Annotated in this window: 54 protein-coding genes, 3 pseudogenes and 2 riboswitches (2 of these 59 only partly in view); of the genes and pseudogenes, 43 read left to right on the top strand and 14 right to left on the bottom strand. The window is 35.0% G+C overall.

Annotated features, from left to right (window positions below; translation table 11 throughout):
• A pseudogene (locus JJQ93_RS13090) lies at positions 1–323 on the top strand (histidine kinase) (its annotated part extends 355 nt beyond the left edge of the window); the annotation flags it as partial.
• Positions 324–356: 33 nt separating this feature from the next.
• A complete protein-coding gene (locus tag JJQ93_RS13085) occupies positions 357–785 on the top strand; it encodes a universal stress protein (protein ID WP_503010260.1) in 429 nt (142 codons plus the stop codon).
• Positions 786–807: 22 nt separating this feature from the next.
• Here the strand turns inward: JJQ93_RS13085 and kdpC are convergent, their stop codons facing one another.
• From kdpC to kdpA, 4 genes are read right to left on the bottom strand one after another with little or no spacing between them, the layout of a single operon-like run.
• Positions 808–1,386, bottom strand: a complete 579-nt coding sequence (kdpC, locus tag JJQ93_RS06020) for a potassium-transporting ATPase subunit KdpC (protein WP_085113730.1) — start codon at positions 1,384–1,386, stop codon at positions 808–810.
• Positions 1,387–1,417: 31 nt separating this feature from the next.
• The gene (gene kdpB, locus JJQ93_RS06015) at positions 1,418–3,454 is read right to left on the bottom strand and encodes a potassium-transporting ATPase subunit KdpB (RefSeq protein ID WP_274893089.1); all 2,037 of its coding nucleotides are present in this window, start codon (positions 3,452–3,454) and stop codon (positions 1,418–1,420) included.
• A gap of 16 nt (positions 3,455–3,470) precedes the next feature.
• Positions 3,471–3,920: a potassium-transporting ATPase subunit KdpA gene (locus JJQ93_RS13080; RefSeq protein ID WP_274894068.1), complete on the bottom strand. Its 450-nt coding sequence runs from the start codon at positions 3,918–3,920 to the stop codon at positions 3,471–3,473.
• Complete coding sequence (gene kdpA, locus JJQ93_RS06005; protein WP_274893088.1) at positions 3,802–5,178, bottom strand: potassium-transporting ATPase subunit KdpA; 1,377 nt, start codon at positions 5,176–5,178, stop codon at positions 3,802–3,804. The genes JJQ93_RS13080 and kdpA overlap by 119 nt, the downstream gene beginning before the upstream one ends.
• Before the next feature lie 380 nt (positions 5,179–5,558).
• On the opposite strand from kdpA, the gene JJQ93_RS06000 reads away from it, so the two are divergent.
• The 5 genes and pseudogenes from JJQ93_RS06000 to JJQ93_RS05980 all read left to right on the top strand — a co-directional run.
• On the top strand, positions 5,559–7,391 hold the full coding sequence (locus tag JJQ93_RS06000) for an ATP-binding protein (RefSeq protein WP_274893087.1): 1,833 nt from the start codon (positions 5,559–5,561) through the stop codon (positions 7,389–7,391).
• A 5-nt stretch (positions 7,392–7,396) separates the two neighbouring features.
• Positions 7,397–7,978 (top strand): response regulator, encoded by a 582-nt coding sequence (locus JJQ93_RS05995; protein ID WP_045410556.1) that lies wholly within the window; start codon positions 7,397–7,399, stop codon positions 7,976–7,978.
• 126 nt (positions 7,979–8,104) lie between these two features.
• Entirely contained in the window at positions 8,105–9,769 is a 1,665-nt protein-coding gene (locus tag JJQ93_RS05990; RefSeq protein ID WP_503010259.1) for a GGDEF domain-containing response regulator, read from the top strand.
• Between the two features lie 158 nt (positions 9,770–9,927).
• Entirely contained in the window at positions 9,928–11,181 is a 1,254-nt protein-coding gene (locus JJQ93_RS05985; RefSeq protein WP_150201018.1) for a transposase, read from the top strand.
• A 169-nt stretch (positions 11,182–11,350) separates the two neighbouring features.
• A pseudogene (locus tag JJQ93_RS05980) lies at positions 11,351–11,731 on the top strand (GGDEF domain-containing protein); the annotation flags it as partial.
• Between the two features lie 173 nt (positions 11,732–11,904).
• Here the strand turns inward: JJQ93_RS05980 and JJQ93_RS05975 are convergent.
• Positions 11,905–12,840 (bottom strand): polysaccharide deacetylase family protein, encoded by a 936-nt coding sequence (locus JJQ93_RS05975; protein WP_274893086.1) that lies wholly within the window; start codon positions 12,838–12,840, stop codon positions 11,905–11,907.
• Positions 12,841–13,082: 242 nt separating this feature from the next.
• On the opposite strand from JJQ93_RS05975, the gene fliD reads away from it, so the two are divergent.
• A complete protein-coding gene (gene fliD / locus JJQ93_RS05970) occupies positions 13,083–14,384 on the top strand; it encodes a flagellar filament capping protein FliD (RefSeq protein ID WP_274893085.1) in 1,302 nt (433 codons plus the stop codon).
• 70 nt (positions 14,385–14,454) lie between these two features.
• Here the strand turns inward: fliD and JJQ93_RS05965 are convergent, their stop codons facing one another.
• Entirely contained in the window at positions 14,455–14,829 is a 375-nt protein-coding gene (locus tag JJQ93_RS05965; RefSeq protein ID WP_350494222.1) for a manganese efflux pump, read from the bottom strand.
• Positions 14,830–14,860: 31 nt separating this feature from the next.
• Between JJQ93_RS05965 and JJQ93_RS05960 the strand changes: the two genes are divergently transcribed.
• Together JJQ93_RS05960 and rodA are read left to right on the top strand one after the other, a co-directional pair.
• The gene (locus tag JJQ93_RS05960; RefSeq protein ID WP_274893083.1) at positions 14,861–15,280 is read left to right on the top strand and encodes a M23 family metallopeptidase; all 420 of its coding nucleotides are present in this window, start codon (positions 14,861–14,863) and stop codon (positions 15,278–15,280) included.
• A 217-nt stretch (positions 15,281–15,497) separates the two neighbouring features.
• Positions 15,498–16,420 (top strand): annotated as a pseudogene (gene rodA / locus JJQ93_RS05955) (rod shape-determining protein RodA).
• Between the two features lie 197 nt (positions 16,421–16,617).
• Here rodA and JJQ93_RS05945 read toward each other — a convergent pair.
• Positions 16,618–17,196 carry an IS3 family transposase gene (locus JJQ93_RS05945; RefSeq protein ID WP_274893080.1) on the bottom strand — a complete coding sequence of 193 codons (579 nt, stop codon included), beginning with the start codon at positions 17,194–17,196 and terminating at the stop codon, positions 16,618–16,620.
• A gap of 79 nt (positions 17,197–17,275) precedes the next feature.
• On the opposite strand from JJQ93_RS05945, the gene JJQ93_RS05940 reads away from it, so the two are divergent.
• The 3 genes from JJQ93_RS05940 to JJQ93_RS05930 all read left to right on the top strand — a co-directional run bounded on the left by JJQ93_RS05940 (position 17,276) and on the right by JJQ93_RS05930 (position 18,785).
• Complete coding sequence (locus JJQ93_RS05940) at positions 17,276–17,935, top strand: hypothetical protein (protein WP_274893079.1); 660 nt, start codon at positions 17,276–17,278, stop codon at positions 17,933–17,935.
• A 119-nt stretch (positions 17,936–18,054) separates the two neighbouring features.
• Positions 18,055–18,216, top strand: coding sequence for a YrzR-like zinc ribbon domain (locus JJQ93_RS05935; protein ID WP_168170207.1), 162 nt, complete (start codon positions 18,055–18,057; stop codon positions 18,214–18,216).
• Between the two features lie 110 nt (positions 18,217–18,326).
• On the top strand, positions 18,327–18,785 hold the full coding sequence (locus JJQ93_RS05930) for a Fur family transcriptional regulator (protein ID WP_274894067.1): 459 nt from the start codon (positions 18,327–18,329) through the stop codon (positions 18,783–18,785).
• Between the two features lie 56 nt (positions 18,786–18,841).
• Here the strand turns inward: JJQ93_RS05930 and JJQ93_RS05925 are convergent, their stop codons facing one another.
• Positions 18,842–19,009, bottom strand: a complete 168-nt coding sequence (locus JJQ93_RS05925; RefSeq protein ID WP_274893077.1) for a hypothetical protein — start codon at positions 19,007–19,009, stop codon at positions 18,842–18,844.
• A gap of 228 nt (positions 19,010–19,237) precedes the next feature.
• On the opposite strand from JJQ93_RS05925, the gene JJQ93_RS05920 reads away from it, so the two are divergent.
• The 4 genes from JJQ93_RS05920 (at position 19,238) to JJQ93_RS05905 (ending at position 22,644) form a co-directional block, all read left to right on the top strand.
• On the top strand, positions 19,238–19,525 hold the full coding sequence (locus JJQ93_RS05920; protein WP_085113488.1) for a DUF5320 domain-containing protein: 288 nt from the start codon (positions 19,238–19,240) through the stop codon (positions 19,523–19,525).
• 256 nt (positions 19,526–19,781) lie between these two features.
• Entirely contained in the window at positions 19,782–20,654 is an 873-nt protein-coding gene (locus JJQ93_RS05915; RefSeq protein WP_274893075.1) for a YitT family protein, read from the top strand.
• A 102-nt stretch (positions 20,655–20,756) separates the two neighbouring features.
• The gene (gene hydG / locus JJQ93_RS05910; RefSeq protein ID WP_274893074.1) at positions 20,757–22,157 is read left to right on the top strand and encodes a [FeFe] hydrogenase H-cluster radical SAM maturase HydG; all 1,401 of its coding nucleotides are present in this window, start codon (positions 20,757–20,759) and stop codon (positions 22,155–22,157) included.
• 130 nt (positions 22,158–22,287) lie between these two features.
• On the top strand, positions 22,288–22,644 hold the full coding sequence (locus JJQ93_RS05905; RefSeq protein ID WP_274893073.1) for a NifB/NifX family molybdenum-iron cluster-binding protein: 357 nt from the start codon (positions 22,288–22,290) through the stop codon (positions 22,642–22,644).
• 85 nt (positions 22,645–22,729) lie between these two features.
• Here the strand turns inward: JJQ93_RS05905 and JJQ93_RS05900 are convergent, their stop codons facing one another.
• Positions 22,730–23,242 (bottom strand): alkyl sulfatase-like hydrolase, encoded by a 513-nt coding sequence (locus JJQ93_RS05900; RefSeq protein ID WP_274893072.1) that lies wholly within the window; start codon positions 23,240–23,242, stop codon positions 22,730–22,732.
• A gap of 158 nt (positions 23,243–23,400) precedes the next feature.
• Here JJQ93_RS05900 and JJQ93_RS05895 point away from each other — a divergent pair, with 158 nt between their 5' ends.
• From JJQ93_RS05895 to JJQ93_RS05835, 13 genes are all read left to right on the top strand, one after another.
• Positions 23,401–24,069 (top strand): response regulator transcription factor, encoded by a 669-nt coding sequence (locus JJQ93_RS05895; protein WP_274894066.1) that lies wholly within the window; start codon positions 23,401–23,403, stop codon positions 24,067–24,069.
• 1 nt (position 24,070) lies between these two features.
• Complete coding sequence (locus JJQ93_RS05890) at positions 24,071–25,420, top strand: sensor histidine kinase (protein ID WP_274893071.1); 1,350 nt, start codon at positions 24,071–24,073, stop codon at positions 25,418–25,420.
• A gap of 76 nt (positions 25,421–25,496) precedes the next feature.
• Positions 25,497–26,090, top strand: a complete 594-nt coding sequence (locus JJQ93_RS05885; RefSeq protein ID WP_274893070.1) for a DUF1847 domain-containing protein — start codon at positions 25,497–25,499, stop codon at positions 26,088–26,090.
• A gap of 182 nt (positions 26,091–26,272) precedes the next feature.
• Positions 26,273–27,445, top strand: a complete 1,173-nt coding sequence (locus JJQ93_RS05880; RefSeq protein WP_274893069.1) for an MFS transporter — start codon at positions 26,273–26,275, stop codon at positions 27,443–27,445.
• A gap of 82 nt (positions 27,446–27,527) precedes the next feature.
• A complete protein-coding gene (locus JJQ93_RS05875) occupies positions 27,528–28,253 on the top strand; it encodes an ABC transporter ATP-binding protein (RefSeq protein ID WP_274894065.1) in 726 nt (241 codons plus the stop codon).
• Positions 28,254–28,997 (top strand): ABC transporter permease, encoded by a 744-nt coding sequence (locus tag JJQ93_RS05870; protein ID WP_274893068.1) that lies wholly within the window; start codon positions 28,254–28,256, stop codon positions 28,995–28,997. It begins immediately after the preceding gene.
• A gap of 179 nt (positions 28,998–29,176) precedes the next feature.
• Positions 29,177–30,403 carry a S1C family serine protease gene (locus JJQ93_RS05865; RefSeq protein ID WP_274893067.1) on the top strand — a complete coding sequence of 409 codons (1,227 nt, stop codon included), beginning with the start codon at positions 29,177–29,179 and terminating at the stop codon, positions 30,401–30,403.
• Between the two features lie 107 nt (positions 30,404–30,510).
• Positions 30,511–31,380 (top strand): hypothetical protein, encoded by an 870-nt coding sequence (locus tag JJQ93_RS05860; RefSeq protein WP_274893066.1) that lies wholly within the window; start codon positions 30,511–30,513, stop codon positions 31,378–31,380.
• Between the two features lie 55 nt (positions 31,381–31,435).
• Entirely contained in the window at positions 31,436–32,158 is a 723-nt protein-coding gene (locus tag JJQ93_RS05855; protein WP_274893065.1) for an ABC transporter ATP-binding protein, read from the top strand.
• Positions 32,155–32,892, top strand: coding sequence for an ABC transporter permease (locus JJQ93_RS13005; protein ID WP_350494221.1), 738 nt, complete (start codon positions 32,155–32,157; stop codon positions 32,890–32,892). The genes JJQ93_RS05855 and JJQ93_RS13005 overlap by 4 nt, the downstream gene beginning before the upstream one ends.
• Before the next feature lie 92 nt (positions 32,893–32,984).
• Positions 32,985–33,965, top strand: a complete 981-nt coding sequence (gene lplA / locus JJQ93_RS05845) for a lipoate--protein ligase (RefSeq protein WP_274893062.1) — start codon at positions 32,985–32,987, stop codon at positions 33,963–33,965.
• 147 nt (positions 33,966–34,112) lie between these two features.
• On the top strand, positions 34,113–35,777 hold the full coding sequence (lpdA, locus tag JJQ93_RS05840) for a dihydrolipoyl dehydrogenase (protein WP_274893061.1): 1,665 nt from the start codon (positions 34,113–34,115) through the stop codon (positions 35,775–35,777).
• Positions 35,778–35,830: 53 nt separating this feature from the next.
• A complete protein-coding gene (locus JJQ93_RS05835; protein ID WP_085113502.1) occupies positions 35,831–36,274 on the top strand; it encodes an OsmC family protein in 444 nt (147 codons plus the stop codon).
• A 20-nt stretch (positions 36,275–36,294) separates the two neighbouring features.
• On the opposite strand, the gene gcvPB is transcribed toward JJQ93_RS05835, so the two are convergent.
• The 5 genes from gcvPB to JJQ93_RS05810 form a co-directional block, all read right to left on the bottom strand.
• Complete coding sequence (gene gcvPB / locus JJQ93_RS05830) at positions 36,295–37,746, bottom strand: aminomethyl-transferring glycine dehydrogenase subunit GcvPB (protein ID WP_274893060.1); 1,452 nt, start codon at positions 37,744–37,746, stop codon at positions 36,295–36,297.
• A complete protein-coding gene (gene gcvPA / locus JJQ93_RS05825; RefSeq protein WP_274893059.1) occupies positions 37,733–39,088 on the bottom strand; it encodes an aminomethyl-transferring glycine dehydrogenase subunit GcvPA in 1,356 nt (451 codons plus the stop codon). Before gcvPA ends, gcvPB begins: the two co-directional genes overlap by 14 nt.
• 29 nt (positions 39,089–39,117) lie before the next feature.
• On the bottom strand, positions 39,118–39,492 hold the full coding sequence (gene gcvH, locus JJQ93_RS05820; RefSeq protein WP_274893058.1) for a glycine cleavage system protein GcvH: 375 nt from the start codon (positions 39,490–39,492) through the stop codon (positions 39,118–39,120).
• A 12-nt stretch (positions 39,493–39,504) separates the two neighbouring features.
• On the bottom strand, positions 39,505–40,605 hold the full coding sequence (gene gcvT, locus JJQ93_RS05815; RefSeq protein WP_274893057.1) for a glycine cleavage system aminomethyltransferase GcvT: 1,101 nt from the start codon (positions 40,603–40,605) through the stop codon (positions 39,505–39,507).
• A 68-nt stretch (positions 40,606–40,673) separates the two neighbouring features.
• Positions 40,674–40,742: riboswitch (glycine riboswitch) on the bottom strand.
• A gap of 3 nt (positions 40,743–40,745) precedes the next feature.
• Positions 40,746–40,846: riboswitch (glycine riboswitch) on the bottom strand.
• A 49-nt stretch (positions 40,847–40,895) separates the two neighbouring features.
• On the bottom strand, positions 40,896–41,783 hold the full coding sequence (locus JJQ93_RS05810; protein WP_274893056.1) for an N-acetylmuramoyl-L-alanine amidase: 888 nt from the start codon (positions 41,781–41,783) through the stop codon (positions 40,896–40,898).
• A gap of 131 nt (positions 41,784–41,914) precedes the next feature.
• On the opposite strand from JJQ93_RS05810, the gene JJQ93_RS05805 reads away from it, so the two are divergent.
• The 13 genes from JJQ93_RS05805 to JJQ93_RS05745 all read left to right on the top strand — a co-directional run.
• Positions 41,915–42,616 carry a coenzyme F420-0:L-glutamate ligase gene (locus JJQ93_RS05805; protein WP_274893055.1) on the top strand — a complete coding sequence of 234 codons (702 nt, stop codon included), beginning with the start codon at positions 41,915–41,917 and terminating at the stop codon, positions 42,614–42,616.
• Between the two features lie 328 nt (positions 42,617–42,944).
• Entirely contained in the window at positions 42,945–45,719 is a 2,775-nt protein-coding gene (locus JJQ93_RS05800; protein WP_274893054.1) for a cation-translocating P-type ATPase, read from the top strand.
• Positions 45,720–45,728: 9 nt separating this feature from the next.
• Positions 45,729–46,373 carry a potassium channel family protein gene (locus JJQ93_RS05795; protein ID WP_274893053.1) on the top strand — a complete coding sequence of 215 codons (645 nt, stop codon included), beginning with the start codon at positions 45,729–45,731 and terminating at the stop codon, positions 46,371–46,373.
• A 67-nt stretch (positions 46,374–46,440) separates the two neighbouring features.
• A complete protein-coding gene (locus JJQ93_RS05790) occupies positions 46,441–47,103 on the top strand; it encodes a potassium channel family protein (RefSeq protein ID WP_274893052.1) in 663 nt (220 codons plus the stop codon).
• A gap of 227 nt (positions 47,104–47,330) precedes the next feature.
• The gene (locus JJQ93_RS05785) at positions 47,331–49,466 is read left to right on the top strand and encodes a sodium-translocating pyrophosphatase (protein WP_274893051.1); all 2,136 of its coding nucleotides are present in this window, start codon (positions 47,331–47,333) and stop codon (positions 49,464–49,466) included.
• 256 nt (positions 49,467–49,722) lie between these two features.
• Positions 49,723–51,789 carry a ribonucleoside triphosphate reductase gene (locus JJQ93_RS05780; RefSeq protein WP_085113522.1) on the top strand — a complete coding sequence of 689 codons (2,067 nt, stop codon included), beginning with the start codon at positions 49,723–49,725 and terminating at the stop codon, positions 51,787–51,789.
• Positions 51,786–52,469: an anaerobic ribonucleoside-triphosphate reductase activating protein gene (locus JJQ93_RS05775; RefSeq protein WP_274893050.1), complete on the top strand. Its 684-nt coding sequence runs from the start codon at positions 51,786–51,788 to the stop codon at positions 52,467–52,469. Before JJQ93_RS05780 ends, JJQ93_RS05775 begins: the two co-directional genes overlap by 4 nt.
• 110 nt (positions 52,470–52,579) lie before the next feature.
• A complete protein-coding gene (locus tag JJQ93_RS05770) occupies positions 52,580–53,032 on the top strand; it encodes a VOC family protein (protein WP_085113514.1) in 453 nt (150 codons plus the stop codon).
• A gap of 16 nt (positions 53,033–53,048) precedes the next feature.
• A complete protein-coding gene (locus JJQ93_RS05765; protein ID WP_085113515.1) occupies positions 53,049–53,696 on the top strand; it encodes a ThuA domain-containing protein in 648 nt (215 codons plus the stop codon).
• A 205-nt stretch (positions 53,697–53,901) separates the two neighbouring features.
• Positions 53,902–54,918, top strand: a complete 1,017-nt coding sequence (locus JJQ93_RS05760) for a LacI family DNA-binding transcriptional regulator (protein ID WP_085113516.1) — start codon at positions 53,902–53,904, stop codon at positions 54,916–54,918.
• 54 nt (positions 54,919–54,972) lie between these two features.
• Positions 54,973–56,157, top strand: a complete 1,185-nt coding sequence (locus JJQ93_RS05755) for an AGE family epimerase/isomerase (RefSeq protein WP_274893049.1) — start codon at positions 54,973–54,975, stop codon at positions 56,155–56,157.
• The gene (locus tag JJQ93_RS05750; protein ID WP_274893048.1) at positions 56,141–57,316 is read left to right on the top strand and encodes a glycoside hydrolase family 130 protein; all 1,176 of its coding nucleotides are present in this window, start codon (positions 56,141–56,143) and stop codon (positions 57,314–57,316) included. The genes JJQ93_RS05755 and JJQ93_RS05750 overlap by 17 nt, the downstream gene beginning before the upstream one ends.
• A 38-nt stretch (positions 57,317–57,354) precedes the next feature.
• Positions 57,355–57,671 carry the 5' portion of a glycoside hydrolase family 5 protein gene (locus tag JJQ93_RS05745; protein WP_274893047.1) on the top strand. The gene runs 676 nt beyond the window's last position, so only the first 317 of its 993 coding nucleotides appear in the window; it begins with the start codon at positions 57,355–57,357; its stop codon lies beyond the right edge, outside the window.

Below are 57,671 nucleotides of genomic sequence, written 5' to 3'. Positions count from 1 at the left end.
GCAAGCATAACAAAAGATATGAAGATGTAGAGTAAATACTGCAAAATGGAATAAACGTTTTGTCAACTTTGAATATACAACATTTAGAAAGTTTAAATGACACTGTAAAACAGATTACTGGTATAACAGTGAGGGAGACGATTCCCGATACAATAGTTAATAATGCTGATGAAATAGAAGTCATAGATGTAACGCCTGACGCTCTTCAAAATCGATTAAAAAGAGGCGAGGTGTACAATCTCGATAAAGTTGATCAAGCGTTAAAAAACTTTTTCCGCAAGGGAAATTTAAATGCGCTAAGAGAACTGGCACTCAGACAGTCTGCCGATGAAGTTGATGAAGACTTGGAGCAATACATGAAGGAACACGGCATACAAGAAAATTGGGAAACAAATGAAAAGATAATGGTATGCATAAGTTTTAATCCGCTTGTAAAAAAGTTAATAAGGCGGGGTGCAAGAAGAGCACACCGCTTCAAATGCGAATGGATAGTCGTATATGTAGAATGCACAAATATTTTCGCCAAAAAGCCAACTAAAAAGGATATGGAGGTATTGGAAAGCCATTTTAAGCTTGCTAAGCAGCTTGGGGCTGAAGTAGTTGTATTAAGGGGCAAAAGCGTATCAGAAGAACTGCTTAAATTTGCCAAAGAAAGACATATTACACAGATTATAATGGGACATTCAAACAGAAGAAAATGGGAGACGCTTTTAAGAGGATCTACGGTGCTGAAACTAATAAACTCGGCAAAAAACATTGAAATACATGTTATTCCATATAATTAAGCAAAAGACAAAAATTGTACCGCTATTTGAGGTTATCAAGAGCAATATTTAATTCTAATACATTTACTCTTGGTTCTCCCAATATGCCTAACTGTCTCCCTACAATATGCTCGTTAACAAGATTTTTTAATTTTTCTTCAGATATGTTACGAGCTTTAGCTATCCTTGGTATTTGTATAAGTGCAGCGTCGATACTTATGTCTGGGTCAAGACCGCTTGCTGATGATGTAATAAGGTCGGATGGAACGGCGGTATTTGATTTAAGGCCATTTTCTTTTCTGACTTGCTGCGCTAATTTTTTGACTTTTTCAATTAGCAACTTATTTGTAGGACCAAGGTTTGAAGCTGATGAGGACGTTGCATCATAACCGGTTTCGCCGGCAGAAGATGGACGTCCGTGAAAATATTTTGGGTCGCTAAATTGTTGACCTATTAAAGATGAGCCAATGACTTGGCCATCTTTGTAAATCAGACTTCCATTTGCTTGATGTGGGAAAATTAATTGTGCTATCCCTGAAATAGCCAGTGGATATAGTAAACCTGTAAAAACAGAAAAAACAATAAGAAGCATTATACTTTTTAAAATGGCATTTTTAATCATGTCTAATCTCCTTTCGGCATTTTACACTTGATTAGTGAACTAATCCTAAGAAAGTGATGATCATATCTATTATTTTTATGCCTACAAACGGTACTATAAGCCCACCTAATCCATATATAAGCATGTTTCGCTTAAAGATTGCTGCAGCGCCCAGCGGTCTGTATTTTACACCTTTTAATGCCAATGGAATAAGTGCAATTATAATAAGTGCATTAAAGATTATAGCCGATAAAACAGCGCTTTCAGGTGTTTTTAAATGCATGATGTTTAATACGCCTAATTGAGGATATGTAGCTGAAAACATAGCTGGTATTATTGCAAAATACTTTGCTACATCATTTGCGATGCTGAACGTAGTCAATGCACCACGTGTCATAAGCAACTGTTTGCCGATCTCAACGACTGCTATTAATTTTGTAGGGCTTGAATCTAAATCTACCATATTTCCTGCTTCTTTAGCGGCTTGTGTTCCTGAATTCATAGCGACACCAACGTCTGCTTGAGCAAGTGCAGGAGCGTCATTCGTGCCGTCACCTGTCATTGCAACTAAATGCCCATTTGCTTGATATTCCTTTATTAGGCTAAGCTTTGTTTCAGGTTTTGCCTCTGCAACAAATTCGTCCACACCTGCTTCGTCTGCTATAGCCTTTGCAGTCATTGGGTTATCGCCTGTTATCATTACAGTTTTTATTCCCATTCTGCGTAAATCAGCGAAGCGTTCTTTAATGCCACCTTTAACTATGTCTTTTAGGTGTATTACACCTAATACTCTTTCATTTTCTGCTACTACCAAAGGAGTACCGCCATTTTGTGCAATCATTTTAACTGCGCTTAAAACTTCTTCAGGCATATTACCGCCTTTTTCTTTCACATAATTTTCTATGGCATCGATAGCGCCTTTTCGTATTTCCTTATTGTTGTTTATGTTTATTCCACTCATACGAGTCTTGGCTGTAAAAGGTATGAATTCAACATTTAATTCTTTTAAATTGTGCTCTCTTATACCATATTTGTCTTTTGCTAAGACTACAATGCTCCTGCCTTCTGGCGTCTCGTCAGATAAAGAGGACATTTGAGCAGCCATTGCCAATTCATTTTCTGTCACACCTGGAGCGGGAATAAATTCTGTAGCCATTCTATTGCCAAATGTGATTGTACCTGTTTTATCCAGTAAAAGCACGTCTACGTCACCTGCAGCTTCAACGGCGCGACCAGACATAGCCAATATATTCTTTTTTATGAGCCTGTCCATGCCTGCTATGCCAATTGCGCTTAGTAGTCCTCCTATTGTAGTTGGTATGAGGCAAACCAGCAATGCAATGAGGGTAGGAATCGATATTTTTGTTCCTGAATAAATCGCATAAGGCTCAATTGTGACTGTGGCTAAAAGCAGTATTATAGTGAGTCCTATAAGCATAATCGTCAATGCAATCTCATTTGGCGTCTTTTGTCTTTTTGCACCTTCTACAAGGCTTATCATTTTATCGAGGAATGATTCACCTGGATCTGAAGAAATTTTTACTTTTATCCAGTCTGATAAGACTTTTGTACCAGCAGTTACAGAGCTTCTGTCACCGCCAGATTCTCTTATGACAGGTGCAGATTCACCAGTAATTGCACTTTCGTCTACAGATGCTACACCTTCGATCACTTCTCCGTCGCCTGGTATTATATCACCAGCTTCAACCAAGACAATGTCACCTTTTTTAAGAGTAGAGCCCAACACTACCTCAGTTTTATCACCTATTAATTTTTTTGCTTTTATATCTTTTCTTGTCTTTCGAAGTGCATCAGCTTGAGCCTTACCTCTGCCTTCAGCTAAAGATTCTGCAAAATTTGCAAACAAGATGGTAAACCACAGCCAAATTGAGATTTGCAAGTCGAAATTTCTTTCAGCACTTTTACTTATGAAGTCCACGATCGTTATTATAGTCGTCAATATTGAACCTATTTCAACGATAAACATTACAGGATTTCTGAAAAGTGTTGCAGGATTTAATTTTTTAAAAGCATTTTTAATGAGTTCTTTACTATTTATATTCATTCGCGTAGATTCTTTTTTGCTCATATTAATACCTCCATGGTTAGAACAATCTTCCAGCATTCATCAGCAATTGTTCGATTATTGGGCCTAAAGAAAGGGCAGGGAAAAATGTTAAAGCACCAATTATAAGCACTATTCCTACTAAAAGGACTGAAAATAATGCATTGTCAGTAGGAAATGTTCCTACACTGACAGGAACAATCTTTTTATTTGCCAAGCTTCCTGCAATGGCCAGCGCTGGTATGATGACGCCAAACCTACCAATAATCATTGCGATTGAGGTGATTAAGTTGTAAAAAAGTGTGTTAGAGTTAAGTCCGGCAAAAGCACTTCCATTATTTCCTGCTGCCGAAGCAAATGCGTACAATATTTCACTTAAACCATGTGGACCATGATTTAGTAGGACACTTGTGCCAGCTTTTGTAACCGATGCAATAGCACTTCCTATAAGTATTGTGGAAGCCGGTATTATGATGGCCAATATTGACATCTTCATCTCGTATGATTCTATTTTTTTTACCGATGTATTCAGGTGTTCGTCCTACCATAAGACCTACGATAAAAACTGCTAAAAAGGCATCTATTAGCATTGAATAAAGCCCGGAGCCAACACCTCCAAATATGACTTCTCCAAGCATTATTTGAAGCATTGATATTAGTCCACCTAAAGGTGTCATACTGTCTAAAGAAGAATTTACTGCTCCACAAGATGCGGCTGTTGTGACTGTTGAGAATAGTGAAGAACCAGCTATTCCAAATCTGACTTCTTTTCCTTCCATAGCAGATGGACCAGTTATATTTATGTGGTTTATGATTGGATTGCCGGTTTTTTCTGAATAATATGTCGTACCCAACATGATGACAAATAAAATAAGCATGGCACTAAAAATAGCCCATCCTTGCCTTGTGTTTTTTACCATTTTACCAAATGCATATGGCAATGAAGCTGGTATAGCAAGTATTGCCAGCATTTCTAACATGTTTGTAAGTGGCGTTGGGTTTTCAAAAGGATGTGCGGAATTTGCGCCAAAAAAGCCTCCGCCGTTTGTTCCCAACATTTTAATTGCTTCCTGAGAAGCCACAGGACCCATTGCTATGACTTGCTTTAGTCCTTCTAATGTATGTACTTTAATATAGCTACTAAAGTTTTGTATTACTCCCTGTTGTGTAAGGATTAAAGAAAGAATTAATGAAAGAGGCAAAAAAATCCATATTATTGATCTTGTGATATCCACCCAAAAATTGCCTATATCTTTCGTGGAATGTCGCATTATGCCTCTAATTAAAGCAATCGCAACAGAAAGTCCGGTAGCAGCAGATAAAAAGTTTTGAACTGTAAACCCTAACATTTGAGTTAAGTAACTTACGGTTGTTTCACCACTATATGCTTGCCAGTTTGTGTTTGTTACAAAGCTTACTGCTGTATTTAAAGCAAGATGCCATGATAAAACTCCAGGTAATTTTTGTGGATTTAATGGCAATTTGCCTTGTGATACAAGTATAATAAAGAGAAAAATTATGCCTAAGAAATTAAATGTAAGCAATGACAAAGCATACTCTTTCCAATTCATTTCATGGCTTTCATCTATACCTGTAATTTTATAGACAAATTTTTCGATTGGCTTTGCCACAAAATCAAAAAATGTATGCTGATTGGTAAATACCTTTGCTATATACGAACCAAGTGGAATTGTAATTATCACTAAAAGACATATAAATATTAGCATTTGTAAAATATCATATATCATACTAATCCTCCCTGACACTTATCATAATTCATCAGCTTTTAATAGCATGTAAACCAAATAAAAAAGTATTACAAGTGATATTATGCCACCTAAAGTAAATTCAATATTCACTGCAAACTCCTCCTTAAAAAATAAAATAATCAATGCTTTTAGGCATGAGTAAATTATAATACACGGGAAAATAAAACAAAAGTTTCATTAAATTTTCATTAAAAAATTATCCATATTATCAAATCCCTTTATATTAAATTATCTCACTAATACACATAATTATCACATTTTTTCACGTTTTTTCGCAGGAATCCTTTATTGACTTTATATTTTCTGAAAATTATACTTTAACTATTAAAAGGTGAAATATATGCAGGTAGGTGTATTTAATGTTTAAGACGTTAAAAAGCAAGATATCGATTGTTTATTTAGTGCTTGTCGTACTGGTATTGATAGTCGGAATAATATCTGGCATTAATATGTATTATTTAAGCAAAACTATAGATGGTTTAATGATTGATAACTATAAAAGCATAAAAGCTGTTAATTTGATGAATGAGGAATTAGAAAATCAAAACAATGCCATACTGACATTTATATATGATGACAGGCAAACCGCCATAAAGCAATTTAATCAGGACAATTCGGTGTTTTACAATTGGTACAATGTAGAAGCAAACAATATAACAGAAAAAAATGAAGGCAATTATGTCGATGAGATAAAAAGTGCGTATGTGAATTTTACGACAAGCGTTTCATATTTGCAAGGGATGCCACCAGATGATAAAGTTGGCATGTTGAACTATTATAATATGAAGATAAAGCCTAACTATGAACATATAAAAGATCTCTTAAATTCCCTTGCCAAATTAAACGAAGATGCTATGTTTAAGAAAAAGACTAATGCGACGTTGGATGCAAAAAATTCAATGTACACGATTTTGTTAGTTACACTTTTAGCAGCTATTTTCGGATTCATAATATCTTTAATATTTACCAATAGATTTTTAAAGCCAATGGAATATTTGATAAAATCTATAAGGGAAGTAAAAGAAGGGGAACTTGATCAAGTTATATCAATTAAGACGGATGATGAACTGGGTAAATTAGCAGTAGAATTTAATAACATGATAAGAAGACTTAAGCAATATGAAGAAAGTCAATTAGGCAAGATAATTGATGAGCGCAACAAGACATTGTCTATAGTAAAAAGTATAAATGACCCTTTGTTAGTGCTTAATTCAGATTATAAAATAATATTATTAAATGGTGCGGCGGAAGAGTTATTTGGAATCGAAGAAAAAAATGCGATTGATAAGCATTTTCTTCTGTCTGTTAAAGATGAGAAGCTTTTTGAGCAAATAAATGCAATTGTTGATTCAAAATTTAATATTAACAAGGTTGAGCAGGTTAAATACGGTGATAAATATTATGATGTTACAATCACCCCAATAAAAAATTATAAATCGGAAATATCAGATATACTGTTGGTTTTTCACAACATTACTGAGTTTAAGGAGTTAGATCAAGCAAAGGACGATTTCATATCGATAATTTCACATGAGTTTAAAACACCGTTGACATCCATAATGATGGGTACAAGCATGATTTTAGAAGAAAAAATAGGTGCGATTAATGATAAACAAAGAAGTACACTCGTGGCAATCGAAGAAGAAAGTGAAAAGCTTACTGAATTGGTTAATGAACTAATCGAACTTACTAAGATTGAATCTGGCAAAGAGATGTACAACTTTAAATGTTGTTCTATATTTGGAATAGCGCAAAATACTGTAAAGCCGCTATATAATATTGCAAACGAAAAAGGTGTAAATCTTACTAATACAATTGACGAAGATATGCCATGCGTATATGCCGATCCAGAGAAAATAACGTGGGTCTTAAACAATCTCATAACAAATGCTTTGAAGTACACTGATGCAGGTGATGATATTACAATCAGTGCGTCGGTTGATGGCGACTTCATGCAAATTTCTGTTAAAGATACTGGTGCAGGTATACCGAAAGAATACAAAGATAAAATTTTTGATAAGTTTTTTCACGTACAAAATGATGATGAATTTGAGATTAAAGGTACAGGATTAGGACTTGCTGTCGTAAAAGAGATTGTAGAGGCTCACGGTGGAAAAGTATGGTGTGAAAGCGATATAGACGTAGGAAGCAATTTCATGTTTACACTTCCTATATGCGATGAAAGAGGGTAAATCTTATGAAGAAAGTTTTAGTTGCAGATGATACTAAGAATATTAGAATGCTTCTTACTACTTGCCTTGAATCAGAAGGATATAATGTTATAACGGCTAAAGACGGTGAAGAAGCGCTTAAAATATTAAAAAATGGGGATGTAGAGCTTGCGTTTATAGATATTAAAATGCCGCTTTTAAGTGGCACCGAAGTTTTAAGAAAGATAAGGTCTTGTGGGATAACAACGCCGGTCATAATAATAACGGCATTTGCCACGATAAAAAATGCGATTGAGTGCACAAAATTAGGTGCTGTAGAATATATACAAAAACCATTTACTGTTAAAAGAGTCAAATCTGTTTTGGAAAAAATGATTGATGAACATGAAAAAACGAAAGAGAATGATACAAATAATTTAATAAACGAAATAGAAAACTTAATTGATAATGATAATTTCATCGAAGCACTGGACATGCTTAAAAAATCTAAGGTCAATCCAGACGATCCGAGATTTTACCTTTTGTACTATAAGATATACGATGGCTTAGGTGATAAAGAGATGTCTGACAAATTTTTGAAGGCATATAAAATTTTCAATGAAGGCTAAAGTATGAAATTATAAAGTCGTCTTATGTCAAATTATTGTGCTTTTGGTTAAATAGTGTATAATATCATTAAGGAAAAATTTCACTATATAGATATTTATAGACTAGATTGTTGGGGGTACTTGATGATGAAGGCTATTTATCCAAAAGAAATTCTAATTGTAGAGGACAGTAAACTTAATGCACAAGTAACGGCAGATATTTTAAGAAGATATGGATACAAGACTGAAATAGTATTTTCTGGGGAAAAGGCTATTGAAAAAGTAATAAGCAGTGAAAAAAGTCCAGATTTGATTTTGATGGATATTGAGCTTAGTGGAAGGATTGATGGCATAGACGCTGCAAAAATAATTGGTCAGTATAAAGATATTCCAATTATATTTTTGACTGCTAATGCCAATAGAGAAATAATGGGAAAAATAAAATCTGTTTCGGCATATGGTTACATTTTAAAGGGTGTCGATGAAAGTGTCATTGTTTCTCAAATCGAGATGGCTTTTAACTTGTATGAGGCCAGGAATGAGATCAAAAACAGAGAAGAAATGTTTCATAGTATGTTTGAAAACCATGATGTAGCTATGATGTTGGTTGATGCTGAATCAGGACATATAGTTTATGCGAATAAAGCTGCTTGTGAATTTTGCAGATATCCTAAAGATATTGTACAAAACATGGATATTAGAGAAGTTGCAGATTTTTTTGGCGAAGACGAATATGAAAACTGCTGGGAAATGCTTAAAAGAGGCTGCAACCCATGTGTATGCATACAAAATGGAGTTAATGGAAGTGAAAAAATAGTAAATGCGTATTCGACAATTATAGATTATCAAGATAAGAAATTAATTCATCTAATAGTATTTGATATTACTGAAGAATGGGAAATCAAAAGAAAACTTGAATTCTACAGAAAACTTTTTGAAGATTCTCTAAATGAAATTTATATATTTGATGCTGAGACTTTAAAATTTATTTTTGTAAATCGTGGAGCAAGGAATAATTTGGGTTATTCTGAAGAAGAACTTAAGAAGATGACTCCTGTTGATATAAAGATAGAATTTACGCTGCAAGGCTTTAAAGAGTTTTTAGAGCCTCTTTTAAATGGTGAGCAGATGCAATTAAATATTGAAACGATGCACCGAAGAAAAGATGGTTCATTATATCCGGTGGGAATCCATATAGAGCTTATGGAGTATGATAATGAAAAAGTCTTTGTGGCATTTGTAGCTGATTTGACGGAACAAAGAAAAATTGAAAATGATCTTATGGAGAAAAATGAAATTTTGAATACTATAACTGCTTATGCCGGTGATGCTATTATAATGATTGATGGGTATGGCAAGGTTACTTTTTGGAATCCTGCGGCAGAAAGAATATTGGGCTATTCAAAAGATGAGATATTAGGTAAAGAGTTGCACTCATTTATGATATTAGATGAACAATTGTATAGTTCTTACGAAAAGGCGATTGAAAAATTTCGCCAAAGCGGTGAAGGAAGCATTGTTGGAAAAACAGTTGAAATGAAGACTGTACATAAAAAAGGTCATGAGATAGATGTGGAACTTTCGCTTTCTGTTGTTAAAATTAATGGTTCATGGCATGCGATAGGAATAATACGAGATATTAGCGAGCGCAAAAAGTTTGAAGAATTGCTTTATTTAAGATCAGTTACTGATCCACTTACAGGTATATACAATAGGCGTTTCTTTATGGATGTACTTGAAAAAGAAGTAGAAATGACAAAAAGGAATAAAAAGCCTTTTTCGCTCAGAGATTTCGCATTTAAAAATTTTTAGAGTGATAGACACGTTGATTTATAAAATTTAACTAAGAGCAGCTAGAAATATGTGATTTTCCGTTTTTTACTGGAAATTGAAAGAAAAAATTTGCAAAATAAAAGCATCCTTTCTATAATATGTTTTGCGATAACCTAAATAGAAAGGATGCTGATAAAATGAACAAAAGTTATTTAAAACAAATGCTTATCTACTTCTCTAAGATATACCATCTTGGAGAAAAAATCAATACCCTAAAAGATAAAAGAGCAAAATCTTCAGTAAAAATTTCAACAGTTACCTTTGTAGTATTATTTGGATTTATACTTCAAATAAGGAGTTTTAATAGGTTGGAACATTGGCTTAAAAAAGGTAAATTTAAAAAAGTATTACCTAAAAAGACTAAAATTCCTCGTATTGACACTATTAGGCGTGTTTTAAGTAATTTTGATTTAGATGGCTTAAATGAACTTAATAATAGTATAATCAAGACAAGTACAAAAAATAAGGTTTTTAGAAAAGGAACTATAGATGGACTAAAAGTCGTTGCAATAGATGGTGTAGAGTTATTTGAAAGCACTAATAAGTGCTGTGATAATTGTCTTACACGAGTCCAAAAGGACGGGATTACTCATTACTTTCATAGGTCAGTAATATGTGCAACTGTAGGTTCTGATCCACATCTTATCATAGGTCAGGAAATGCTTGAACCTAAAAGAGATGCTTCAGATAAAGACGAAGGAGAAATCACAGCAGGCAAGCGTCTAATTAGAAAATTGCATAAAGAATTTCATCATTTTGCAGACATTATAGTAGCTGATGCATTATATTGCAAATCTACTTGGATTAAAGAAGTATTATCAATAGGGATGGATGCAGTAGTAAGGGTTAAAGATGAAAGACTTAATATAGTTAAGGATGCACTTGGTTTATTCAAGTGTCGAAAAGCAGATAAAGAATGGACTGTTAAGAAAAAAAGTAATAATTATATTAAAATAAAGGCCTGGGACGAAGACAATTTTCAAATGCCTAATTCCGACATAGAAGTAAGGTTTATAAAATTTATAGAAGAAATACATAGCTCAGGCAAAGTAGAAATAAAAGAATCATGGATAATAACTACCTCTAAAGTTACTTCAGTAGAAACCCTATGGAAAATAATACATAAAAGATGGGAAATTGAAAACAATGCTTTTCATCAACTAAAAACAGAATGGCATTTAAATCACTGTTTTCTGCACAGTCCTGAGGGTGTAGAAACTGTGTTAATGTTTATAATAATAGCATTTAATTTGATGCAATTATATTTCTTCAGGTGTATAAGAAATTTTAGGGAAAAGCATATGCTTCAAATAGATATTATTGAAGATATAAAAGATGAGATATTTATCATAGAAACTGGATGGAGTAATCCACTGTTTGTGAAGACATAATTTGAAACAAAACTGGAAATTCATTATTAAAATTCATGGGGTAAGGGGAAAGTACAACTTTTTTAGCATCTAAATGGATTTACTATTACCATATATTCAACTAGATGTAAAATATAAAAATTCTTGTAAAGATAAATTTTTTGCTGGAATTTTGATGCGAAATCTCTGTTTTTCGCTTATCATGTTTGACTTGGACCATTTTAAAAATGTCAATGATTATTTTGGACATGCAGCAGGTGATATGGTGCTAAAAAGAGTCGCTGAAATTGTAAAAGAAAGAATACGCAAAACCGATTGCTTTGCTAGATGGGGTGGAGAAGAATTCATCATCCTTTTGCCTGAGACTTCTTTAAATAATGTTTCAGATATAGCAGAAGTATTGAGACTTAAGATCAGCACTGCAAAATTTGACGATGTTGACAATGTGACAGCAAGCTTTGGAGCGACTGACTTTAAAGAAAGCGATAATATTGATACAGTACTCTTAAGATTAGACAATATGCTTTATGAAGCGAAAAATAATGGACGAAACTGCGTGTGTGCCGGGTAAGGTAGAAACAGAAGAGAAAGTTGGTTAATTGGTTAACCTGCTTTCTCTTTTTAATGTGCTCCTGGTATAGGCGATAACTTGGCAGTGAAAGTCCGCTGAGGGCTTGGTAGTGTGAACCACTATGTGGTGTCCAGCATGAGGCGGAACATGAAGTAGCTATATAATACTATTGATTATTGATAAGCTTTCATAAGTTCAGATACTGTCACAAAAGAATATCCTTTAGATCTAAGTTTTGTAATTATCTGTGGCAATGCTAACAATGTTTCTGAATTGCCTTCATGCATAAGAATGATTGAGCCAGAAGATGATTTTGATACAATTGTATTAATTATATTTGGTATTCCGGGCCTTTTCCAATCATCTGGATCAACAGTCCAAAGCACAACATGAAGTCCCAGTGCATTTGATATTTTCACGAGAGTATTATTGAACGCTCCATATGGAGGTCTAAATAAATCGGGTTTTACTCCTGCTACGTTGACAACAATTGCCTGCGTCTTGTAAAACTCGTCAATCATCTGCTCAGGTGACATTAGAGGCATATATTTATGACTGTATGAATGAATACCTATTTCATCGCCGTTTTCTGCAATATATTTAAGTAAATTAGGGTTTTTTTCCGCCATTTTTCCTACAACAAAAAAAGTCGCCTTTATATTTAAGCTTTTTAAAACATCTACATATTTTTTAGTAAACTCTTTTGAAGGTCCATCATCAAATGTAAGCGCCAGCAATTTTTTAGCTTTTTTGTTACCGCTGAATATAGGGGCATTAAGAGGTATTGGGCTTTCAAAGAGTTCGTTTCTGTTGCTTCTGTCCACCAGCGACAATATGTCATTGTCAGATATTGCGTTTGATGATATTATAGATGTAATTTTACTTGTACTACTTTTACTCGGATACTCTGTAGTAGCAACAACAGTTGTTATTGGCTTGTTGCTTGTTTTTTTAGTCTTTATCTTAGATACAATTTTAGCAGATTTGACACTGCTTGCGGAATTATGTTTGAAAAATAAGCTTTTTCCATAAAAAAGAATAAATCCTATTATTACTAATAGCAGAAAAAGTAAGATAGCTGATTTTTTTGATTTAATCAATGTCATCATTTATCACTCCGATGCGCTAAACAAAAGATTACTCTTATAGCATAAACCAAATCACTCTAAAAATCAATTGTGAACCTATTCCATCCTATAGAAGATGGAACTTGCTACCATATATAGGACTAGAGATTTCTGTGAAGCCTTCGTTAAAATACTTTATTGGGTAATTAACAAAAAATTGATGTCTTCTATAAAAATTTTAACAGTTTTGCCGATAAAAAAATAAAAAGATTGGAGGTGAAAATATGGCAAGCTATCTTGATACAAGTTATATGTATATGATGTACCCTTATTACAGCGACTACAGCTATCTTTTTAATACGAGCAATCCATTGACTTCACTATCAAATATTTCTTCTGACAATATATCTCAAATCGCACAGCAAGCATTGTACACAGATATGGAGAACCAACAGTTGCCAATGCAATCGACAAATGCCCTTGTCATGTTGAATAGTTACGCAAATAATTTGGCTGAAACAGCGTCACAGTTGCAACTTACATCGCCTGATAATGTTTTTAACCAGATGGTCGCTACATCCAGTGATCCAAATTCCATAAGTGTATCAGCTCAACCAGGTGCAACTGCTTCTACCTATAGTGTTACTGTAAATCAGCTTGCCATGGCACAACAGAACAATGGGACAAGTTTGTCAAGCAATAGTGTTACAAGCCTTACACCTGGAACATACAGCTTTACGGCACAAGTAGGTGGGCAACAGTATAATATATCTTTCAATGTCAATCAAGGAGACACTAACCAAACTGTCTTAGATAATATGGCTCAAGCAATTAACTCTGCAAATATAGGGATTACAGCCATTGTAAATAACAATCCATATCTTGGTACGAGCCAGTTAGAAATAAATGCAAATAATACTGGAACAAATAATGCATTCACGTTGACAGATGTCAGCGGCAATGCAGTTTCATATACTGGCGCAAATACAGTAACAGTAGAAGCAACAAACGCAAATTATACTATTAATGGAGTAAGTGGTACATCTCAAACAAATACCGTCAATGTTGACAATAACAACTTGACCATGACATTTAATAAGACTGTAAGCAATGCTACAGTGACAGTGGCGCCTGATACGCAATCCATAAGCGACAGCATAAATAATTTTGTCAATGACTACAACGAGATGTTAACATATGTGAATCAGAACCAGCAATATATAAGTCCTCTTGTTGCTTCAGAGCTTACTCAAAGCTATGAATATCAGGCATCAAATTTACAAGCCATTGGAATTACTCAAAATCCAGACATGACTCTTTCGATAGACCAAAATACTTTAAATAATGCAATACAGAACAATTTTAGCACTGTACAAGCAGCCTTTGCTGGATTTGATGGATTGGCTGTAAATGTAGGTCAATTTGCTGGGCAAATAGCTGAAAGTCCTCTTACAGACTATGCAAATGAAACGATGTCTTTAGTCAATAACAATATGGGAATTTATGATTCAACTGGAATGCTTGATGCGTCATTAATTCAAACAATGCTGATGCCATCTGGTCAATTTATAAATTCATTAATTTAACAATAAATTTAAGAAATTTCCCACCTCTAAAAGATGGGAAATTTCTTATATAGCATAAAGATTTAACGATTTAAATGAAAATTTCGTATATACCCAAAAAAACAATTAAAATACCTGAAACTAATGGTGCATAACTGCCAAACGCTTTGGCTAAGTAAGTATTGCCTATGATAAAACCCAAAAGAATGGATAATAAACTGAAAATAATTGTTAATAATGTAGTAAAATATATGTTAAGTCCTGTAATGCTTGCTCCAATTCCCAAACCTAAATTGTTTATTGTTAAACCAAAAGCAAGAATAATAGATTCTTTCATATCTATATATTTTAAATTATCATTTCCTTCTATTTTTGAATTAATCAGGATTTCGTAATTATTCTTAAAGTCAAAAGTATCTGTTTTCCGTTTCTTATAATAGTCTAAAATAAACCATAAGCCTAACATAATAAGTATAAGACTGCCAGCAATATTTGATATGTTTGATGGTAAAAATCTATTTATAAAGAAACCTATAAACATCGATAAAAATGTACTAATGCCAGATACTAAAGCAATTAGAAGATTACTTAATATTCCGATCCTTATTTTTTTTATTCCATATGCTATGGCCACAGGAGCCCCTGATGGAACACCAATTCGCGCCGCTGCAGACGGAATTGTCAGTTATTCAGGTTTGATGGAGGGGTATGGAAATGTAGTAATAATTAATAATGGAAACGGAATATCTACGCTTTATGCACATAATGAAAAATTACTTGTTGTCGTTGGTCAACGAGTGTCAAAGGGAGAGGTTATTGCATATTCCGGGCATATAGGATGGGCTACAGGTCCTCATTGTCATTTCGGCGTTTACGTTAATGGTATTCCGGTTAATCCATTGTTATACTTAAAATGAAATGCTAATTGAAAAAATAAATGTTTTAGGTAACTGAGGAGATTTATCATGCTTGATAGAAAACTTATAAAAAATTTTGATTTTGTTTTATTTACATTAGCTATTCTAATATCGATTATAGGAGTAATTGTAATTACAAGCGCATGTTGCGGCAACAGGCTCTTTAAAACAGACTATAACCCAGTCAGTTTCAATAGTAATAGGTGTTATTGCTCTTTTGGTAATCACACTTTTTGACTACAACTTATTATCGAATTATTCTTTACAGCTTTATATATTAAACATTTTATTGTTAGTTTCTGTTTTTTTGGTAGGAAAAGAGATCAATGGTGCTAAGACGTGGATTGTATTCGGTCCAATATCTTTAGAACCTGTTGAAATATCAAAAGTTTTTTTAATAATTGCGTTGGCCAGTTATTTAAAAGATAAAGATGAGATTACAAATTTTAAAGAATTAATTTATCCGCTTATTTTGGTGATTATACCTTCTATCATTGTTATATTGCAACATAGTCTTGGATCGGCACTGGTATTTATTATGATTTTTATCGGTATGATTTTTATATCTGGAATAAGGTTCAGAGTGTTTTCAGAATTAATTGGTTCTAGTATAGCGATTATGCCAATAGTGTATAAGCTATTAAAACCATATCAGAGGAAAAGGCTTTTATCATTTATAAATCCTAACCTTGATCCTTTAGGTGCTGGATATCATGTTATACAGTCGATTATATCTGTTGGATCAGGTATGTTTTGGGGTGAGGGATTATTTCATGGAACAGAGACACAGTTGTTTTTTTGCCAGAATCACAAACAGATTTTATTTTTTCAGCGTTAAGCGAAGAATTAGGATTTATTGGTTCAGCAACTTTGATTTTACTATATAGTTTGTTGCTATACAGAGCTTGGAAGATAGCATACAATGCTAAGGATAAGTTTGGAAGACTAATTTCGATTGGAATACTATCAATGTTTGCGTTTCATGTCTTTGAAAATATTGGGATGGCAGTAGGCATAATGCCGATAGCAGGGATACCTCTACCATTTGTTAGCTATGGAGGCACTTCTCTGATTGTCAATATGATGTCAATAGGCTTGCTGATAAATATTGGCATGAGAAAAAATAAAATTAACTTTTAAACAGATTATTTTAAATAAATTTTTACACATTGTTCATAATTTTTTCACAAATAGACTTGGTACTATGTTAAGAAAAAGTACAAATTAAAATGAGCAAGTTATTCCCTAGTATTTCCGTACGTATTAAATTATGAATTTCAAGCAGAGAATATATTTACGCATATTTATTGCTTACCCAATAAGTTTTATTGCCTTCTTCAAGTATTGTGCTTCATACTGATCTGGCGATTTATAGTCGTAGTGGCTATGAGTTCGTACAGTGTTATAAAAGGTACAATATATTCAAACACTAGCTTTCTAGCATGATCATAATCTCTGATTTTATATTGATTTAGCCATTCACGTTTAATTAGTGAATGAAAGGACTCTATGTAGGCGTTATCCCAAGGACACCCCTTCTTTGAGTAACTGAATGTCATTTTTGATGCAGCTTTTTGGTATTCCTTCGATACATACTGACTTCCACGATCACTGTGGATAACTAGTGGGTTAGTTAACTTTCTAGTTGCCTTTGCTTTATTTATGGTATCTAAAACACATGATACCTCTAGTGTTTTGGAAAATGTCCACCCTATAATTTTCCGTGAATATAAATCCATGATACTGGTCAGGTATACAAATCCATCTAAAGTCCAGATATATGTTATATCAGTACACCAGACTGCATTAGGAGAGTCCGGATTGAACTGTTGCTGTATAATGTTCTCAAGAGAACTGCTGAAGTTTGAGTTACGTGTTGTAACTGTATAAGGCTTGATATACATTACTTTTAACAAAAAATATACACTTATTTAACAGTTTGTTAAAAAATTTGGGTTATAATGAGTTTAAAATAAAACATAAGGAGGATTTTTTATGACAGGGAAAAGCAAAAAAATCATAGCGACTGCTGTCATAGGCACGGTTCTTTTGACATCAATAGCCTTTGCGGATACATCAACATCATCTTCACAGGCTAATTCAAATGCCTCAACAAGCCAGACAGTTAAGACAAACAAAAAGTTTGACCCAATACAAACTTTAGAAAATCTCAAGACAAAAATTGAAGAGAAGTATAATCAAGGCAAGATTAGCCAAGATGAGGAAAACAAGATTTTGACTAAAATAAATACTGCTGAGCAGAAGATAGAAGATTTTAACAATATGACTTTAGATCAAAAAAAGCAAACGCTGATTGATGATTTTACAAATATCGTTAATAATCAAGTAAAGAATGGCAAGATTACACAAGAAAAAGCTAATACTCTTATTAAGAATTTTACCGATAAAGTCAATAAATGGGATGGGAATGGCTATCCACAATTTGTTACACGTTATTTGAAGAAGTACATGGGTGTGGTACACGAAAGATTTAGTTTTATGGGAAGATTTAAAAAAGTGCTTGATGAAGCAGTTAAGAAGAATCAAATAACATCGACGCAAGAGCAACAAATACTTAATGACTTAAAAGGAAGCAAAACAAATACTTCTAAAAGCGCAACGACAGTAAATTCAGATGCTTCTAATACATTATGATATTAATAATGATTACAAAGGACATAACATAATTAATATAACCTCCCTATAAAGCAGCCTAACATTAGGTTAGGCTGCATTTTTAAAATACAGAATGATTGTAAAAAGAGGTAATCAAAATGAGGTGTCCTAATTGTAAAAGTAAGAATGTCGGTAAAATTGGAGGCAATTTATTTTTCTGCAGAGAATGTTTTTGTGAAATTAAAGTAAAGGAAAATAAATTCATAGTAAAATTGTACGATCAAGAAGGACGTATTAAAAAAGTACAGTACGTAACATAAAGCTGAAGGGTACACAAAGTTGTGTACCCTTAGTTTGTGATAAATTATTGACATATAAAGAAATTAATTATATCATATATAATGAACATATGTTAATTATAATTTAAGTGGTGATAGAATTGGAAAATGTATCTTTACAAAATTTAATAGATTTTTTAAAAAAGACTGGTGTAAAAATCACATTAACCAGATTGATACTTTTAAAGATATTTACAAACAATCCTTATGTTCATTTTGATTTCAATAGTTTACTGAAGATTGTCAAGAAAGAAGATCCCAATTATGGCATAGCGACTCTTTATAGAAATCTGGACATGTTGATTAAAAAAAATATTATTTCTGCCAATACAATCAATAATGTAAAATATTATGAGTTAATTACACCTCAAAAGGGCAATATTCCCATACATTTGATTTGTAAGCATTGTAACAATGTAGAAGAGTATTCAGATTATGAAATCATACAGTTTCTAAATTTAGTAAAAGATAAATATGGATTTGATATAAATTATGGCAGCATTAATGTATATGGTATATGTAAAAAATGCAGAGAAAAACTCAAAGAATAAAAAATTAATAGTAGCATCTCTATAAAATATAAGAGCTACTATTAATAAAATTGATTTTAGCTTTGTGTTCTTATACTTAAGCTTATTAAACCTGCTAAAATTGGTATGATTGCCATTAGTAAAATTGCTGATGTAACACCATTAAAGTCAATGAGTATTCCAAATAAACCTAAGCCAAGACCACCTATTCCTGTTCCAAATCCAAGTGCCAAGCCAGAAGCCATTGCAGCATTTTTGCTCAGCAAACTTTGAGCAAGCACTGTAGTAATTGAGAATGATGCTAAAAGCTATTTATGTAGAATGTCAAGATAGAGTCTTTGTAGATATTTATGTCATACAAAGATTTGGAGAGAAGAAATTTTTTAAAATATTATTGACATATGACAAAAACGGTGGTAATATATAATTGTGAAACGGTCATAAGACCAAAATAATTTAAAGGAGTGGTTTATATGCCAAGAGGAGACGGAACAGGTCCAATGGGCTATGGTCCGATGTCTGGAAGAGGTATGGGATTTTGCTGTGGGCATGGTGCTCCAGGATATATGAGTGGACATGGTATACACAGAGGATATAGAAACATGTATTACGCAACTAAAGCACCGTTTTGGGCAAGATATGGAAATGCTGTTGACGAGAAATCTTACCTTAATGCACAAGCCCAATACCTTAAGGACCAACTTAAATATATAGAAGACAGATTGAAGGATTTAGACGACGAAGACAAAGATAACAAGTAATATTATGAAAAGCTGGTGGCAATCATTGCTGCTGGCTTTATTTTTTTGAAAGTGAATATAAAAATTTATGCATAATTATTTTAGTTTTTATGAATATAAATGTATCAGAATAGCATAAATGAAATTTTTACTTTTTAAAAAATTATTTTGAATAATTTATTGCATAATTAACTGACATAGTTTAAACTTAATTTTGGAAGATGTTTCATTGATATAATATCTTGTTTATATAAGACTGTAGGAGGCAATTATAATAATGTTTGTTGGCAACAATAAATTAAGAAGCAGATTAAGCGTAAAAAATATACTGGGAATCCTCTTTGGCACTTTTATTTATTCAATTGGAATTAATACATTTATCGTACATGCAAGACTTTTAAGCGGTGGTGTATCTGGTATTTCTCTAATTGTACAGTATTTGACAGGACTTCCTGCCGGATACACGATTTTCATGCTGAATATCCCATTGCTTATTTTAAGCTATAAGAAAATCGGTTCTCGATTTACTTTCTATACGATATTAGGTACATCTTCTCTATCTGTTTTTTTGATATTAACTCAGTTTTTAGATAAATTAATCAATTTTGACGATCCCATATTATTATGCCTTTACGGTGGTGTACTTACAGGTGCAGGCATGGGAATAGTCTTTGCTAATCATGGCTCGACTGGTGGACTTGATATCATATCTGTATTAGTAAAGAAAAAATATGAGAATTTTGAATTGGGCAAGACAAACCTATATATTAATTTTTTCATAGTCTTGGCTGGAGCCATATTTATAGGGCTTAAAAGTGCTTTATACACACTTGTTTCAATGTCAATAAATTCGATTGTGCTGGATAAGACGATAAATGGGTTTAACAGGCGAAAGATGCTTTTTATAATTACAAATGATGAGGAAAAGATTAGCAATGCAATCATGAATGATTTAAAAAGAGGTGTTACGTTTATTCAAGCTGAAGGTGCATATACAAAGACTAATCGCAGAATACTGTATTGCGTTGTATCACTTTCACAAATTCCATATATTAAACATCTAGTTTACAGCATTGACAGCAATGCATTTATATCAATTTTAGACGTTTCTGAGGTAAGAGGGAAAGGATTTATGGACGATTTATTTTAGCAAAATTTCATTGTTGAATATTTAACAAAATAGGTATATAATTTTATTATAAATACTAAGCCCAAGGGATTTACTGAGGGCAAGGGAAGGAGAAATCAATATATGGATAGGCAAATTGCAGATTTTATTGACGACGAGAAGATAAAAGCGGCTTTAAAATATGGTGAAGGTGCATCAAAAGATGAAGCACTGAGAATCATTGAAAAAGCCAAAAATTTGAAAGGTATTACGCCTGAAGAAGCGGCAGTTCTTCTAAATTTGGAAGATGATGAGCTTCTTGATGAAATGTACAAAGTTGCAAGATATATTAAAGAGCAAATTTACGGCAACAGAATAGTCATATTTGCGCCACTTTACATTAGCAATTATTGTGTTAACAATTGCAGGTATTGCGGTTACAAACACTCCAATGAACAAGAACGCAAAAGACTTACTATGGATGAGGTAAGGCGTGAGATAGAGATATTGGAGGAAATGGGACATAAAAGATTGGCGGTTGAGGCAGGTGAGGATCCTGTAAATTGTCCTATTGATTATGTCTTAGATGTGATTAAGACAATTTACGATACAAAATTGAAAAATGGCAGCATAAGGAGAGTCAATGTAAATATTGCTGCTACCACTGTTGAAAATTATAAAAAGTTAAAGGATGTAGGCATAGGGACGTATATATTATTCCAAGAGACTTACCACAGGCCCACATACGAATATATGCATCCTACAGGGCCAAAGCATGACTACGATTATCATACAACTGCCATGGATAGAGCCATGGAAGCGGGTATTGATGATGTAGGCTTGGGAGTCTTGTATGGACTTTATGACTACAAGTACGAGACAATAGCACTTTTGTACCATGCAAATCATCTTGATGAAAAATTTGGTGTTGGACCACATACTATATCTGTTCCAAGACTTAGACCTGCTTTAAATATAACGTTAGATGAATACCCATATCTGGTGTCTGATAAAGATTTTAAAAAGCTTGTAGCTGTAATAAGGCTTGCCGTACCGTATACGGGAATGATCTTATCTACAAGAGAACTTCCTGAATTTAGAGAAGAGGTTATAAGCGTAGGTATATCTCAGATAAGTGCAGGTTCTTGTACAGGTGTAGGCGGTTATTACGAAGAAATATCAAAGAAAGAAAATACGAAACCTCAGTTTGAAGTAGGGGATCATAGGACGCCAAATGAGATATTGAGAACACTATGTGAGCAGCATTATTTGCCAAGTTATTGTACAGCATGTTACAGAATGGGGCGTACTGGCGATAGGTTTATGAGCTTTGCTAAATCAGGACAGATTCACAATTTCTGTTTGCCAAATGCTATACTTACATTTAAGGAGTTCCTTTTAGATTACGGTGATGAAGCTACAAAGGCTATAGGTGAAGAAACGATTGCTGCAAACATAGAAAATATTCCTTCTGATAAGGTAAGAGAAGAGACGAAAAATAGACTCAAACGGTTAGAAAATGGTGAAAGAGATCTGTACTTCTAAAAAAATCCGGGTTATCCCGGATTTTTTTACAGAGAAATTTTAATATTTTTGTTGACATATGACAAAAATAATTATATATTTATAATTGTATATGACGTATGTTTGAAATGTTGAAAGGATGGATGTTTAAATGAAGATAGCTGTTGCTACAGATGGAAGAAGCGTTTCAATGCATTTTGGACATTGTGAGGGATTTACGATTTTTAATGTGGAGGAAGATAAAATAGTAAGTGCCAATTTTATTGATAATCCAGGACATAGACCAGGATATTTGCCTGAATTTTTAAAAGACAAAGGCGTTGAATGTATCATTTCTGGTGGAATGGGTTCTAGCGCAATAGATTTGTTTAATTCTTACGGCATTGATGTCATTACAGGCGCGTCTGGCGATGCTGAAGATGTGGTAAAGAAATATATTGATGGAACTTTGATATCTACAGGTAGTGCATGTGAAAAACATGAACATGAAGGACACTGTGAAGACTAAAAAATGAAAGTAATATGGCCGCGGGGAAATCTTGCGGCCATATCATATGAATCAGAAAATTGTATAGCATCATTCAGAAATTCACTTAATTGTTTCCTGATGGGAAATGCATATTTTTACCGAAACCTGTACCGTGTCCTTTGCCATATCCATTACCTGACATTCCATTTCTTCCAAAGCCTATTCCAAGTCCTGCACCACCATTGCCAGTACCATCACATGCATTTATTCTTTCCTTAATTAATGATTTTAGCTCTGCAGCTCTTTCTTCTGTTATCACACCATTTTTAACCATTTGGTCTATATAGTCGGTTTTTTGTTTTAACAAGGCATTTTTGAAGTCTTCTAATTTTACACCATTTTCAACTGCTATTTGTTCCAGTGTCTTACCGGAATTTAAAAGTTTCAATGTTTCGTCTGTAGACTTTCCTAAAAGATTTGCCATAAAATCTACCATTTGAGCTCTGCCATACCTTGGTGCAGTATATGATGTATTTGTTTGAGGCGAATTATTATTTGCTGTTTCCGCATATGCAGCAATGCCTGTTAAAAGTAAACCTCCTACCATTATTGATGCTACTAATTTTTTGATGTTCATAAAAACATCTCCTTTCAAAATTTATTTATCTTACACTTTTATTCTACCCATTATATTTGATACATCTTTAATGAAATTGTGATGTTTTTGTGAAGATTTTTTGATAATATTGTAAATAGTTTTTAGAATATGTAAACTAAAATTGGAGGTGTTTTATGATGGAAAAAGTGTTGGTCATTGAAGACGAGGAGGGAATGAGGGATATTTTAAAAACTTACTTAGAGAAGAACAATTTCGATGCTTTATTTGCTGAAGATGGCATTACAGGAATAAATATGTTTAAAAGTAATTCATTTGATATAGTCTTGTTGGATGTAATGTTGCCAGATATGAGTGGTTGGAATGTTTTAAAGACAATAAGAGAATCATCTAAAATACCTGTAATGATGATAACTGCCCGCAGTGAAGAATACGATAGGCTTTTAGGATTTGAACTTGGCGCTGATGATTACGTAGTCAAACCATTTAGTCCGAGAGAAGTCATAGCAAGGATAAAAGCTATCTTATCGAGATCTAAATGGACTGAATCGGATAAGCTAATATCTTTTTCGGGTATTACTATTGACACTGATTCAAGAGTTGTTAAAGTTGATGGAAAGAAAATAGATCTTACTCCAAAAGAATTTGATCTTTTAAATCTACTTGCACAAAACATGGGGAAGGCGTTAAGCCGTGAGAAATGCCTTAATATTGTTTGGGGATATGAATTTTTTGGCGATTTAAGGACAGTCGATACACATATAAAGCAGTTGAGAGAAAAACTTGGCGATAAAAGGGACATTATAAAAACAGTATGGGGTTATGGATATAAATTAGGTGGTGATTAAAGTGAGAGGCATAAGAAAAAAGCTTTTTATTACGTATCTGATTATAACAGGAATAATTTTTTTATTGTTTTACTTGTCTCAAGTTGTCTTTATAGGTAAGATATACACTTATTATAAGATTAATCAGTTGAAAAACTATAGCTTAGAAATTGCCAATGCGTTATCTAAAAATGATGACAAAACTGCTAATGAGCTTATGGAAGAATCCAATGCAAAAGTAATTGCAGTAGCTGATACAGGTAAATTGATTTTTGGAACGCATGGAAACGGACAAGGCTACGGAATAGGGTTGCCAAAAACTTTCCTAAACACTAATGAAAAATTAGCTGTGGTAGAATTTACGCATCCATCAATTGGTGTAAAATCTCTTGCAGTTATAAGATCATTTTCATACAATAATCAAAACGCAAAACTGGTATTGACTATTCCACTATCGACTATTACTGATACTATCGTCATATTTAAAAGTGAATTTTTTTTGATGCTACTAATATGTATTGTTGTAATAATCATCATGTCAATTATCATGTCGAAAAGGCTGACAAAGCCAATTGATGATTTAAAAAATGCAGCACAAAACATAGCATCTGGGAATCTTGACGTGAAATTAGATGTAAAGACAAATGATGAATTAGAGGATTTGGCAATGTCCATGAATAGCATGGCAGAAAACCTCAATAAAGCGGAAAAATTTAAAAGAGATTTAATAGCAAATATTACACACGACCTTAAGACCCCTTTAGGGCTTATAAAAGGATACTGTGAAATGCTACTGGACTTTTATGGCGATGATAAAGAAAAAAGAAACAAATATTTAAATGTTGCATTAAATGAAGTCGATCGAATGTCAAAAATGATAGACGATGTTTTATCATTATCAAAGCTTCAATCAGGTTTAGTGAAACTAAAGGTATCGTCTTTTAATTTAAAAAATTTAGTTGATGATGTAGTTTTAAGCTTTGAACCATTGCTACATGGCAAAAATATAAATATTGTCACGGAGAATCTTGACGTTATTGTAAATGGAGATGCTGAACTAATTAGAAGGGTTATAATGAATCTTTTAAGCAATTCGATAAAAAGCATTGATGAATCAGGAGTGATTACTATTTCTTCAATATTAGAGGATAATAATGTAAAAGTCATCGTATCTGACACAGGTAAAGGAATAGAGAAAGAAAAGCTGCAAAGTGTTTTTGAGAAATTTTACAAAGATGATAATAGAGGTACAGGCTTAGGACTTGCAATAGTAAAAGAAATATTGGATTTGCATGGCAGTGAATATCATATAGAAAGCGAGATAGATAAAGGAACTTCATTTTATTTTACCTTAGATAAAGCAGCTATTTAATCATATACTACCCCTATACAACGGGATGGGTATATGATATAATATTAAATGAATACAGTATACAAGGAGTGATTTTATGAATTCCATATTTTCTTGTGCAGTATGTCCTAATAAGCCTTGTGCAAAAGGTGATGATAATTTTCCTAAGAATTGTCCTACAGTTATGGAAAAAGATATTATTAATGATTCAATTGAAAAATATAACAATGATGAAAATGTAAATAAGATGATGAAAATAGCAAATACACTTCCTGTTGACGAAAATGGCGAATTGAGAAGCAGAGCGGAAGAAATAATCAATTTAATTATGCAAATGGGTATGAAGAAGATAGGTGTTGCTTTTTGCTATTCACTTGAGAAAGAAGCAAAAAAATTTGTCAAGATGCTTAATAAATACGATGTAACTGTAGTACCGGTGTGTTGTAAGGTAGGTTCAGTAGATGTAAAAGAAATTGGAATAGAGAAAAAGAGAGATAAATTCATTGCAACATGCAATCCAATCACACAAGCTGAAATTATGAACAAGGAAAATACAGAACTAAATGTGGTTGTCGGGCTTTGTGTTGGACATGATATATTATTTAACAAAAATTCTAAAGCATATGTTACAACTTTGGTCGCTAAGGATAGGAAGTACGGTCATTGTCCTGTAAAGGCATTTGAAGAATAGGAGAGGAGCTATCCATAAATGAGGATAGCTTTTTTATTTTCTACTATAAATATTTGCAAAATTACTTTAATTTGATTTAAAATTATCTTAACAAGTTTCAATATAGCTTTTATTATTTCATGCAAAATGAGAAATTTTTAGGAGGAGTCAGTCGATCATGACAAATTCAAAAAGGGAAGTTGTTGTATGTATCAAATATTATACTGATTGGCATGGTAAGTTTGCTAATTGATATGAGTACAGAAATGGTGTATCCGATAGTCCCTCTTTTCCTGACGGCAACACTTGGGGCTTCGCCAGCAATTGTAGGAATTATCGAAGGTATTGCTGAAAGCATAGCGTCGATTTTAAAGGTCTTTAGCGGTTACATAGGTGATAAATACAAAAACAAGAAAGTGCTGACTTTTATAGGATATGCAGCTTCGGCTATCTATAAAATACTTCTTCTTTTAGCAGGATCATGGATAGGTGTTTTGATAGCGCGAATTATAGATCGCACAGGAAAAGGCATCCGTACTGCACCGCGGGATGCTCTTATTGCGCAGTCTAGTGAAAAGGATAAACTTGGCGGATCTTATGGACTCCATAAAATGCTTGATATGGCTGGATCATCTGTAGGTGCTTTTATTGCTTTTATCATAGTAACAATTGGGCTAAAGTATAAAGTAGCATTTATGTGGTCGATTATACCTGCTATTCTTGGTATTATAATTATTCCATTTATAAAAGAGGATAAAAGTAAGAAACAGAAAAGTGAAAAATTGTCGTTCAAAAGCTTAAATTTGAGCTTAAAATTAAAACTTTATCTGGCTGTCATATTTATTTTTAACCTTGGGAATTCATCAAATACTTTTCTACTTTTGAAAGCACAGAATTTGGGCTTTTCTTCACCATATGTCATGCTTCTTTATCTCGTATTTAATGTTTCCACGTCACTACTTGCCATTCCTTCCGGGAAGTTGTCAGATAAATTTGGGAGGAGATTGATTTTGGTTTCTGGTTATGCTATTTATGGACTTGTCTATTTGGGAATTGCGTTGTCTAATTCAAAAATCATAATTTTTCTTTTATTTATATTTTATGGAGCTTATACAGCATTTATAAGCGGTGCTGAGCGGGCATTTGTGGCCGAAGTTTCCCCTGATAAATATAAAGGTACAGTATTGGGTATCTATGGTATGATGCAAGGTATAGGATTATTGTTGGCATCTATTATAGCTGGAGCTATGTGGGTACATATAAGTCCAGATGCGCCATTTTGGTTTGGCGGTGTTCTTGGACTTACCTCTGCGGCTTTAATTGCAGTTATACTAAGTTTAAGTCGATTTCAGGGAAATAAAGAATCAGAGGTGTAAGAGAGGGTATTTTTCAAAAGATGTGTGAGACAAATTTATTTCCTTTAATAATAATTATACGAGGAGGATACATTTGTGCGAAATGAAAAAAATAAAGTTCATTGATGTAGGTTTTAAGGATCATGATGATGTAATATTGAAAGATATATCAATGGAAATTTCTTTAGGTTATATATATACAATAATAGGGCCGTCTGGCGCTGGCAAGTCTACTTTTATAAAATTAATAAATAGGCTTATCGATCCAACTGAAGGGAAAATATTGATAAATGAGAGAGACATAAAGGATTACGACGTAATAGAACTTAGGCGAAAGATTGGGATGGTTTTTCAGCAGCCATATCTTTTTGAAGGAACTGTTGAGGACAATATTAAATACGGACCTATGCTTAAAGGAAAGAAAAATATTGATGTTGAATATTACTTGAGTATAGTTGGGCTTGATAAAAATTATAGAAAAAGAAAAGTTGATGACTTATCTGGTGGTGAAGCACAGAGAGTTTCAATAGCAAGAACACTTGCAAATGAGCCTACAGTATTACTGTTAGATGAACCTACGTCTGCACTTGATCCAGCATCTACACAAGTGATTGAGGATCTTGTCATGGAGTTAAAAAACAAATTAAATCTTACAATTATTTGGATTACGCACAACATGGAACAAGCGAAGCGTGTTGGAGACTTTACCATTTTCATTAACAATGGTAAACTGATTGAATATGGAAATACGAAAGATTTTTTCTCAAATCCCAAAAATGATGTGACAAGGCTTTTTATTAATGGAAAATTGACAAAGGAGGGGGATTAAATGAGCGTTTTGTCGCTTATATTGTCATCAAGTCTCGTATTAGTATCAATTTTCATTTCATATTATCAGAAACTTGGGGTTGAAAAAGAAGTTATTATTGGTTCTATAAGAGCAATTGTACAACTGACGATTGTTGGATATATTCTTCATTATATTTTTAGAGCAAATAATATATTTTTTACACTTGCAATGGTTATTTTAATGACTATTGTGGCGGGAAACAATGCAGCCAAAAGGGGAAAGGGAATACCATATGTGTTTTATTTTATAACGATATCTATTGCATTTGGTGCTGCTATAACACTTACAGCACTTATATTATTTGGTAGCATCCATTTTAGACCGCAGGAAGTGATTCCTGTATCTGGGATGATAATAGGAAATGCAATGGTTTCATCAGGCTTGACAGTGTCAAGGCTTAAAGACGAGGTAAAAAACAGAAGACACGAAATTGAAACGTACCTTGCTTTGGGAGCCAATTCAAGACAAGCATCACAAAAAATATTAAAAATAGCTATTAAAACAGGAATGATGCCTACGATAGACAGCATGAAAATACTTGGAATTGTGCAGTTACCAGGCATGATGACAGGCCTTATTCTTGGTGGCGTCGATCCTGTAAATGCAGTAAAATACCAAATGATGGTTACATTTATGATGACGTCTACTACAGCAATAGCGTGTTTTACAGTTGCACTTTTATCATATACCCAATTTTTTACAAAAAACTATCAATTGATATAAAATATATCTATATTTAACTTTTAACGTGCTCATAGTACATAAAATTAAGCTATCCTATATAAGGATAGTATTATTTTTTTAAAACGTAAAAAAATATTTACAAAGTATTCACAAATTCTTAAAAAATGTTATTTATAATATAATCATGAAAAGAAAAAATTGTAAGGAGGTTGGTATAAATGGAATTCAACAATGGTTTTGAAAATTACAGGCTTCCTGAGGTCAATCCAAAAAATGATAAGAAAAGTTTAGGCAAGATGGTTAAAAGATATAGAAGAAAAATGTTTATGTCATTTGTAGCTGTAGCACTTGTTGCTGCATTGGCTGGTGGTGCTTTAGGAGCTGGAATTGTTAAATACGTTGATACAGGCAATACTCAAGTTGTGAATAGGTATTTACCGCTTTCATCTGACAACAACAATTTTAACTTGATTACAAACATTGTAAAGGCTGTAAGCCCATCTGTTGTCGGTATAGATACATATATTAATGGTTATGGGGCTTATGGATACGGTGGCAATTCTTACGTTGAGGAAGGAAGCGGCTCTGGAATAATCATAGATTCGGAAGGTCACATTGTCACAAATGATCATGTTGTGGAAGGCGCATCAAAGATAACCGTAAACTTGTCTGACGGAAGGAAATTTCCTGCACAATTGGTAGGTAAAGATTCAAGGACAGATCTTGCGGTTTTAAAGATAAATGCTACAAATTTGACACCTGCAAAATTAGGAGATTCATCAAAGCTTGAAGTAGGAGAATTAGCAGTAGCTATAGGAAATCCATTGGGTGACAGCTTTGCTGGAACTGCGACAGCAGGTATCATAAGCGGTTTAAATCGAAATTTGCAAAGTGATTATGGTCCGGTAAATCTTATCCAGACAGATGCTGCGATAAATCCAGGAAACAGTGGAGGACCTCTTGTAAATAGCATCGGTGAAGTGATAGGAATAACAAGCATAAAGCTTACATCAACTGGCGGTTCAAGTTCTGGGGATCCTTTTGGACTATTTCAAAGCCAAAGTGTGCCGCTTGAAGGAATGGGTTTTGCGATACCTATAAACGAGGCAAAACCTATAATTGAAGAGCTTATTCAAAAGGGATATATTGAAAGACCTGTTATAGGTGTAAGTGTGCAACAAATAACGCAGCAGCAAGCAAATCAATACAATATACCGGTAGGACTTTATATTGCACAAGTGCAGCAAGGAAGCGGTGCTGATGCTGCAGGCCTTCAAGCAGGTGATATAATAACCGCTGTAGATGGAAATAATGTAACCACATTTAATCAACTTGAAAATATTTTAAATAAACACAATGTTGGTGATGTGATAAGCGTGACAATTTGGAGAAACGGTCAAACACTTACAGTTAATGTGAAACTTTCAGGCTCAAATGGGCAATAATAGAATTATTTTATTAAAAGATCATTAAAAATCGCTACAGTCATTGATAATGGTAAAAATGAGAACTATAATGTATGTAAACAAATTTATAAAAAGGAGATAATATTATGAAAAAGAAAGGACTAAAAATTGCGATTGTAGCTTTAGTGGTTGGCACAATGCTATTGACTTACAGCTTAATGGCTTTTGCATCGTCCGGTTCTGGGTACGAAACATACAAAAATGCTGTAGTTTCAACTTTGCTGGCTAAAAATTCAACTATTGATGCGCAATTTACAGTTACAGATAATGGTAATACAGTTTTAACAGGAACTACCACTAAAAAAATTGACAATGGCAATTTTTCTACTAAAACAAGTCTAAATATTATGGGCTTAACTAACGACTTTGAAAGCAGTTATGATAACGGCAACTTGATAACAGAAGTTAATGGAAAGTACTACAGCATGAGTGGAAAGAGATTTGACAAGATGGAGAATTTGACAAGCTCCAGTAGTACTGTTAAATTAGCGGAAGTTTTGGCAGATACTCTGGTTGGCAATGTAAAAAATGATTTCATTGAGAATGGACAGACAATCAGTGTAAATTTACAAGGATCACAAATTCCAGAACTTGCTAAATTAGCTATTTCAGCTATGGCAGAGAATATGGATAGAATTAAAAATCACAGCAGTGCAGAAATATCAAACAATGGTATGGCAAGCATGAAAAACATAATGAGCTTGATTCCGACTCTTAGCAACATCGATGTCAAATCAATAGGGTTGACAGCTACTGTTGATGGCAATTTATTAAAAAGCAACGAATTTAACATTGCAATTTCAGGCACCGATACCAGTGGCAATGTGCACAATATAAATTTGACAGTAGATGCAAACATCAGCAATGTAGGCAATACAAAAATTGATACGATTGATACTACTGGAAAGCAAGTAATTACTGTAAATAATGCTGGAAGATTTCATGGTATGCACTAAATAATTTGTAAAAGAGTGGCCTGTTGTGCCACTTTTTTATTTTGGAGGGAATGCGATGGTTTTGAAAGTTGATAACTTAACGAAAAGATATCACAATGGGAGAGGAATCAATTCGATTTCTTTTAGTGTTGACGATGGGGATATTTTCGGATTGCTTGGTCCAAATGGTTCTGGCAAGACAACCACAATGAAAATTATAGTAGGCCTTATGAAACCTGATAGTGGAAGCGTAGAGATCTTTTCAAATAAAATAGATGATATTCAAGAGAAGTATCTGAGGGATGTAGGGTGTTTAATTGAAGCACCAGCATTGTACGATTTTTTGAGTGCCAGGAAAAATTTAGAAATCGCTGCATCTTACTATGATGACATTGATGATTATAGAATTGAAGAGATGCTGAACATCACCGGATTGGTAAAATTTCAAAATGAAAAAGTAAAAGAGTTTTCGTTTGGAATGAAGCAAAGGTTAGGGTTGGCTTTGGCGCTTATATCGAACCCAAAGCTTGTCATACTTGATGAACCAGCTAATGGATTAGATATAGAAGGAATGGTATCCATAAGAAAAATTATAATGAATGAAAATAGAGAAAAAGGAACTACATTTTTAATATCAAGCCATTTAGCACATGAATTAGAAATTATGTGCAATAAGATCGCTGTCATGAAGGAAGGTCGTTTATTAAGCGTTGCTACAATGGAAGAAGCATTAAAAAAAGGAAGTCTTGAAGCGTATTTTATGGAAACCATAAATAAAACGGATGGAGGATTGCAATGATAAAGATAAAAAAAGATTTGCTTAATGAGTTGATAAAGATTCTGTACAGAAAAAAATATTTGCTTTTACTTATGTTTATATTTTTTATGTCTATTGCATTTGCGTTGATTGGTAAATTTGTAAATGGACTAATAGGCCTTTATATATCGAATTTTCCAATGACAGTTTTATCTGTATTAGTTACTTTTATTTTGCCGTTGATCGTCTTTATGGTTACTGCTGATGTGTTTACAGCAGAGCAAGAAAATGGCACTATAAAAGCGATCTTGACAAGACCCGTAAGCCGTATCAGAATATACATTTCAAAGTTCATGGCGATATTAATATACTCATGTATGATATTGCTTTCTGGATTTATTTCAAGCCTTGCATGTGGAACAATTTTAAACTCTTTCATGTCAATTAGCATAGGTTCTACTATAGTAGCATATATATTGTCAGTTTTTCCATTGATTCCAATAATATTTTTTGCTATTACAATTTCACAGATATCGAGAAGTACATCTGGCACGGTGATGATTTCCGTATTGACTTATATTACCATCTATGTAGTAACTGTTATTTTCCCTAAAACATATCCTTTATCATTTACATCGTATACAAGTTGGTATCTACTATTTATTGGGTCAGTAATACCAGTCTTTAATGTGTTAAATATCATTGTATTATTTTTAGCATATAGCTTAATATTTTTTGCCATAAGTTTTTGGCTTTTCGATAAGAGGCAATATTGAATTCATCTAAAGCTTAGTATATTATTGGTCTTTATTGTTTTAAATGATATACTTTAATAGGAATAGTTTAATTTTTGGAAAGGGTGTACACTATGATTTATATCTACAACAAGAACACAGATCCTTATTTTAATTTAGCGGCGGAAGAATATGTGTTAAAGCAATTTAGCGATGAATGTTTCATGCTTTGGAGAAATAGGCCAAGCATAATAATAGGTAAAAACCAGAATGCTTTAGCGGAGATAAACCTTGACTACGTTAAAGAGCACAATATACCGGTTGTCAGAAGGTTGTCTGGAGGTGGAGCGGTATTTCACGATTTAGGCAATGTGAATTTTACCTTTATTGTAAACGATGATTTGAATGGGTTTAGCGACTTTAGAAGATTTACACAACCTATTATTTATGTGCTTCGAAAGCTATCTTTAAATGCTGAGTTTTCTGGCAGAAACGATATAACGATCGATGGTAAAAAAATATCAGGCAATGCGCAGTACTATTATAAAAACAGGATACTTCATCATGGAACACTGTTGGTGTCGTCAAATATGGCAGATCTATCAGCGGCATTAAAGGTGCGACCTATAAAATTTGAAGACAAAGGTGTGAAGTCTGTATCTAAGAGAGTGACCAACATAAATGAACATTTGGAAAAGCCTATAGATATAGAGGAATTTATTAACCTTATAATGGACGATATAAGGCTAACTACAGGTGGAAGTGGCCTTTATGAATTTACAGACGAAGATATAAGAAATATAGAAAGGCTGAGAGATGAGAAGTACAATACGTGGGAATGGAATTTTGGTATGTCTCCAGATTACAACTTAAAAAATGAAAAGAAATTTTCAGGCGGTACGGTAGAAGTGGATTTAAACGTGTCTGACGGGATAATAAGAGATATAAAGATCTACGGCGATTTCTTCGGAAAAAAGGATGTAAAAGATGTAGAGGAAATGCTAAAGGGTGTAAAGCACTCTGAAAATGATATTAAAAATGCGCTTTCATCAATAGACATTGGAGAATATTTTTCAAACATAACATTAGAGAATTTGCTTGAGGTTATGTTTTAATCAAAATTATGTTCAAAATATTGAACTATCGTTTAGATAGTGCTAAAATATGGTTAGAGTGAGTTGTCAAATAATTAACTTGCTTAATGATTTCACTTCAAGCAATAATAATTTAGTGAATAGTAATTAAAATTGGAGGTGTACCTTATGGAGTTAGAAGTTAAGGTACCTGTTTTGTCTGATACTATTAATGAGGGCAAAATAACTAAATGGTATATTAGCGAAGGGCAATTTGTTAAAAAAGGAACTTCTTTATGCGATATATCGGTTGGTAAAATGAATTTTGAAGTGTATTCAGAATATGATGGCATAATTTCTAAGATTATTTTTCCTGCCGGTAGTACAGTAAAATCAGGAGATGTCATTTCGTTGATATCAGAATCTGAAGAAGTTTCTCAAAAGTCAATTTCAGGTGATGCAGATACATTTTATAGTGAAGTAAATGATTATGATTTGGCTGTCATAGGTGGCGGCCCTGGAGGTTATGTGGCTGCTATAAAAGCTGCAAAAAAAGGTGCAAAAGTGGCACTTTTCGAAAAAGATAAAGTGGGCGGTACTTGTCTTAATAGAGGCTGCATACCCACAAAAGCTTACGCAAGAGTTGCAGAAGTTTATGACATTATACAAAGGTCAGATGAATTTGGCCTCAGTGTAGATGAAAAATCTTTTGATTACAAAAAAGTGGTTGAAAGAAAGGATAGTATAGTAAACGAGCTTGTATCTGGCATAAAAGCATTGCTTAAAGCCAATGGTGTTGATTTGTATTCTGAAGAAGCAAAAATAGACAAAGATAAAAACATATTATTTGGAGAAAATAAGATAAAGGCGAAAAACATAATAATAGCAACTGGTTCTAATCCGCAAGAATTGCCTATTGAAGGCATTAAATCAAAGAACGTCATAAATAGCAACGACATTTTGGAGATTACATCATTGCCTGACAGCATGTGCATAATAGGTGGTGGTGTAATTGGCATGGAGTTTGCCTTTATAATGAACCAATTTGGAGTAAAAGTATCTATCGTTGAGATGATGCCAAGACTTCTTCCTCAACTTGATAAAGAAGTAAGCAATTTAATAAAGTCTGAGGCGCAGAAGCGTGGTATGAAGATTTACATATCTTCTAAGGTCGAAAAGATTTTAGAAGAAGAAAACGGTGGAAGCATTGTAACGATAGAAAAAGATGGTGGGACAAAATGTATATATGCTGACAAAGTGTTTATTTCCATTGGAAGAAAACTAAATACAGATGTAGGGCCAATTTCAGAACTTTTAGAATTCGATGGAAAAGCTATAAAAGTCGACGAATACTTAAGGACGAATATTGACAATGTATACGCCATTGGCGATGTTACAAACAAAATGATGCTGGCACATGTGGCATCAGCGCAAGGAGAAGCAGCAGTTGACAATATTTTTGGAGGCAATGTTGCTCTCGATTATATGAAAATACCTGCTGCTGTATTTACAGAGCCGGAGATAGGTTATTTCGGCTATACGGAGGAAGAGGCTAAGAGCAAATTTGGAAATGTAAAAGTGGGTAAATTTTACTTTGCAGCTAATGGCAGAGCAAAAACGTACGGTGAAACAAAAGGCTTTGCCAAGATCATATCTTCCGAAAATGGAGATGTCTTGGGAGCATGGGTTGTGGGAAGTGATGCATCTGAAATTGCTCAGATAATATCTACTTCATGTCAAAGTGGTGCAAAGGCAGATGATCTTAAAAAAGCCATATACACTCATCCTACCAGAAGTGAGACTATAATGGAGGCAGTAAAAGACATTTTTAAAGAATCTATACATAAAGTGTAAATAGCGATCAAAGCTTATATAAAAGCTTTGAAATAAATAAGGAGGTAATTAAAATGGCAGTGGAAACTTTTAAGGCGGTTTCTAAAAAATTGCCGGAAGGATTGGCAGTGGAAAGCGAAGTAAGAGGCTTTAAGATGGTTTTAGACGAGCCGAAAGAAATGGGCGGTACAAATAAAGGAATGAATCCTGTAGAGGCATTGCTTTGTGCTTTGGGCTCTTGCCAAACCATTGTAGCATCAGCTTTTGCAAAGGCAAAAGGCATAAATCTTCAAGACTTCTGGGTAGAACTAGAAGGCGATATTGATTTGGATGGCTTCATGGGAAAATCCGACGTAAGACCAGGCTTCCAAGAGATAAGATTTAAGATGCACATTAAGACAGATGCTTCAAAAGAAAAAGCAGAGGAGTTTGCAAAGTTTATTGAAAAAACATGCCCAGTAGGTGATTCTATAGCGAATCCTGTAAAGTTAGTTTTGTCAGACGTTGTCGTAGAATAATATTATAAAAGCCGGTGTCATTAGACACTGGCTTTTACTATTGGATTTCTTGCTGCTTTTACTTCATCAAGCCTTCTTACAGGCGTATTGTGAGGCGCTGTCTTTAATATTTCTGGGTTTTCTTTTGCTTCTTTAGCGATTGATTTCATCGCATCTATGAACTCATCTAAAGTCTCTTTGCTTTCGGTCTCAGTCGGTTCAATCATCAGTGCACTATCTACTATGAGAGGGAAGTAGATAGTAGGAGGATGGAACCCATAATCTATCAATCTTTTTGCCACATCCAGCGTCGTTACGCCAGTTTCTTTATTCTTGAGGCCACTTAAGACAAATTCGTGTTTGCATATTGCATCATATGGAAGATCATAGTGGCTTTTAAGCTTTTCTTTAAGATAGTTTGCATTTAAAACAGCCATTTCACTGGCAAACTTAAGTCCTTCAGCACCCATAGTCAATATATATGCGTACGCTTTGACAAGTACATTGAAATTGCCGTAAAAACTCCTTACTCTTCCTATTGTATGCGGTAAATCATACTTAAAATAATATTTATCATTGTTTTTTTCAACTACAGGTACAGGCAGAAAATCTTTAAGATTGCCTTTCACGCCAACTGGCCCGCTTCCAGGCCCGCCTCCACCGTGTGGTGTGGCAAAAGTCTTATGGAGATTTATGTGGACCACGTCAAATCCCATGTCACCTGGCCTTGTTATACCCATGTTGGCATTCATGTTTGCTCCGTCATAGTAGAGAAGGCCTCCAGCATCATGAACTAGCTTAGCTATTTCTATGATGTTTTTTTCAAAAAGGCCGAGAGTATTTGGATTTGTAAGCATTAACCCTGCCACATCATCGTTAAGCATTGATTTTAATGAATTTATGTCTATAAGGCCATCACTTCCGGATTTTACTTCTACAACTTCAAAACCGGCTGTCGCGGCGCTGGCTGGATTTGTGCCGTGGGCAGAATCGGGTACTAAGATCTTTTTCCTTTTGTATTCACCGATGCTTTCGAAGTATGATTTAATTATCATCATTCCAGTAAGCTCTCCATGAGCTCCTGCAGCAGGTTGAAGCGTTATCCCATCCATGCCTGTTATTTCTTTTAGCATTTCTTGCAAATTGTACATAAGTTTTAAAGCGCCTTGTACAGTGCTTTCACTTTGCAGTGGATGTATATTAGTAAATGCTTCAAAGCTGGCAATATCTTCATTTACTTTTGGATTGTACTTCATAGTGCAAGACCCTAATGGATAAAATCCCTTGTCGACGCTGTAGTTTTTATATGACAAATTTGTATAATGCCTTACAAGCTCTACTTCGCTGACTTCAGGAAGGATTAAGTCTGTATGTCTTAAAAGCTCGTCTGGAATGGATTCTTCTAATTCAAAATCATCTACATCTAATGGTGGAAGGCTGTACGCTGTATGGCCTGGTTTTGATACTTCAAATATAAGTTTATCGTAGCTCATCACTTGCACCTCCCATGACACTTACAAGCTTATTGATTTCTTCTTTAGTCCTTTTTTCAGTGACGCAGACAAGCATTGAATTTTTGTACTTTTTATACTCTTTTTCAAGGTTATAACCGCCAATTATGCCATTTGACAAAAGAAGTTCATTTAAGTCATCCACGTTGCTTTCACATTCAATTGCAAATTCCATGAAAAATGGCTTTTCAAATAGAGGCTTAAACTTTCCTGTTTTTAGTAGCTTATTATATGCATAATGAGCCTTTTTATAGCACTGTGAAGCAACCTCTTTGATGCCATGTTTTCCAAGTGTTGCCATATACACGGCGGCAGTCAATGCGTTCAGTGAGTGATTTGTGCAAATATTTGATGTGGCTTTTTCTCTCCTTATGTGCTGTTCTCTTGCTTGCAGCGTCAATACAAACCCTCTTTTGCCATCTACATCATTTGTTTCGCCTATGATCCTACCTGGCAATTTTCTCATTAATTTTTGCGTAGTTGCAAAAAATCCCAGGTGAGGACCTCCAAAGTTAAGGTTATTTCCAAGAGGCTGGCCATCACCTACGGCTATGTCTGCACCTATTTCGCCAGGCGTTTTTAATATAGACAACGATATTGGTTCAACGTACATGATGAGAAGTGAACCATTTTTATGAACAAGTTTTTCTACATCATCAAGGTCTTCTATTATGCCGAAGAAATTCGGATTTTGTGCTATGAATGCTGCAGTATTGCTGTCAATAGAAGATTTTAAAAGATCTACATCTATCGTGCCTTCTTTATCATCTATCTCAACAATTTCTATATCGCTAAATCTCATGTATGTACGAAGTACTTTTTTTGCTTCAGGATTAACTGACGATGATACAAGCACTTTTTTCCTGTTTGTAACAACGGAGGCCATTTTTGCAGCTTCGCTTAAAGCTGTAGCACCATCGTACATAGATGCGTTTGAAACATCCATACCAGTCAAGTTGCATATCATCGTCTGATACTCATATATGGCTTGCAATGTACCTTGACTTATCTCAGGTTGGTACGGCGTATAAGCTGTATAAAATTCAGGCTTTGATACTATGTGCTTTACAACAGATGGTATAAAATGATCGTATATGCCTGCACCTAAGAAACAAATAAGATCATCTGTCGTCTTAATATCTTTAGCCAATTCTTTCATGCTTTTTATAAGCTCTGCCTCTGATATAGGACCTGCCACATTAAGCTTCCGCTTTAACCTTATATCCTCTGGAATGTCCACGAATAAATCTTCGATTGATTTTACATTCACAGATTTAAGCATTTCGCTTTGTTGGGCATTGGATGTTGGGATGTATTTGTGCACTATACCCACTCCTTTTAGAAAAATTTTGATTAATTGCAAAAATCGCTGTATTCTTCCGGTGACATAAGCTGGTCTAATTCACCCTTGTCATTCATTTCAATGCAAATCATCCAGTTTTCGTATGGATCGCTGTTTAAAAGTGATGGATCGTCTGCGACGGCTTGGTTTACTTCAACTACTTTGCCGCTTATAGGGCAGTAGACATCGGATGCTGCTTTTACTGATTCAACAGTGCCTAATGTATCTCCTGCATTTAATGCTGTATCAATTTCAGGAAGTTCTGCGTAGACTATGTCGCCTAATGAATGCTGAGCAAAATCAGTTATTCCAACGTATGCCTTGTCGCCTTCAACTTTTACCCATTCGTGATTTTTTGAGTAATAAAGACCTTCTAAAATTTTCATAAAAACAACCTCCTATTTTTTGTAATTTTTCTTGTAAAAATTTTTGCTTGCCACAAAAGCCTTATATGGCTTGTTGCGTATTATTATGTTTATTTCATTGCCAATAGTGGCAAATTGACTATTTATTAACGCCATACCTATGTTTTTCTTTAGCGTAGGCGATAGATATCCTGTTGTCACATATCCGATCTTTTCGCCTTCTGCATAAACATCATAACCATGGCGCGGTATAGCATTATCTGCCATTTCAAATCCTACTATTTTCCTTTTAAGTCCTTCTTCTTTTTGATTTAAAAGAGCTTCTTTTCCTAAAAACGATTTATCAAGTTTAACAAATGAACCTAATCCAGCTTCTAATGGTGTTATGTCATCAGAAAGTTCATTGCCGTATAGCGGAAGTCCTGCTTCAAATCTCAGCGTATCTCTGGCCCCTAAGCCGGCGGGCTTTATGCCAAGATTTTCTCCGACAGATAAGATTTTTTCCCACATCAATGCTACATATTCGTTTTTTAAAAATATTTCGAAGCCGTCTTCGCCAGTGTAGCCAGACCTTGAAACAAGGCAATTTATCCCGTCTAAGTCCATGTAATCAAAATGGTAGTATTTTAAACTGTCTAAATCGTAATTTGTAATTTTCTCAAGTATTTCCTGCGATTTTGGCCCTTGCAAAGCAAGCTCTGAGATCTCTCCTGATTCATCTTTTATTTCCACAGCAAAGTCATTTTTGTTTTCCCATAGCCATTTGTAATCCTTATCTATATTGCTGGCATTTACTACTAACATGTATTTTTCATAAGAAAATTTGTACACTAATAAATCGTCTACTGTTGTGCCATTAGAATAGCACATAGGAGAATACATTGCTTGGTTTGCACCAATTTTTGTGATGTCATTTGTAACCATGTAGTTTATGAATTTTTCAGAGTCACGACCTTCTACAATTATTTCACCCATGTGTGATACATCGAAAAGACCTGCGTTCTTTCTGACTGCTTCGTGTTCTTTAAGTATGCTTTCGTACTGTACAGGCATTTCAAATCCTGCAAAATCTATCATCTTTGCGCCGTACTTTTTATGGATGTCGTAAAGTGGAGTTCTTTTTAAGCTGTCCAATCAGTTCATCCCTTCCTAATTAAATTTGTCAACAAAAAAGGAATATGAAGACAAGTGTCATCATATTCCTCTGTATCATGACCTGAGAGTTTCTACCAAAAGGTATTGCCCCATCGGTGCCATACGGCTTTCCAGAGTCCCATCAAATAGCGATTAATTTGCCTGAGAGATTTTATGAAGCCGTGACCCACTTCATATTGCTCCTTCGGCCACCTTAAAAGGTGTCTCTCGCCATCCTCATCTGGATTTTATTAAACTCGCGCTACTATAATTATAGTGCAGCAAATTTATTAATTCAATATTGAAGAAAAAGAATTAGATTTAAAATACTCCAGTATTCCATTAAATACTGCTAATGCAATTTTGCTTCTGTAGTCTATGTCTCTTAAATGTGCATCATCTAATCTGCTGTTTTCTATGGCAGGTACAATTGTCACAATAGGTATTTCAAAAAATTCATCGCCGTATTTTTTTGCATGTATTCCTAAATTGTTCAATGGAGATTTTCGCTCTAAAGCTTTACTGAGGATTTCAGCAAGACTTTTGGATTTGTCATTTTGTTCGTCGTAGTATATCTTAAATCCGCTTTCATCTTTTAAAGATGCTTCGGTTGCAAAACTTATTGCAATATCGTATTCTACATCATCATTTATGGCAAATGAGTCGCTGTAATTGCTTCCTATTATATGTGGCTTTGCATATAGCAAATTAAGCAATTCACTTGTCTTTTTTGCGATATCCTTCATTGGCACTTGAGGTAAAAGATTTGTAGGGCTTTTAGTAGTTTTTTTATGTACAGGATTTAGCGCTATTTTTTTGTCTGATAAAATCTTTTTAAGTGGTGTTCTGTCAACGTAGAAATCCATCTTAGCGGGTACTCCATTTGACACTTTAATGTCGCTATCTGATTCCATGGACAGTTTGATCGTGGCATCTACATTTTTTTCATTGCACTTCAATATGACCTTATCGACGATGCCGTCATCAACTGTATATGTTCCGTCTGGCATATTTAATGAAGCATCTTTAAATACAATTATATAATCACCATCCGATTTTTCTACGCTGTATTCCGGAATATCTGTATAAAAGTCAAAGCCTATTAAACTTTTATTTTCCTTTATGCAGTTATTTGCGGCTTTTGTATCAAGCCTGATGTTTGTCAATATACTTTTCAAATAAAAGACCTCCTTCTTTCTTATATTGTTGACATAAATTTGATACATTTGTGATATAATTATTTATGTACAACCTTAATATATCACAACATCAAGAAAATGGAAATAAGTTTTATTGGGGGTTATATTAATTGCCATACGGGAAAATTCCTATAAGGACCCATGTTATAACAAAAGATGACGATATAGCTGATGTGGTATCAAGATACACAAAAGATATTGCAGAAGAAGGGGATTTGATAGCAATTGCAGAAAGCGTTGTGGCTATTACCCAGGGAAGGGCATATATGCCTGATGAGATAAAAGTGGGATTTTTGGCTAAAATCTTATGCAGGTTTACGGGGAGAAATGGGAGCCTAACTTCGCCACAAGCCATGCAGTGTGCCATAAATGAGGTTGGTTGGCTTAGGATTTTTGTGGCTGCACTTGTAAGTGCAATAGGCAAAATATTTAAGAAAAGAGGACTTTTTTTCAAGATAGCAGGGAGAAAAGTTGCACTTATAGATGACGTGGCAGGAACCATGGTGCCTTATCACAAGTACATAGTATTAGGACCTGCTGAACCTGATTTGGTATGCGATATGATAAAACAGAAAACAGGTATCGATACTGTCATAATCGATGCAAATGACTTGCATTGTGCTGATTGCATTGGCGCGTCTAAAGGTGTCTCAAAATCGTACGTTGAGAAGCTTTTTTTAGACAATCCGTCAGGAAATTCAGAACAGCAGACACCTATTGTCGTTATTAAATCGTATAAAGAGCAAACCGCAGAAATCGCTGATGATGTAAGGTGTGAAAAAGAATTGCATGAGATTTTGCAGAATCAATGAAATAATATAAAAATTACTGTAGCAAATTTTGTATTGCATGATTTTGCTATTGTTTTTTTATTTTGTAAAACCATGATTTTATGCAATAAATGAAGATTGCGAGACAAAATAAGCTATAAGATTGATAAGAAGAAGATTGTATAGCTTTAATTGAGGATAATAAGGCTAAATTCACGCTTAACTATGCAGCAGAATAATGCTATACTGGAGAAAAATGTATGAGGTGATAGTTATGCCTTTATGAAGTGTTTTCACTTCTATAGAGTATTACTATATAGACTATGATTAAGAAGGAGGTGTGAAACCTGTTTAATACAGGTTTGCTGCTTTGAAAACTGATGATATATTTAGAATGACAGAAGACCAATTGTTTAAAGAATTAGACACATCTATAAAGGGCATTTCAAAAGAAGAAGCTAATAAAAGATTAGAAAAGTATGGATACAACGAAATAAAAGAAGTCAAAAAGACATCCATGTTTTCAAGATTCATAGCAAATTTTACACATCTATTGGCAATACTTCTTTGGATAGCCAGCATACTTTCCTTTGTAGGTGGGATGCCACAACTTGGCTGGGCAATAATACTTGTAATAATTGTAAATGCTTTGTTTAGCTTTTGGCAGGAGTTTAAGGCAGAACAAGCGACAGAAAGCCTTAAGAAGATGCTGCCATCGTATGTGAAAGTCATAAGGGACGGGCAACAAGAACAAATATTGGCACGTGAATTAGTTCCAGGAGATGTTATATACCTTGAAGAAGGCGATCATGTACCTGCCGATGCAAGACTCATCGAAGCTTTTGAGATGAGAACTATTAATGCTGCATTGACAGGAGAATCAGAGCCTGTCAGAAGGACATCTGATGTTGTCTTAGACGAGGATGTATCGCTTATACAAGCGCCAAATCTGGTCTTTATGGGGACAAATGTTGCGTCTGGTTCTGGAACTGCAGTTGTCTACGCTACAGGCATGAATACCCAATTTGGTAAGATAGCTTCATTGACACAGACTATAAGTGCAGAGCAAAGCCCACTGCAAAAGCAGCTTACGAGAGTTGCAAAGGTGATAGCGTATTTGTCTCTTGTGATGGGAGTATTTTTCTTCCTTTTAGGCCTTTTGATGGGAAGGTCTTTGGTTGATACGTTTATGTTTGCAATAGGTATAATAACAGCTAATGTACCTGAGGGATTATTGCCGACTGTGACATTAGCACTTGCAATGGGCGTACAGCGAATGGCAAAAAGACATGCTTTAGTGAAGAAACTTTCCAGCGTTGAGACATTAGGCGGTGCAACGGTCATTTGCACAGACAAGACGGGGACACTGACGCAAAATGAGATGACTGTAAGAGAAATCTGGACTAAAGTGGCATATTACAATGTAAGCGGTGTGGGGTATGAACCAAAAGGCGACTTTTATGTTGATGACCAAAAGATAGATGTCAAAAATCTGCCTAATGAACTTTCATTGCTGTTAAAAATAGGTTTATTGTGCAACAACAGCCGATTAGTTAGACCGACGAATGAGAACCCATCCTGGGGAATAATAGGCGATCCTACAGAAGGTTCACTGGTGGTGCTGGCTGAGAAGGCAGGATTTACATTTGAAGAAATGTCGAGGGAGTACCCGAGAATATCTCAACTGCCATTTGATTCAAGGCGGAAAAGGATGACTTCCATACATAAGTATGGAAAAGAAATTTACGTATTTACTAAGGGTGCGCCAAAAGAAACCCTTTCAGTTTGCAATTACATTTTAAGCGATGACGGCATCAAAAAATTGGAGCAGTCGGATATAGATGATATAGTTAGGCAAAATGATAAATTTGCTGAATCGGGCCTTAGAGTGCTTGCAATGGCATACAAAAAAATAGATAATGAGATTAAAGAATATAGCATCGAAAATGTGGAAAACGACTTGATTTTTGTAGGCTTAGTTGCAATGATGGATCCGCCAAGGCCTGAAGTCGAATTGGCTGTCAAACAGGCACACAAAGCTGGCATAAAGATCATCATGATAACAGGTGACTACGGATTGACGGCTGAGTCAATCGCAAGAAGGATAGGCATAGTGAAAGGACCAAGGCCAAGGATAATAACAGGCAATGAATTGGACAAGATGTCTGACGAAGATCTGAAGAAAGAATTGAAGAATAAGGAGATAATATTTGCCAGAGTTGCTCCAGAACACAAGATGAAAGTTGTGGCTGCTTTAAAAGATATGGGTGAAGTAGTGGCTGTTACAGGTGATGGTGTCAACGATTCGCCTGCATTGAAGAAAGCCGATATAGGCATTGCAATGGGAAAATCAGGAACAGATGTGGCAAGAGAAGTGGCTACGATGGTCCTGACAGATGATAATTTTGCCAGCATTGTAAATGCCATTGAAGAAGGCAGAGCAGTCTACGACAATGTGCGGAAGTTTATAACGTACATCTTTGCACACTTGACACCAGAAGCAATACCATATATCTTGTTTTCACTGTTTAATATTCCTGTACCTATAACGGTAATGCAGATATTGGCTATAGATTTAGGTACTGAGACGTTGCCAGCTCTTGCTCTTGGCGTGGAGCCGCCTGAGCCCGGTGTCATGGATAGACCACCTAGATCGCCAAAAGAAAAGCTTCTGAATTTGTCGTTGTTTTTAAGAGGCTACGTGTTATTGGGCATAATAAGCTCAATAGCTGTTTTATCTGGATATTTCTGGGTTTTGTATAGCGGTGGATGGCATTGGGGAATGACGCTTCCTCTGTCTGACCCATTGGCAAGAAAGGCTGCTACAATGAGCTTTTTGGGGATAGTCATTATGCAGGTAGCAAACGTATTTGCATGTCGCACAGAGGTTGCTTCAATGTTCAGTGTAAGTTTCTTCAAAAATAGATTGCTAAACATCGGTGTAGTTTTTGAGCTGGTTTTAACTGCGCTGCTTATATACGTTCCGTTTTTGCAGAAGATATTTGACACGTATCCGGTGCCATTTAAGAATTGGTTGTTTTATGTGGCTTTTATGCCTATACTCATAGGCGCTGAAGAGATAAGGAAATATTTATTGCGGAGGAAAATCGCATCAAACCAAAAGGAGGTGAAAGGCTCTATTTGAGCCTGATTTATGAATATAATTGTTGCTGGATGCGGCCGGCTTGGAGCTGAGTTGGCACAGATGTTAGATTCAGATGGTTATAGCGTCGTAGTCATAGACAAAGACGCAAATGCCTTTAAAAGATTGAAGCCTTCTTTTAAAGGAAAGTTCATTGAAGGAGTCGCTTTTGACAAGGCTACTTTAATAAAAGCAGGCATTGAGCATGCAGATGCCGTTGCATCAACTACAAACGGTGATAACACCAATATCGTTACGGCTTTGATTGCAAAAAAGAAGTTCAATGTTCCTACTATTGTGGCAAGGATATATGACCCTATAAGAGCGGAGATATACAGAAAAATGGGCATCAATACTGTTTCCCCTACATTGTGGGGTGCAAACAAGATGAAGGATTTGATTTGCCATCCAGATCTTTTTAGGGTTTCTTCTTTTGGCAGCGGTGAAGTGGAGATAGTGGAGACGGAAGTTTCGGCTTATCTGGATGGAAGATACGTAAAAGATTTAGTAATCCCATCAGAAGTGAATGTAGTCAGCATAGTGAGGGATGGCATCGCTATGATTCCAACACAAAGCACTGTTGTAAAAAAAGGAGACAAGATATTTATAGCTGTTACGGCTTTTGGAAAGACAAAGATGAAACAGATGTTTATGTAAATATTGGTAAGGAGGTGAAAAACCTGACGGAAACAATAAATGTGTTTCCAAGTCGCAGGTTATAATCATGTCAATAATGATTGTCGGTGCTGGTCGGTTAGGCTTGTATCTTGCTCAACTGATGAAGGAAAGGCAAGAAAAAGTCGTAGTTGTTGAAAAAGATGAGTCAAAGATGGATAAGTTAAGGAAGGAATTAAATTGTGAAGTAGTGGTTGGAGATGGTTGCAACTCGGATGTTTTAAAAAAAGCTGGAATAATAGGAACGGATATTGTCGTCGCAGCGACAGGACATGATGAGGATAATCTTATAATTTGTCAACTGGCAAAATACGAGTTTGGGGTATCGAGAGTAGTATCCAGGATAAACAATCCAAAAAATGACTGGCTTTTTACTAAAGATATGGGGGTGGATGCGGCTGTAAGCAGTGCCCGGATAATCGCAAGATTGATAGAAGAAGAAGCTGAAATAAGTGGAATTACGACAATAATAAATCTCTCAGAAGGGAAAATTTCTATCGTAAGGAGCATCATTGAAAGAGGCTCCAATGCCGCCAATAAGATGATCAAAGACTTGATGCTGCCGAAAAACTGCGTCATTATGTCGGTAATAAGAAACAACAAAGTTTTGCTTCCAAACGGTAGCACATACATCTTACCGGGGGATGAGGTCTTAAGCGTCGTAAGCGATGAAAGCAAGGAAGCATTAAAAAATATTTTTGATGCAGAGTGAGAAAGACTTTTGCACAAATGACTGAATATGTCATAGTGCAAAGCCTTTTTTTTATACAAAAAAAACAATTTGAGGCTTTAACTGCTTTTTGCGAGCAGCTATGATTAATACTGACTGGTCAATAAAAAATATAAAATATTTTTAAAAACATGAAGGAATTTTTTATTCAGTGTAGAAATAATACTTTAGTAAACATATTAATTAAATTATTAAAGGAGATGGTCTAATTGAATTCCTATCTACTTATCATCTATGGAGTTGTTATTATTGCAGCTCTTGCCATCATTGGTTTTATTAGGTTTATTTTCAGTCAAGACAAAGGTGACGAGAAGATGCAGCAGATCTCAGACTCCATAAAAGAAGGTGCAATGGCTTTTCTAAACAGGCAGTATAAAACGATAACAGTCCTTGCACTGATAGTTGCCGTCATAATAATAATTGCCAATTACTACGGACATCAGGCAGAAGGTGTTGGCTCTGCTATAAGCTATGCATGGCATGTTGGATTGGCATTTATATCTGGAGCTTTGTGCTCTGCTATATCAGGCTACATAGGCATGTACATGGCAGTCAATTCAAATGTGAGGGCAGCCAGTGGTGCAAGAAAAGGCCTTAACAAAGCTTTACAGATCGCTTTAAGAGGTGGGGCTGTTACAGGCCTTGCGGTTACAGCATTATCCCTTTTTGGCGTTGCGACTTTGTTTTTTGCTTACGGTGGAGCATCTGGACAACAGGAATTGGTTAAAAATGCTCCATCATTGATAGTAGGTTTTGGATTTGGTGCTTCTTTCGTTGCGCTTTTCGCACAGTTAGGCGGTGGTATATACACAAAAGCTGCTGACGTAGGGGCTGACCTTGTCGGCAAGGTAGAAGCAGGCATTCCAGAGGATGATCCAAGAAATCCTGCAGTAATCGCTGATTTGGTTGGCGATAACGTTGGAGACTGTGCTGGAAGGGGAGCCGACCTGTTTGAATCAACAGCCGCTGAAAATATAGGTGCTATGATTTTGGGTGTAGGCTTGTATCCTGTCTTTGGATTAAAAGGCATATTGTTCCCGCTTGTAGCACGTGCTATTGGTATTATCGCTTCAATCATCGGTATTGTATTCGTAAACACGAAAGACGAATCAAAAGATCCTATGATTGCTTTAAACAAAGGATATTTTGTAACGACAATAATAAATATAATTGTACTTTTCTTCGCTGTGAAGGTTATGCTTTCAGGTCATTTAGCAAATGGAAATAGTGTAAATTATTTACTTCTATACGGTGCAGCAGTAGCAGGCATATTGTTAAGCTACGTATTTGTATTTTTGACAAACTACTACACATCTATGAGCACAAGACCTGTTCAGGAGATCGCAAAGGCTTCAACAACAGGCGCAGCTACAAACATAATAACTGGTATCTCCGTAGGCATGGAGTCACCAGCACTTCCAGTCTTGTTCATATCTGCAGCAATAATCATAGCATACAGGCTTGGTGAATTGGCACTTCCAAATATAGCTACAGCGGGCTTCTATGGCACTGCCATAGCTACAATGGGAATGTTATCAACGACGGCATATATTTTAGCAATGGATACTTTTGGCCCTATAACTGACAACGCAGGTGGAATCACTGAAATGTCTGAAGCACCTGAATCTGTAAGGGTTGTCACAGATAGGCTTGATGCATGCGGAAATACGACAAAGGCATTGACAAAAGGTTATGCAGTAGGATCTGCAGCATTGGCAACATTCCTCCTTTTCTCTGCATACCTTGATGAAGTTAAGAAGATACTTGGCAAACCTATCGATTCTTGGTTTGCTGTAGACATAGGCAAACCTGAGGTTTTCATAGGAGCTTTTATAGGCGCTATGATAGTATTTCTTTTCAGCTCTACAGCTATAAGGGCTGTTGGTAAAGCGGCACAGTACGTCATACTGGAAGTCAGAAGGCAGTTTAAAGAAAACCCCGGCATCATGGAAGGCACATCAAAGCCAGACTACGCTAAGACAGTCGACATAGTCACAAAAGGTGCATTGAAAGAGATGGTAATCCCAGGTCTTATTGTCGTTGTTGCGCCTATCTTAGTAGGAATTTTGCTTGGAAAAGAATCTGCAGCAGCATTTTTGATGGTTGGTACAATATCCGGTGTAATAATGGCTTTGTTCTTAAACAATGGTGGTGGTGCATGGGATAATGCTAAGAAGTTCATCGAATTAGGAAACTATGGCGGTAAGAAGTCAGATGCGCATAAAGCAGGTGTTGTAGGCGATACAGTAGGTGACCCGTTTAAAGATACGGCAGGTCCGTCATTGCACGTTTTGATAAAACTTATAAGCACTATCACACTTGTGTTTGCATCCTTGTTTAGATAAAAAAATCTATACTAAGGTGGAGCTTAATGCTCCACCTTTTTTAATTGCCTTTGGCTCTTGAAAATTTTTATTGACTGAAGGATGTATCAATGATATACTATATATTGATGTGATGATATAATTAAATACAATATATAGAGTTAATATTAGAAAATTTCAGATATGTTTGCTTATTTGATTAACTTTTAATCGGGGTATTTGCTGAATCATTTTTACAGATGATAAAGTAATGGAGGTTTTGAAATTGGATAAGGAAATGAAAGTAGTCAAGAGAAATGGTAAAGAAGAAGAATTTAAGAAAGAGAAAATAGCAAATGCTATATACAAGGCATTTGAAGCTGTCGGCGAAGGGAAGTACAGTGATGCTTCAAAGATAGCTGATGAAGTTACAGAGTACATAGGAAATAATTTTGAAGGGCGCGCAAGTGTAGAGGAGATTCAAGACATTGTAGAACAATTTTTGATAAAACATGGATTTGCAAAGGCAGCGAAAGCCTACATATTGTACAGAAAACAACACCAAGACATAAGAGAATTTAAAAATATGTTTATGGACATTGAAAAAATGGTGGACGAGTACATAGGGAAGCTTGACTGGAGAGTAAATGAAAATAGCAATATGAGCTACTCTCTCCAAGGCTTGAATAATCACATAGCAAGTACGATAACGGCTAATTACTGGTTGAATAAGATATATCCAAAAGAAGTAAGAGATGCTCATGTAAATGGCGATTTGCACATACACGACTTAAGCCTTTTATCTGTGTACTGCTGTGGATGGGACTTGAAAGACCTCCTCGTATCTGGATTTACCGGCGTAGAGGGAAAAGTGCAAAGTAGACCTCCAAAGCATTTTAGATCTGCTTTAGGACAGATAGTGAACTTCTTCTATACACTTCAGGGAGAAGCTGCAGGTGCGCAGGCGTTTTCTAATTTTGACACTTATTTGGCACCGTTTATATATTATGACAAGCTTTCGTATAAAGAAGTAAAGCAGTCATTACAGGAATTTATTTTTAACATAAATGTTCCAACAAGAGTAGGTTTTCAGACGCCATTTACAAATATAACGATGGATCTTGTGGTGCCAGACATACTGGCTGACGAACCTGTAATAATAGGCGGCAAAGCCATGAATAGATCGTATAAAGAATTTCAGAAGGAAATGGACATGCTTAATATGGCGTTTGCTGAGGTCATGATGGAAGGGGACGCAAATGGAAGGATATTCACATTTCCAATACCAACTTACAATATAACGAAGGATTTTGATTGGGAAAGTCCTGTCATTGATAAAATAATGGAAATGACTGCAAAATACGGCCTTCCGTATTTCAGCAATTTTGTAAATAGCGATCTAAACCCAGAAGATGCAAGATCAATGTGTTGTCGTTTAAGGCTTGATAATAGAGAGCTCAGAAAGCGCGGTGGCGGTCTTTTCGGAGCAAACCCACTTACAGGTTCAATTGGAGTTGTAACGATAAATATGCCAAGGATTGGGTATTTATCAAATTCAAAAGAAGAGTTCTTTGAAAGATTAGGAAAGCAAATGGATGTAGCAAGAAAGAGCCTTGAGATAAAGAGAAAAGTGCTGGAGAATATGACTGAAATGGGGCTTTATCCGTATTCTAAATTTTACTTAAGAGATATAAAGATGAGATTTGGCTCGTATTGGCAGAATCACTTTAATACCATCGGCTTGATAGGAATGAATGAGGCACTTTTAAATTTCATGGGATGCGGCATCACGAGTGAAAAAGGCAGAAATTTCGCATTGGAAGTTTTGGACTTCATGAGAAATAGATTGGAAGACTATCAGATAGAATCAAATTACCTTTACAACCTTGAAGCATCGCCTGCCGAGGGTGCGTCGTACAGATTGGCAAAAAAAGACAAAGAGTTATACAAAGACATCATCACTGCAGGAGGAGATGTGCCGTATTACACTAATTCCACACAGCTTCCTGTCGACTTTACAGATGACATATTTACGGCTCTTGATTTGCAGGACGAACTTCAGACAAAATACACAGGCGGAACAGTATTTCATGGTTTTTTAGGTGAAAACATAAACGATCCTGATACATGCAAAGCATTGGTGAAGAAGATAGCTTACAATTACAGGCTTCCTTATTACACAATAACGCCGACTTTTTCAATATGCGACAACCATGGCTATATATCTGGAGAACATTTTAACTGTCCGCAATGTGGCAATGAATGCGAAGTATACAGCAGAGTTGTGGGATACTACAGGCCGCTTCAAAACTGGAATGAAGGCAAAAGAGAGGAGTTTTCTGACAGGAAGGAATTTGTAATATGATGTATGATTATTTGCCGGTGTCTATGGTGGATTATCCAGGCAAAATAGCTACGACGGTATTCGTAAGTGGATGTAACTTTGTTTGCCCATACTGTCACAATAGCCAGCTTATTAAGCGCAAAAAACCTGTTAAGAGTGAAGCTGACTTCATGGAATATCTGAATAAAAGGAAAAATCTAATAGATGGCGTTTGTATAACAGGTGGAGAGCCAACACTGTGGAAAGACTTGAAAAACTTCATTAAAACAATAAGAGATTTAGGATTCAGCGTCAAGCTAGACACAAATGGTTCTCGCCCTGATGTCATAGAAAGGCTTTTAAGAGATGATTTGGTAGACTACATTGCTATGGATGTAAAGGCACCTAAAAATAAATACGGTTTATTCGTAAAAAACAATGAAGATATAGAGAGAATTGTAAAAAGCATTGATTTAATTAAAAACTCTGGAATAGATTATGAATTCAGGACAACTGTAAATGACAAGATATTTAGCTTAGAAGATTTTTCGTCTATTGGTGATTTGATTTCTGGCAGCAGAAGATATGTGCTTCAAGCTTACAAGTATTCTGACGGTGTTTTAGATAAAGACTTGTGCGGCGAAAAACAGTGTGATATTGAATTTTTGAAAAATATAAAAGAGATGTTAAAAGATAAAGTAGTTGAGGTATTGATAAGGTAAAAAAGAGGAGATTTTCTCCTCTTTTTTTTGGGAAAAATTATGGAAGGTGTATAATTTTATTAGATGAGTTACAGTAAGTTCAATTAAAAATTTATATTAGGGGGATATTTATGGACAAAAATTTATTAGGTACCAACATCGTCACGCAGATAGGTATAATAGTAAAAGACATTGATGAAGCATCAAAGACTTTTGCAGACTTTTTTGGAGTGGAAAAGCCTAAGTGGAATTGGACAGATGGCTATGAGAAGTCACATGCAGAATATAATGGAAAACCATCTGATGCTCGTGCAAAGCTTGCCTTTTTTGATATGGGGCAAGTTCAAATAGAGCTTATTGAGCCAGATGAAAACATAAGCACTTGGAGGGAGTTTTTGGATAAACACGGGGAAGGTGTACATCATATAGCGTTTCAAGTAAAAGACATGGATGAAAAGATAAAAGCATTAGAGAAAAATGAGATGAGCCTAGTCCAAAAAGGCGATTACGAAGGTGGAAGATATGCTTACATAGATACTTTTTCGAAGTTAAAGGTAATCATAGAGCTTTTAGAGAATTTTTAAAAAAAGGGATGATATTGTGAAAGAGATAGTTGCGATTTTAGGTGATTTTTACCACAATGAGGAAATTATAAAAAGATCTCTATATAGAGTCATAAATAATCTTGGCAATGTAAATCTTAGATTTATAGATATTGATGAGTTACAAAAGGAATTAGAATCAAAACCTGATTGCGTAATATTATTTAAAGAAAATAGATTAAATCCACAGTCAGAGAGTGTTAATCTCTGGATGACAGAAGAGATAGAGAAGAAAATAGTAAACTACGTAAAAGACGGTGGAAGCTTATTTGCATGGCATTCTGGCCTATCATCATATCCGGAAGATGGAGAATACAATAAAATGCTAAAGGGATATTTTTTACATCATCCTGAAAAAAACGATGTTGTACAGTACGTACCACAAAAAGATATGCTAGGAGAATTTGAAAGTGCTATCCAGACGTTTGAGTTTGTTGATGAACATTATTTCGTCAAATGCGAAGAAAATGATACAAATGTATTTTTGCGTTCTTTCTCTAAATACGGACAATCCATAGCAGGATGGTATCATCACTTTGGTAAAGGCAAGGTGTGCTGCTTGACTCCTGCCCACAGGGAAGATGGACTGTTAAACGAGTCGTTTTTGAAGACGTTACATGAGTGTGTAAATTGGTGTATAAAATAGTAAACGCTTTTAAGTGAAAAGACAAGATAGGCTGTATTAGATGATAAGCAGCCTATCTTTTAATTTACTTGTATTTTGTACAATAAATGCGATACGATTTCTACAAATCAAATTTTAAAATCGTGTTGACACTAAATAAAAGTTACATTATACTTAAATTAAGCAAAAAAATAAAGTGCAAATCAAACGAATGCAGGTGATAAACATGAAAAAAGTAACCTTACAAGATATTGCAGAGGTCATAGGTGTATCGAAAAATACTGTGTCCAAGGCACTGAGAGGTGCTGAAGGCGTAAGTGCGGAAATGAGAAGCCGCATCTTAGAGACAGCCATGAAAATGGGGTATAAAAAGATTAAAGACATACCAAGTAAAATCTTAAACGTGACCATACTTTGCAGAGCGGATTTTCTTATTGAGTCAACTTTTTGGTCCAATGTCCTATATGGAATTGAAAACGCAGCCAGAAACAACAATTTGAAATTAAGCATTACGGGCATTGATGAAGAAGGCGAGGAAAATTTAAGCATTCCCAGCACTATTACGAAAGATACCACAAACGGAATCATAATAGTAGGTACTTTGAATGATGAATTTATTAAAAAGGTTAAGGCTACAAAAATACCATTTGTTGTCGTAGATCATTACAGCAATGTAATTGATTGTGACTACATAAATACGGCAAATGAAAATGGAATGTACAAAGCAGTAAAACATCTATATGATAACGGTCATAGAAAGATTGGCTTTATCGGTAACAATGAATGGGCATTTAGTTTCAGGGAAAGGTATTATGCTTATGCAAGGACTATGGAAGATCTGGATCTTAGTATCGATAAAGATTATGTATGGTTAGACATAAACTTAAAAGGTGCAGAATTTTTTAAAGATCCTGATTACTTTAAGAAAAAGATTACCGTAGCAGAGAAGTTTCCTACTGGATGGGTTTGTGCAAATGACAAAATTGCATTGGCGTTTATGAGAAGCTTAGAAGATTTGGGGGTTAAAGTGCCTGACGATGTTTCTATTGTAGGATTTGACAATATTGAGATGAGTGCGTATTCTCATCCTGCTCTTACGACTGTAGATATTCCAAAGAGATCTTTAGGTGAAAAAGCTGTCAATCAACTTTTGTACAGGATGAACAATCTTGAGAAGCCGTATGAAGATATTAAGCTATATACAGAGCTTGTCGTTAGAAATTCAGTTAAAGATATAAATTAGTTTTTGTTATTGTGGGAATTAAATGTGAAAAATTAAGGTGAGGGGACATGTCGAATGGATAAAATAGCACAGGAAATGTATAAAGAGTTGAAGGATAGAATTTTTCCTTTTTGGAGCAAACTGAAAGACGAAGAAAACGGTGGTTTTTATGGATATGTTGACTATGACTTAAATGTTGACAAAAAAGCCTTGAAAGGTTCAATATTGAATTCAAGGATACTGTGGTTTTTTTCAGCAATTTACTGTTTAGATAAAGATGAAAAAGCACTTAAATTGGCCCATCATGCTTATAAATTTTTAAGAGATAATGTATTGGACAAGGAAAATAAAGGACTTTACTGGATGGTAGATTATAAAGGAGAGCCTGTTGATACCAGAAAGCATACCTACAGTCAGGCTTTTGGCATATACGGATTGGCTCAATACTACAAAGCGACAGGCAATGAAGAAGCCTTAAATATTGCAATCGATTTATTTAACATCATTGAGAGAAATTGCAAAGATGAAAATGGATATTTGGAGGAATTTGATCGCAATTGGAATCTTAAAGAGAATTGCGAACTTAGCGAACATGGGGTAATATCCAGCCGTACAATGAATACGCATCTTCACATATTGGAAGCTTACACATTGCTTTATGATGTATGGAAAGATGATAGCTTAAAAGAAAGCATAAAGTATCTTTTCAAGATTTTTAAAAATAAAATATACAGTGAAGATGGAAAATATCTAAAAGTATTTTTCGACGACAATTGGGATACTACCATCGATATAAAATCATATGGACACGACATAGAAGCAAGCTGGCTTTTAGATAGGGCTGTGAATGTATTAGGCGATGAAGGAATAAGAGATGTAACAAAAAAATACACTATGGAAATTGCTGAAAACATATTAAATAACATATATTCACCAGAGGGCATAGCAAATGAGACCGTTGAAGGAAAAACTGACACATCGAGAGTATGGTGGGTTCAAGCAGAATCAGTGGTGGGCTTTTTTAACGCATATCAAAAGACAAATGATATTAGATTTATAGATGCTTCAAAGAACATCTGGGAATATATAAAAAGATATTTGATTGATAAAAGGGATGGCAGCGAATGGTATTGGAAGGTTGATGAAAATGGGAAACCATTTGAAATGCCTATAGTGGAGCCGTGGAAGTGCCCTTATCACAATGGCAGGATGTGCATTGAGATTATAGAGAGGGTGAAAAATAATGAAGTTTCAAGATAGATATGAAATAGAATTGCGAAAGTATGAAGACCTGATAAACAGGAAGAATGAGAAAACAGAAGACTACAACGGCATATTTGACAGGTACAAATATCCTGTATTGACGAGGGAACATACGCCGCTATTTTGGAGGTACGACCTTGACGAAAGGACTAATCCTTACTTTATGGAAAGGCTTGGTGTGAATGCCGTATTTAATCCTGGCGCGATAGAATTAGATGGAAAATTTTATCTTATTGCTCGTGTTGAAGGGTACGATAGGAAATCGTTTTTTGCTGTTGCAGAAAGCGACAGCGGCGTAGACGGGTTTAAATTTTGGGATTACCCTGTAGAATTTGACGATTTATACCCTGAAGAAACAAATGTATACGATATGAGGCTTACAAAACATGAAGATGGATGGATTTATGGCGTATTCTGCTCTGAAAGCAAAGATCCAAATGCCCCTCCAGGTGACTTATCATCTGCTATTGCCAGTGCAGGGATAGTTCGCACAAAAGATCTTAAAAAATGGGAAAGGCTTCCTAATCTTAAGACGAAATCACCGCAGCAGAGAAACGTTGTTTTACATCCTGAGTTTGTAAACGGAAAGTACGCATTTTACACAAGACCACAAGATGATTTCATAGAAGCAGGAAACGGCAGTGGAATTTGCTTTGGTTTGTGCGATGACATAGAAAATCCAACAATAGACGAAGAAAAACTTGTGAGCCCAAGAGTTTATCATACTATTACAGAAGTGAAAAATGGTGCGGGATGTGTCCCTATAAAGACTGAAAAAGGATGGATACACATAGCACACGGTGTCAGAAACACTGCTGCTGGATTGAGATATGTTATATACTTATTTGTAACAGACCTAAATGATCCAAGCAAAGTCATAGCATCTCCAGGAGGTTATTTGATTGCACCGAGAGGCGAGGAAAGAGTCGGCGACGTTTCTAACGTAGTATTTACAAATGGAGCAATTGCAAGGGATAATGGCGATGTTTACATATACTACGCTTCATCAGACACCAGAATCCACGTTGCAACTACGACTGTCGATAGACTCTTAGATTATGCTTTTAACACGCCGCCAGATGCGCTAAGATCTTTAGATTGCGTAAAGCAGAGGAAAGAACTTATTAAGAAAAACCTCCAGTTAAACATGAGATAGAAAGCTTTATATTCAATAAATTTTAGGAGTTGAATTTGATGAAAAAATATGGATTTAATTTTCAGTGGATATACGTGTGGGATGAAGGCAAGTCACCTTTAAAGCCAGACTTAAAAGCTTTGGATTTTTTGGTGGAGACAGGCTTTAACTTCGTAAGGATACCGACAGATTATAGATTTTGGATAAAAAATTTTGATTATTTTAATCCGGATGAAAGCGTTTTTGAATATATAGATTTGTACTTGGAAGAGTGTAAAAAGAGAAATATTCACATGTGCCTAAATATACACAGAGGGCCTGGATACTGCATTAACCGCAATGACCTTGAGCGCGATAATTTGTGGCTCGATAAAGT

Origin of the sequence: Thermoanaerobacterium sp. R66, assembly GCF_028895185.1 — a bacterium.
Taxonomy (GTDB): Bacteria; Bacillota; Thermoanaerobacteria; order Thermoanaerobacterales; family Thermoanaerobacteraceae; genus Thermoanaerobacterium.
This window is presented reverse-complemented; position numbering and strand designations above follow the sequence as displayed.

Bases quoted from the DNA above. Each gene is read 5' to 3' on its own strand.
- JJQ93_RS05860 (WP_274893066.1), top strand. From the start codon at position 30,511: ATGAAAAAGAAAGGACTAAAAATTGCGATTGTAGCTTTAGTGGTTGGC.
- JJQ93_RS05770 (WP_085113514.1), top strand. From the start codon at position 52,580: ATGGACAAAAATTTATTAGGTACCAACATCGTCACGCAGATAGGTATA.
- JJQ93_RS13080 (WP_274894068.1), bottom strand. From the start codon at position 3,920: ATGTCAATATTGGCCATCATAATACCGGCTTCCACAATACTTATAGGA.
- JJQ93_RS05905 (WP_274893073.1), top strand. From the start codon at position 22,288: ATGAAGATAGCTGTTGCTACAGATGGAAGAAGCGTTTCAATGCATTTT.
- JJQ93_RS13005 (WP_350494221.1), top strand. From the start codon at position 32,155: ATGATAAAGATAAAAAAAGATTTGCTTAATGAGTTGATAAAGATTCTG.
- hydG (WP_274893074.1), top strand. From the start codon at position 20,757: ATGGATAGGCAAATTGCAGATTTTATTGACGACGAGAAGATAAAAGCG.
- JJQ93_RS05900 (WP_274893072.1), bottom strand. From the start codon at position 23,242: ATGAACATCAAAAAATTAGTAGCATCAATAATGGTAGGAGGTTTACTT.
- JJQ93_RS05915 (WP_274893075.1), top strand. From the start codon at position 19,782: ATGTTTGTTGGCAACAATAAATTAAGAAGCAGATTAAGCGTAAAAAAT.
- fliD (WP_274893085.1), top strand. From the start codon at position 13,083: ATGGCAAGCTATCTTGATACAAGTTATATGTATATGATGTACCCTTAT.
- JJQ93_RS05795 (WP_274893053.1), top strand. From the start codon at position 45,729: ATGAATATAATTGTTGCTGGATGCGGCCGGCTTGGAGCTGAGTTGGCA.
- lplA (WP_274893062.1), top strand. From the start codon at position 32,985: ATGATTTATATCTACAACAAGAACACAGATCCTTATTTTAATTTAGCG.
- kdpC (WP_085113730.1), bottom strand. From the start codon at position 1,386: ATGATTAAAAATGCCATTTTAAAAAGTATAATGCTTCTTATTGTTTTT.
- JJQ93_RS05780 (WP_085113522.1), top strand. From the start codon at position 49,723: ATGAAAGTAGTCAAGAGAAATGGTAAAGAAGAAGAATTTAAGAAAGAG.
- JJQ93_RS05960 (WP_274893083.1), top strand. From the start codon at position 14,861: ATGTTTGATGGTAAAAATCTATTTATAAAGAAACCTATAAACATCGAT.
- kdpB (WP_274893089.1), bottom strand. From the start codon at position 3,454: ATGAGCAAAAAAGAATCTACGCGAATGAATATAAATAGTAAAGAACTC.
- JJQ93_RS06000 (WP_274893087.1), top strand. From the start codon at position 5,559: ATGTTTAAGACGTTAAAAAGCAAGATATCGATTGTTTATTTAGTGCTT.
- JJQ93_RS05885 (WP_274893070.1), top strand. From the start codon at position 25,497: ATGAATTCCATATTTTCTTGTGCAGTATGTCCTAATAAGCCTTGTGCA.
- JJQ93_RS05835 (WP_085113502.1), top strand. From the start codon at position 35,831: ATGGCAGTGGAAACTTTTAAGGCGGTTTCTAAAAAATTGCCGGAAGGA.
- JJQ93_RS05940 (WP_274893079.1), top strand. From the start codon at position 17,276: ATGACAGGGAAAAGCAAAAAAATCATAGCGACTGCTGTCATAGGCACG.
- JJQ93_RS05750 (WP_274893048.1), top strand. From the start codon at position 56,141: ATGAAGTTTCAAGATAGATATGAAATAGAATTGCGAAAGTATGAAGAC.
- JJQ93_RS05875 (WP_274894065.1), top strand. From the start codon at position 27,528: ATGAAAAAAATAAAGTTCATTGATGTAGGTTTTAAGGATCATGATGAT.
- JJQ93_RS05760 (WP_085113516.1), top strand. From the start codon at position 53,902: ATGAAAAAAGTAACCTTACAAGATATTGCAGAGGTCATAGGTGTATCG.
- gcvH (WP_274893058.1), bottom strand. From the start codon at position 39,492: ATGAAAATTTTAGAAGGTCTTTATTACTCAAAAAATCACGAATGGGTA.
- JJQ93_RS05995 (WP_045410556.1), top strand. From the start codon at position 7,397: ATGAAGAAAGTTTTAGTTGCAGATGATACTAAGAATATTAGAATGCTT.
- JJQ93_RS05965 (WP_350494222.1), bottom strand. From the start codon at position 14,829: ATGTTAGGCTTATGGTTTATTTTAGACTATTATAAGAAACGGAAAACA.
- gcvPB (WP_274893060.1), bottom strand. From the start codon at position 37,746: ATGAGCTACGATAAACTTATATTTGAAGTATCAAAACCAGGCCATACA.
- kdpA (WP_274893088.1), bottom strand. From the start codon at position 5,178: ATGATATATGATATTTTACAAATGCTAATATTTATATGTCTTTTAGTG.
- JJQ93_RS05895 (WP_274894066.1), top strand. From the start codon at position 23,401: ATGGAAAAAGTGTTGGTCATTGAAGACGAGGAGGGAATGAGGGATATT.
- JJQ93_RS13085 (WP_503010260.1), top strand. From the start codon at position 357: ATGAAGGAACACGGCATACAAGAAAATTGGGAAACAAATGAAAAGATA.
- JJQ93_RS05755 (WP_274893049.1), top strand. From the start codon at position 54,973: ATGGATAAAATAGCACAGGAAATGTATAAAGAGTTGAAGGATAGAATT.
- lpdA (WP_274893061.1), top strand. From the start codon at position 34,113: ATGGAGTTAGAAGTTAAGGTACCTGTTTTGTCTGATACTATTAATGAG.
- JJQ93_RS05975 (WP_274893086.1), bottom strand. From the start codon at position 12,840: ATGATGACATTGATTAAATCAAAAAAATCAGCTATCTTACTTTTTCTG.
- JJQ93_RS05990 (WP_503010259.1), top strand. From the start codon at position 8,105: ATGAAGGCTATTTATCCAAAAGAAATTCTAATTGTAGAGGACAGTAAA.
- JJQ93_RS05985 (WP_150201018.1), top strand. From the start codon at position 9,928: ATGAACAAAAGTTATTTAAAACAAATGCTTATCTACTTCTCTAAGATA.
- JJQ93_RS05775 (WP_274893050.1), top strand. From the start codon at position 51,786: ATGATGTATGATTATTTGCCGGTGTCTATGGTGGATTATCCAGGCAAA.
- JJQ93_RS05925 (WP_274893077.1), bottom strand. From the start codon at position 19,009: ATGGCTTCTGGCTTGGCACTTGGATTTGGAACAGGAATAGGTGGTCTT.
- JJQ93_RS05790 (WP_274893052.1), top strand. From the start codon at position 46,441: ATGTCAATAATGATTGTCGGTGCTGGTCGGTTAGGCTTGTATCTTGCT.
- JJQ93_RS05855 (WP_274893065.1), top strand. From the start codon at position 31,436: ATGGTTTTGAAAGTTGATAACTTAACGAAAAGATATCACAATGGGAGA.
- JJQ93_RS05935 (WP_168170207.1), top strand. From the start codon at position 18,055: ATGAGGTGTCCTAATTGTAAAAGTAAGAATGTCGGTAAAATTGGAGGC.
- JJQ93_RS05920 (WP_085113488.1), top strand. From the start codon at position 19,238: ATGCCAAGAGGAGACGGAACAGGTCCAATGGGCTATGGTCCGATGTCT.
- JJQ93_RS05865 (WP_274893067.1), top strand. From the start codon at position 29,177: ATGGAATTCAACAATGGTTTTGAAAATTACAGGCTTCCTGAGGTCAAT.
- JJQ93_RS05870 (WP_274893068.1), top strand. From the start codon at position 28,254: ATGAGCGTTTTGTCGCTTATATTGTCATCAAGTCTCGTATTAGTATCA.